The organism is Polaribacter sp. Hel_I_88 (assembly GCF_000687935.1).
Classification (GTDB): Bacteria; Bacteroidota; Bacteroidia; order Flavobacteriales; family Flavobacteriaceae; genus Polaribacter.
Genome location: NZ_JHZZ01000001.1, coordinates 3,549,730 through 3,607,400 on the forward strand (window position 1 = coordinate 3,549,730; position 57,671 = coordinate 3,607,400).

Below are 57,671 nucleotides of genomic sequence, written 5' to 3' on the forward strand. Positions count from 1 at the left end.
CCACAAAAGAATGATGTTGATGCACAGTTACCAAACTTGCATCTGGAGTTACACTTCTTATATTATATCCTTTTGGAGTTCCTTTAAAGGTTAGCATTAAATCGAACTCAACATTTTTTGGAAACGCTTTTGTTCTTTCTAAATAAAAAGCCGATTTACTTTTATCTAAACTATAATTTCCTTGATTATTTCTAGCTAAAGTGGTTGCAACTCCATGCGCATCACTCATAAAAAAGTCAGTTGCATCTACTAAATAAGCGCCATTTTTTTCCTGGTTGATAACAAAACCATGTAAAACCGATTTTGCAAACGCTTCTTTTACCGAGTTTTTTTCTTCTTCATTATCAGTAATGGCTCTAAAATCTTGATTTGGCTGAATCATTAATATTTTATTTCCAGCTTTTTTAAAATAGACAACCACTCCACCTCTCAATTGTCCACGATCTAAACCAATATCATTAGAACCAATTCCTTGCGAAAGTGCGTTTACATATAAAAATTCAGTATCTAAATTTTCTATTTGCAAAAATATCTTGTCTTTGTTTTCATTATAATAAAAAGGAATGTAGCCTTCGTATTTTGTAATGCCTTCTTGCAATTTTTTAGCTGTTTTTTCTTCAAAAAATTGAGAAAATCCATCAAAAGAAAAGAAAATTATTAGAAGTATAAGTATTGATTTTTTCATCTTGTAATTTGTGTTATAAGTTATAATTTTAGTTAATTATTTTAAATTTTTGATTTGCTGAATTCTAGCTTTAGCCTCAATTAATAAAGAGTGTAATTTTTGTTCTAATTGTTTTTTTGGCGGTAATTCTGTCCAATATTCAGCAACCATAATTCCATCTTTGTGCATTTCTAAAAGTTCTATTTGCTCATTACTTTTACCTGCACAAAGAATTAAACCAATAGGATTATTTTCTCCTTCTTGCTTATCATATTTATTTAGCCATTTTAAATACAATTCCATTTGGCCTTTATAAGCTGGTTTAAATTCGCCAATTTTTAATTCGATGGCTACCAATCTTTTTAGTTTTCTGTGGAAAAATAATAAATCTAAATAAAAATCTTTTTCGTCTAAAATAATTCTTTTTTGTCTTTCGATAAAAGAAAAACCTACACCTAATTCCAAAATAAAATTTTCTATTTCTTTTATAACTGCTGATTCTAAATCATTTTCTAAATACCCATCTTTTAATCCTAAAAAATCCAAAAAATACGGATCTTTAAAAGTGTTTTGTAAATCTTGTAATTCGCTTATGGTTTGCAGAGTTGCAATTTCTTTTCTTTCAAAAGCTTTTCTTTGGATTTGATGAATTAAAACCCTTTTACTCCACTTTTCTTCTATAGATTTTTGAGCATAAAACATCTTTTGTTCCTTTGACTTTAAAGGCAATAGTTGTAAAAAATGACTCCAACTCAATTGTGTCACCAGTGGTGTCACAATGTTTATATCATCAAATTGCTCTGCAAACTGCATCATTCTTCTAACATTTCGCAAAGTGTAGCTTCGTCCAAATTGATTTTCTAAATCTTTTGCCACATTTTTAACTACTTTTTCTCCATATTCTGCACGTTCGTTTTTTAAAATATGATCGTTTATTTTTTTACCAATTTGCCAATATGTAATTGTTAATATACTATTAACGCTAGCAAATAACTGTAATTTTCCTTTTTCAATAATTTGAGAAAACTCACTAAACAAAGCACTATTTAATTCTTTACTCATTTATTTTAAACATTTTTCTTTTGATAATTTCTGCAACTTTTTACAATTTTCTAAATTAAAGAAAATAAAGTAAAAGTCTTTTAAAATCTAATTTCTTTTTTTTGTTAAAGAGAGTTGCACAAAGTTTTTAATGAGATTCACAGAGAAACTTCTTATTACGCAATAATTTTAATTTCAAAACAATAATTATAGTAAAAATCTTATTTTTCCTAAACGAAACTCTGTGATTTTTTTCTCAACGTATATCCGTTAAAATATTTTAAAACCATCTTTATAAAATTTCCAAACATCTATCAACTTAAAAAACTTGAAATCTTAAAAATTCATTTATTTTTGTTCTTGTATGATTACACAAGACCAACTTAAAGATATTGCTATTAGAATTGAGAAACTAAAAGGTTATTTAGAAATCGAAAAAAAACTCATAGAAATAGCCAATGAAGAAGAAAAAACGGTAGATCCTAATTTTTGGAACGATCCAAAAGCTGCTGAATTGTTAATGAAAGAGCTCCGTTTTAAAAAGAAATGGGTAGACGATTACAACCAAATAATTCGTTTAAATGAAGATTTAAATGTGTTTTACGATTTTTATAAAGAAGGTGAAGCAGAAGCAGAAGATGTAGAAAATCAATATGAAAAAACGAGTACATTTTTAGAAGATATTGAGTTTAAAAATATGCTTTCAGAAGAAGGCGATTCTTTATCTGCAACCATACAAATTACTGCTGGGGCTGGAGGAACAGAAAGTTGCGACTGGGTAGAAATGCTTTCTAGAATGTACACAATGTGGGCAGAAAAGCAAGGTTTTAAACTAAAAACACTCAATTATCAAGCAGGAGATGTTGTGGGTATCAAAACAATTACTATTGAAATTGAAGGCGATTATGCTTTTGGTTGGCTAAAAGGGGAAAATGGTGTACATAGATTGGTGCGTATTTCACCTTTCGATTCCAATGCAAAACGCCATACAACATTTGGATCTGTATATGTTTTTCCTGTGGCAGATGACTCCATTGAAATTGACATAAATCCTGCTGATGTAGAAATTGTTACTGCACGTTCAAGTGGAGCTGGAGGACAAAATGTGAATAAAGTTGAGACAAAAGTTCAGTTAACTCACAAACCCTCAGGTATTCAGATTTCTTGTTCAAACTCACGTTCTCAGCATGACAATAGAGCAACTGCCATGAAAATGCTAAAGTCTCAATTGTACGAAATTGAATTGCAAAAACAACAAGCTGCTAGAGATGAAATTGAATCTGGCAAATTAAAAAACGAATGGGGAAGTCAAATAAGAAATTACGTAATGCATCCTTATAAATTAGTAAAAGATGTTAGAACAGGCCACGAAACTGGCAATGTAGATAATGTTATGAATGGCGATATCAATCCGTTTTTAAAAGCTTATTTAATGTTGAATGGGCAGAAATAGAGGCCTATACTAGCCTTCCCAAAGGGAAGAAACTCTAATCTTTGTGGAATTTTTTTAAAAACGCAATAATTAAATCGATTACAAAATGACTAAAACTAAAGATATTCTCCCTTTGGGAGAAAGGGGGCTTTTAATATTCCACAATCCAAGATGCAGAAAATCTAGAGAAGGTTTACAGATTTTAGAAAATTCTGGTCAAGAATTCGAAATTGTAAAATATTTAGAAGATGTTCCATCAGAAACAGAACTGAAAGAAATCATAGAAATACTAGAAATCTTCCCAATTCAATTAATAAGAAAAACAGAGAAAATCTGGAAAGAAGAATATAAAGGAAAAGAACTTTCGGATTCAGAAATCATCAAAGCAATGGTTCAAAATCCTAAATTAATAGAAAGACCAATTGTCATTAATCATGATAAAGCAGTTATTGGAAGACCTCCTGAAAATATAAAGTCAATTTTATAAATTTAAAATTACTTTTTCAAAAGTATGAGTTTCTTCCCGAGTTTATATTGAGCGTAGTCGAAATAGGAAGATTAAGATAGGATTCAAAGAAATTATGGGCAAATCTCCAGAAAATATTTTAGAATTGCTCTAAATAACTTCACCGAATTTTGTTTAACTTATTTTTAACTTATTTAGACTAAACTTAAAAGGACATTTGTAGTCTTACATTAAATCTTAAATTAAAAAGTTTTGACTAAACAAATATCTATTTTTATTTTTTGCCTTTTTTCGGCATCAGTTTTATTTTCTCAAATGGCAATGCCAATTAAAGAAATTTCTATTACAGGAAAAGTAGTAGACTCAAAATCAAACCAACCCTTAGAGTACGCAACCATTGTGTTAAAAAACACGGATACTCAAAAAATTTCTGGAGGAATTACAGATATGGAAGGTAAGTTTGATATTAAAACTCCAACAGGAAATTATGAAATTAGTGTAGAATTTATTTCTTTCAATTCTAAAAAATATCCCAAACAAAATATTACTAGTGATTTAGATTTAGGAACTATAAAGTTATCTGAAGACTCAAAGGCTTTAGATGAAGTCGTTATTATCGCAGAAAAAACAACGGTTGATATTCGCTTAGATAAAAAAGTTTTTAATATTGGTAAAGATTTATCAATTAGAGGTGGTAATGCAAGCGACGTTTTAGGAAACGTACCTTCTGTGCAAGTAGATGTTGAAGGAGCAGTTAGTTTGCGTGGAAACGAAAACGTAACCATTTTAATTGATGGAAGACCAAGTGCATTAGTGGGTATGAATGGTGCAGAAGCATTAAGACAAATTCCAGCTGAAGCAATAGAAAAGGTAGAAGTTATTACCTCTCCATCTGCAAGATATGATGCTGAAGGAACAGCTGGTATTTTAAACATCATTTTAAGAAAAAATAAATTAACAGGTTTTAACGGTTCTGTTCAGTTAGATTTAGGATATCCTGCAAGAGTAGGTACTGCTTTTAACGCAAACTGGAGAACAGAAAAATGGAATCTTTTTACAAACACTGGTTTTAGATATAATGAAACTCCAGGAAATGCTTTTTCAGATTCTGATTATCTCTCTTCTTCTACTCAAAATGCAAAAGTTGTTGAACAAAGAAATTTTGACAGGTTAGGAAGATCAATATTTACAAGTTTTGGAGCAGAATATTATCTAACTGAAAAATCAAGTATTATTGGAAATATAATATTTAGCAAAGGAAATGATGATGATGTGAATACGAATGATATTCAAAGATTTAACGCTCAGGGAGGTATTAACGAAGCTACTTTTAGAACAGAAGGTGAAGGAGAAGATGAGCAAAGAGTACAATATACCTTAGATTATGTAAATAATTTTGATGATACTGGTAAAAAATTATCAATCAACTTACAATATTCTACAGAAGCAGAAGACAAATTAAATAATATTACAGAAGTAGACACACAAGCAAATCTTTTAAACGATTTAGAATTGGTTTTAGAAGATCAAGATGAAAATAGTGGTTTATTACAAATAGATTATGTGCATCCTGTTGGAGAAGATATTCAGTTTGAAGCAGGTTATAGAGGTAATTATAGAGATATTTTTAATAGTTTTTATTTAGCAGAAAGACAAACTTTTCCTGATGGAGAACTAATACCAGATGCTGGTTTAAATAATTCATTTAATTACGAAGAATTTGTAAATGCTGCCTATTTTCAATATGGTCAAAAATTTAATAAAATTTCATTGTTAGCAGGTTTACGTTATGAATACACAAACATAGAAATTGTACAACAAACATCTACAACCAATGATGAAAGATCGTATGGAAACTTATTCCCAACTATTAACGTTGGCTACGAATTAAATGATAGTGAAAGTTTTACAATAGGGTATAATAAAAGAATTAGAAGACCAAGAGGAAGAAGTTTAAATCCTTTTCCAAGCAGATCTAGTGAAAGTAATATTTACAGTGGTAATGTAGATTTAAATCCTGTAATTACAGATGCAGTAGATTTAGGGTATTTAAAACGTTGGGATAAATTTACATTAAGTACTTCAATTTACTATAATATTAGTAATGATAATTGGGAACGAATTCAAGAAAATACAGGAGAAATTACAGATAATGGAGATCCAATAACAAGAAGGTTTCCAGTAAACTTGTCTACAGAAGAAAGATTAGGTTTTGAATTTACCTTAAACTACAGACCTTTTAAAGTTTGGAACATCAATAGTGATTTTAATTTATTTCATGTAACAACTGATGGAGATTACACAAGTCCAACTACCAATGTTACACAAAGTTTCGACTTTGAAAACACTGCATTTTTTATACGATTGAATCAAAAAATAACATTGCCTTCTAAAATCGATTTACAAATTAACTCAAATTATAGAGGTCCTAATAGAAATGCGCAAACAGAAAGTCAAGGTGTTTTTAGTATGAATCTTGCTGCAAGTAAAGATATTTTAAAAGAAAAAGCATCTATTAGTTTAAATTTTAGCGATGTTTTTAACAGCTCAATTAGTAGAAGAACTACAAATTTACCAGGTTTTTTAGATCAATATTCAGAGTTTCAATGGAGAGAACCACAAGTTAGAGTAAGTTTTGTATATCGTTTTAATCAAAAGAAAAAAGAAATTAGAGAAAACAGAGAAGATATTGGTGGTGGAGAAGATTATGAAGGATAGTCTTTGGGCGTTTTAACAGGCTTTCCATTATATCTTTTTTCCGAAAAAGAAAAAAGGATGCCATTTCAATCCTTAACGCACTTACTCAAACTTATAAAAAACTCGTTCAAATTTTTGAACGAGTTTTTTGTGTTTTATGGAATTGATATTTTAATTCTCAGCTCTATCAAAATTTGTATTAAATACAATATTGATAATTTTATCAACCTTTCATATTAAAATAAATAACAAATAATTTAACTTCTCAATTACTAGCACCTTTTAAGTTAACTTATTGTTCACGAAATAATTTTTCAAATTAATACCATAAAAAAACTCGTTCAATTCCTTGAACGAGTTTTATATAAAAATATATTTTAAAAACTACTTTCCTTCAGCAGCTTCTTTTGCTTCTTTCTTTAATTTAAAGTTTTCCCAAATTGTTCCTCCAATCCAATAAGGAACTACAAAAGTTAATAAGAATATTAACAACCAAAAACCAGCTGTAAAAATAAACATGAATAAAACTAATCCTGAAAATTGAGAAAAATCTAACATTGTTGAAAATTTGTAAATATTATGTTACAAAAATAACACATATTTTCAAATTGTGCGAATAAATTAAAAAAACTTTTAACAGGATTTATACAAAACTGTTTATCTGTAATCATTTTAGATTGTGTAAATTTGTTACTCTTAAAAAACATCCAAAAAATGACAAAATACAGAATAGAAAAAGACACAATGGGTAACGTAAATGTGCCAGCAGATAAATATTGGGGAGCACAAACAGAACGTTCTAGAAATAATTTTAAAATTGGTGCAGCAAGTTCTATGCCTTTAGAAATTGTATATGGTTTTGCGTATCTAAAAAAAGCAGCTGCATATACAAATTGTGAATTGGGTGTTTTATCATCAGAAAAAAGAGATTTAATTGCACAAGTTTGTGATGAAATCTTAGCTGGTAAACATGATGATCAATTTCCTTTGGTAATTTGGCAAACAGGTTCAGGTACGCAATCTAACATGAATGTGAATGAAGTGATTGCAAACAGAGCTCATGAAATTGCTGGAAAAACAATTGGTGAAGGAGATAAAACCATTCAACCAAATGATGATGTAAATAAATCTCAATCATCAAATGATACTTTTCCAACAGGAATGCACATTGCAGCTTACAAGAAAATTGTAGAAAATACAATTCCTGGAATTACGCAATTAAGAGATACCTTAAAAGCAAAATCAGAGGCATTTGCTGATGTTGTAAAAATAGGACGTACGCATTTAATGGATGCTACTCCCCTAACCTTAGGTCAAGAATTTTCTGGGTATGTTTCTCAATTAAACTTTGGTTTAAAAGCACTAGATAACACGTTAGAGCATTTAAGTCAATTAGCGTTAGGAGGAACTGCAGTTGGTACAGGTTTAAATACGCCAAAAGGGTATGATGTTTTAGTGGCAAAATATATTGCAGAATTTACAGGAATGCCATTCATAACAGCAGAAAATAAATTTGAAGCGTTAGCTGCTCATGATGCTTTAGTTGAAACGCATGGAGCCTTAAAACAAATAGCAGTTTCATTAAATAAAATTGCAAACGATATTAGAATGATGGCTTCTGGACCAAGATCTGGAATTGGAGAAATTATTATTCCTGCAAACGAACCTGGTTCATCTATTATGCCTGGAAAAGTAAATCCTACACAAGCAGAAGCTATTACAATGGTTTGCGCACAAGTTATGGGTAATGATGTTGCTGTTACAGTTGGTGGCACTCAAGGGCATTATGAATTAAACGTTTTTAAACCAATGATGGCTGCAAACGTGTTAGAATCTGCGCAATTAATTGGAGATGCTTGTAGATCTTTTGATGAAAATTGTGCTGCTGGTATTGAACCAAACAGAACTAGAATTACAGAGTTGGTGAACAATTCCTTAATGTTAGTAACTGCTTTAAATACCAAAATTGGGTATTATAAAGCTGCAGAAATTGCAAACACTGCTCATGAAAATGGAACAACTTTAAAACATGAAGCTGTACGTTTAGGGTACGTTACTCCAGAAGAATATGATGCTTGGGTAAAACCAGAAGAAATGACAGGAAGTTTGAAATAGACTTTAATAATATAAATTATAGAAAAGCTGTAATTAACTTTACAGCTTTTTTTTAACTTAAAAAATAATATGAGTAAACACAAAGAATTTATGAGTGAAGCAGTAAAGGCTGCTTTAAAAGGAATGAGTAATAATGAAGGAGGTCCTTTTGGATGTATCGTTGTAAAAGATGGAGAAATTATTGGTCGTGGAAATAACAAAGTTACATCTACAAACGATCCTACAGCACATGCAGAAGTTACTGCTATTAGAGATGCTTGTAAAAATGTTGGCTCTTTTCAGTTAGATGGTTGTATAATTTATACTTCTTGCGAACCTTGTCCTATGTGTTTAGGCGCAATTTATTGGGCAAGACCAGACAAAGTGTATTATGGAAGCAATCAACAAGATGCAGCAGATATTGGTTTTGATGACGAATTTATTTACAAAGAAATTCCATTGCCTTACGAAAAAAGAAGCATTCCTTTTGAACAAGTTGGACGAGAAATTGCTCTAGAACCTTTTCAAAAATGGTCTGAAAAACGAGACAAAATTGAATATTAATAACTAAAATCCTAATGTAAAAATTAGGATTTTTTCTTTAAAACATATCTTCAATTTTATTTTATACATCTATAAAAACAGTATTTTTGTTTTTTTAAAGAAAGCATATGACGTTGACAGATTTTACCCCAATTATCGAAACCATAGAAGAAGCGTATGAAATTCCACATTTAAACGCCACAAGAAGAATTTCTGCACTTTTACCCCACGATTATTACAAAACAGACAAAAGATATCCTGTTTTGTACTTACAAGATGGCCAAAATTTATTCAACCCAATGTCTCAGTATGGAGATTGGGCAATCGATAAATCTTTAGCTAAACTAGCTGAACATGGAGAAGCAGATATTATTATTATTGCCATAAATCATGGAGAAAAAGAACGCATAAATGAATACTTACCTTATTATCATCCACGTTTTGGACAAGGAAAAGGCACATTTTACATTCAGTTTATGACAGAAAAATTAATTCCATACATCAACGAAAAATACAGAACACTTACCGATTTTGAAAACACAGGAATTGGAGGCAGTTCTATGGGTGGATTAATAAGTTTACATGCAGGTTTATCTAATCCAGGAACTTTTGGGAAATTGATGATTTTTTCACCAAGTTTATGGATTTCAAGAAAAATTTATAAAAGCACTAACAGTTTTGCTCCACTAGAAAAAGCTAAAATTTATTTATATTCTGGAGGAAAAGAAAGTGAAGAACATTTGCCAAACGCAATTGAACTTGGCAACATTATCAATCAAAAAATGGGGAAAGGTCATCAGATAGATTTCCATTTTTCTATTAATGATGAAGGAAATCACTCAGAAGTACATTGGCGCAAAGAATTCCCAAAAGCCATACAATGGCTTTTTTATAACAAATAAACTAAGATGAAATTTACACACATAAAAAGTATAGATACTACCAAAGATTTTATTTTACCTTGTAAAAAAGACGATTTAAAATCAATTCAAGAGTTTTTACCAATTGCAAATCCAGACTTTGATGGAAGTTTTAATACGCACCTTTTAATTTATGGAACAAAAGGAAACCGAATTTATCTAGTTGGTTTAGGTGAAGATAAAAATGCTGGTCAAATAGAAAGTACATTTCAGAAGTTTGCTTTTGAAACATGTAAATATTGGAGCAATGATATTCAGCTTTATGCTGATGGTTTAAATGATGATGAACTTTTAAAAACTGTTATTGGGTTAGAAATGAGTCAATATACAATTGGCGAATTCAGATCTAAAAAAGAAGATAAAAAGGAGTTTACAGTTGTTATTTCATCAACAAAAAATATTGAAAACATTCTTGAAGAGGGCAAGTTTACTGGCGAAACTATCAATAAAATTAAAGGTTTGGTTGATGCTCCACCTAATGTAAAAACTCCAGAATATTTAGGAAATTGGGCAGAAAAATCAGCAAAAGAAGCTTCTTATACGTGTACAGTTTTAAAACAAAAACAATTAGAAGAACAAGGTTTTGATGCTGTTTTATCAGTTGGAAAAGGAAGCGTAAATCCGCCAGTTGTCATCATCAACGAATATAAAGCAAAAGATACTGAAACTATTGATATTGCTTTGGTTGGGAAAGGAATTACATTTGATTCTGGAGGATTGTCCATAAAACCATCTACCAATTTACACTACATGAAAAGTGATATGGGTGGAGCTGCAGTAGTTTTAGGTGTTGTAGAATTGGTGGCAAAATTAAAACTAAACATCAATATAATCGGAATTGTAGCATCCGCAGAAAATGCTGTAGATGCCAATAGTTATAGACCTGGAGATGTTATCAACTCATATTCTGGTAAAACTATTGAGATTATAGATACAGATGCAGAAGGCAGATTGGTTTTAGCTGATGGACTAAATTTCGCTATTAAAAAATACAACCCAGAATATATTATTGATCTTGCAACTTTAACAGGAAGTGTGGTGAGAACTTTTGGGTATGCAGCTGCAGGAATGTTTACTGAGAATCAAGAAATGGCAAATACAATGTCTGCTGTTGGGTACAAAGTGCATGAACGTGTTTGGCAATTGCCAATGTTTGAGGATTATGAAGCCGATTTAAAATCTGACGTTGCTGATATTAAAAACTTTAACGGAAAACCAATTGAAGGAGCTATAAACGCAGCAAAATTTTTAGAATTCTTTACAGAAAAACATCCAAAATGGATGCACTTAGATATTGCAGGAGTTTCTTTTGGAAGTTCTCAATACGCAAAAATGAAAAGTGCTACAGGATATGGAATTCAATTAATTACAAATTTCATTAAAGAAAAAGCTAATAAATAATTTCATTTTTTGTAAATTTAAAATCAACTTAAAAACTTAAACCTATGTCTCAAAAACCTTTAAATTTTCTTTGTATTACAACTTATTTTAAAGGTGAACCTTTTTTGGAAAGCTGTAAAAAAGAAGGACATAATGTATACTTATTAACCAAGAAAAAACTTGAAAATGAAAAGTGGCCTTGGAATTCTATAGACGATGTTTTTTATATTGATGATTGGAAACAAGAAGATATTGTTAAAGGAATTGCTTATAAATTTAGAGAAATAAAATTTGATCGTTTTGTAGCTTTAGATGATTTTGATGTTGAAAAAGTAGCACTTTTACGTGAGCATTTTAGAATGCCAGGAATGGGTAGAACAACTGCGCATTATTTTAGAGATAAACTTGCAATGCGAATGAAAGCTGAAGAGGAAGGTGTTAATGTGCCAAAATTTACATCGCTTTTTAGTAATGATGCTATCAATAAGTATGCTGATACAATTCCTGCTCCTTGGCTTTTAAAACCAAGAATGGAAGCTTCTGCAACTGGAATTAAAAAAATTCATTCTAAAGACGAATTATGGCAAATTGTAAATGATTTAGGTGATGAAAGAGACAACTATTTGATAGAAAAATTTGCTCCTGGAGATGTTTTTCATGTAGATGGTTTAAATGTTGATGGAAAAGTAAAATTTGCAAGAGTTAGTAAATATTTAGACACACCTTTTGAAGTAGCTCATGGAGGAGGTATTTTTAGATCTGCAACTTCAGAAATTAGTTCTAAAATAGAAAAAGGTTTGCAAAAAATGAATAAACAGGTTATGAAAGCTTTCGGAATGCAATTTGGAGCTTCTCATACAGAATTTATTCAATCGAAAGAAACTGGAGAATTATTCTTTTTAGAAACATCATCAAGAGTTGGTGGCGCAAATTTGGCTGAAATGGTTGAATATGCTTCTGGCATAAACCTTTGGGGTGAATGGGCTAAAATTGAATCTGCGAATCTTAAAAAAGAGATTTATAAATTACCAAAAACTAAAAATCAATATGCAGGGATTGTAGTTTCTTTAAGCAGATTTGAACATCCAGATACTACCAGTTTTAAAGATGAAGAAATTGTGTGGAGAATGGATTTAAAATGGCATATTGGCTTTATAGTCGTTTCTGATTCTAGCGAAAAAGTATTAGAATTATTAGATAAATATACCCATAGAATTGCAAATGAATTTCACGCGAGTATTCCTGCTCCTGATAAATCTTTGTAAATTTTAATTGGTAAACTTATATCCTGCAAGGTCTATTTTTGACCTTGTAGGTGTTTCTAATAAAATAATTTTTTGATAAATACCTACAAGGTTTTGAAAACCTTGCAGGAAAGTTTTAAGTTTATTGCTCAAAAAAACCTGTGCTACCTCCTACCCAAGTTTTGTCTTTATTGTATTTTACTCCAACCATTTCTCCTTTGCTTAAACGCATTAAATTACTTACAATCTCAGTTTTGTTGGTTTTAGAATTGTGTAACAACATCATTCTAATTTCGCATTTAGCATTTTCATCCATTGTTTGAATTACGGGTGCATACGCAACTTTTTCTTGTAATAAATAATTAGATTTATTGGTGATATCATCTATCATTTTCCGAGTTACGTGAATTTGAACTCCTGCTCCAGCAAAAGAATACAAAGGTTTTAGAACATAATTCTCTAAATCTTCTGGTATCGTTTCTAGTTTGTCTAAATAGAAAGATTTTGGAACAAATTCACCTTTTAAAAGTGGCATTGTGTATTTACTAATTCTATAAAACCAGTTTGGATGTCCAATCCATTCTACATCAACTTCATCTAAAAAATCGAACTCTCTTTCTAAATCGTCTCTTTGAAATAGTTCATCAAAAATTATTCTATTATATATTTTTAAAACTTTTATCTCTTTGCCTTCATCATCAGCATAAAAAAGTTCTTTACCTCTTTTAATTAACTTAGAAATACACAAAATTTTAATGCCTAACTTTTTTTCAGTTGCAAAAAAATCGACAGCAGTTGCTTGTTTCTCTGGCTCAATTTCTAAAAGAATTACTTGTTTCGGATTCGTTTCGCCAACAATTTCTTGTTTTAAAAGCTCAACATATTTTGTTGGATTTATTCCATTTACATGTTGTGAAAAATCTTCTGGAATTACATTCCCGAAATGTTTTTTATACATGCTGCCTAATAATTCCTGAAAAAAATACAACGTTGGGAAACCTTGTAATTCAATTAATTTTGGGGTTAAATCTCCATTTTCGTCTTTACAGATTCCAAAATCGAACTGAATAAATTTAGCATATTCATCTTCATTAGGTACAATTGTATTGGCATCAAAAAAAGCACCATTGGTCAACTCCTTAAAATTTGGTTGATTGATAACAGCCATAATATCATCACAAGCTTTTATCAACTTCTCTTTTAATGCTGCTGGAATAAAAACAGGTGTTTCTGCAATTTTAAATTTTGGAACGTACTTATGTGTATTGATAATATCTTCTAAAAAAAGTTGATACTTTTCTTCAGAAAAATCCTCATTATATAATTTTCTAATTTGATGTATCATTAATAATTAAGATAAAATTAGTGCTTGTTTTTTGCTAATAGCATTTCTTATAAACTTTGGTAAAATAGTTTCATACGTCATAATTAATTTATCTGGATCATCCATTCTATCCATCATTTGCGCATATTTTTCTTCGCCAAAACTACTAATAATTACTTTTTTATTTTCTTCTAAAGCAAAATGATCAGCCATGCTTACAGGATCTGCTTCTGGATGAAATTGTGTACCCACAAACTCATCAGAAAAACGAACAGCCATAATTGCACGCTCTAATTCTACATGAGTTCTAATTTTCTCTAAACTTAAAATAGAAGCTCCTTTTTCTTTAAAAACTTGTAATCTTGGTTGTACTAATTGCCAATCTCTGGAATCTACAGCATAAAAAGGATCATTTAAACCTTCTAATAAAACATCTTTTTTACCTTTTTTTGTTTTATGAACTGGTAAAATACCAAAAGAAGTACTTTTTCTTAATTTAATTTCTCCTAACTCAAAATATTTACACATCACTTGAAAAGAATAACAAATAAAGAATACTGATTTTTTATCATCAGATTCTTTGTTATGATTCCATAAATTTTGCATCAATTCTAAATAAGGTTTTCTCCATAACTCCTCTTCTAAAGGACTTCCTGGACCACCACTTGATATATAAATATCGTACGTATTATCTGGTATTTCACTTTTATGTCTTACATCAAAAATGGTAAAACTCACTTCTTCATGAAAAGTTTCTACGATTTCTTTGATACAACGTAAACCCTGATTTGGGGCATTGTTGTTCATATCTAAAATGGCAACTTTTACTTTCTCGTTATTCATTAACATAAAATACTTAAACTCCTAAAATTGTTTGTTCTGTTATATAATCTACTACCTTTACTAAATCTTTCGTTTCTTCAAAAACCTTTAATTGCCTGTCTGCTCCTGTTCCATTTTCTAATATTTTAAAGATGGATTCTACTTCTTCTCTAGAACCTAAATCGTCTAAAACATCATCTACAAAATCTACAAACTCAGCCATTAAATGTTTTGTTTCGACTTCTTTTTCAAGACCAAAATCAATCATTTTCCCTGCAATTCCATATCTACTTGCTCGCCATTTATTCTCGTTAATTAACGCTCTATGGTACACCATAAAGTTTAAATTATGCGTTCTTAACTTGTATAATTTAGCCACTAAAGCTTGAATTAATGCAGCAATACATACAGTTTCATCAACAGTCATTGGAATATCACAAATACGAACTTCTAACGTTGGGAAAATTGGGTGAATACGAATATCCCACCAAATTTTCTTTGGATTGTCTATACATTTTGTTTTAACCAAAAGGTTTACATAATTCTCATATTGTGCATAGTTATCGAAAACTCCAGGAATTCCTGTTCTTGGAAACTTATCAAAAACCTTTGATCTAAAAGATTTAAAACCTGTATTTCTACCTTCCCAAAAAGGCGAGTTTGTAGACAAAGCATATAAATGAGGTAAAAAATAACGCATGGCATTTACTAAATGTAATGCCATATTTTTATCTTCCATACCCACATGCACATGCAAACCAAAAATTAAATTAGATCTTGCAGTATCTTGTAACTCATTAATTATCTCATCGTATCTAGGATTTGGTGTAATTAATTGCGTTTCCCATTTAGAAAAAGGATGTGTACCTGCAGCACCAATTTTATATCCTAAACCACCTGCAATATCAGAAATTGATCTTCGAAGTCCAGAAATTTGCTGTCTTGCATCTGTAATATCTTCACAAATATTTGTACCAACTTCAACCACAGCTTGATGCATTTCTGCTTTTACTTGGTCGTTTAAAGTTTTGGCGGCTTCTGAAACAATTTTTTGATCGTGAGAAACCAACTCTCTTGTTGCAGGATCAATTACTTGGTACTCTTCTTCTATACCTAATGTAAATTTCATATGGGAAAAAATATTAATGAATAAAGTTAATTAAAATTTAGTCTGTCTCCTTGAGCGCAATCGAAAGGTTTGATAATTATTTAGGAACTAACAAGTTCTCGACTGCGCTCGAACAGACATTTTAAAATTACTTTAAAAAAATCTACTTTTTAGCAGATTTAGATTTTGTTGGAGTTTTTTTCGCTGATGCTTTTTTTACAGGTGCTTTTTTCGCAACCGTTTTTTTAGCAGGCGCTTTCTTTACGGGTGCTTTTTTAGCCACTGCTTTTGGAGCAGCAACTTGATCTGTAACAAAACTTCCCCAAGTTAAATTCATTTGGCCTTTTTTGTATTGTTTTGCTTTTTCAATAGCCATATTTGCAGCATTTTCTACAATCCAATCAAAATTTTCTTGACCTACAGAATGAATATCAGCATCTGGTGCAGGATTACAAAAATCAATAGCATAAGGAATGCCATCTCTTACTGCGAATTCTACTGTATTAAAGTCGTATCCTAAAGCTTTGTTTAAACGAATACAATATTCGTGCACAGTATCTAATATTTTTTGATCAACAGGTTCGCCATCTAAAACATAACGTAAATGATGAGGGTTTCTTGGCTCATATTGCATAATATGTACATTATCAGTTCCTAAAACATAACATCTAAAATATTCTTTAAAATTGATTTCCTCTTGTAGCATCATTACAAGATTCTCTGTTTCTCCATGTTTTTGCCATAAATCTTCAGGATTATCAACTCTATATACACTTTTCCATCCACCTCCATCATGTGGTTTCATATAAGCAGGAAAACCAATAGTTTCAAACATTTTTTCCCAATCAAAAGGATATTTCATGTTTCTAAAAGAGTTTTCAGTAGTATCTGGTGGTCTTTGAGACGTTGGTAAAATAAATGTTTTTGGTACAGGCACTCCCACTTTTTCAGCCAAAGCATTGTTGAAAAACTTTTCATCTGCACTCCACCAAAAAGGATTGTTAATAACAGCAGTTCCTGTAATTGCAGCATTTTTTAAATACGCTCTGTAAAAAGGAACATCTTGCGAAATTCTATCAATAATTACTGCATACTCATCTGATTTTGCTTGTTCTACAGTATCAATTAAAACTGCTTCAGCCATCATATCTTTGATGCCTTGTTCCTTAATTTTCTGATTAACTCTGTCTATAAATGCTTGTGGAAACGTGTTTTCTTGTCCGAATAAAATTCCAATTTTTCTCATAATGCTGTATATATTTTTGTGTTTGTTAGTTGTGTCTTTTTATATTGTTGATAAATAATGAGGAAACATTTGTCTCCAAATTGGCCAATCGTGTTCAGCCCATTTTCGTTCATCAAACCAAAAAGGAATATTTTTATCCGTTAATATTTTTGCTAAATTTTGATTTGCTTCTAAACAAATATCCCAATCGCTTGTTCCTAAAATAATTTTCATATTCCAAAGTTCTGAGTGATTACTACCAGGAAGAAAATCTACAGGATTGTTATAGAAAACATTGTCATCATAATACCCATCTAAAAAAGATTTGATATCAAAAGAACCACTTAAACTAAACATATGGCTTACTCTTTCTGGATGTTTAAATGCAAAGTTTGCTGCATGATACCCACCAAAACTAACACCAGCAACAGCTATTTTTTGCATGCCTCTTTCTTGGCAAATTGGGTTAACAACTTCATCCATAATAAATTTATCATACCAAATATGATTTCTTACACGATCTGCAGGATGAATATTTTTATCATACCAACTTAATTCGTTTATAGAATCTGGACAATAAATCTGCACTAAACCTTCCTCTAAAAACCATTTTGCAGATTCAATTAATTTAAAATCTCTACACTCGTAAAATCGCCCACTAGTAGTTGGAAATAAAACTAAAGGATAACCTGCATGCCCAAAAACCAACATTTCGATATCTTTACTTAATGTTGGTGAATACCATTTGTGATATTGTTCTTTCAATAGATAAGTGTTAAATTAATTTTAAATTTAAAAGTGTAAAATTACACTATTTCAGAGACTTACATTAAATTTTCACGATTATTGATGGTGAATTTTCTATATGTTCTCCATTTTATATATATCTTATAAAATGAGTGCTATAATTATTTAAATGACCATTTTTAAACATAAAAAACTAAATATCTTAAAAAATAATTAAAAAGCGAGGTTTTTGTGTTTTTTTATTTTTTGATTTATGAAGTATGTTTGGCGCCTTTTTTAGTTCAAAGAATGTATTTTCTTATTTTTTAAAGCGCAATAATTAAAATATTGGTTAGAAATACATCTATAATAAAGAAGTTGATTTTTATATATGGTTGTCTTTTTAGTTAAGGAATTAAACTCTTTTAATAAGTTCCTTTTTTTCCTCAATCAACTTTAAAGTTAATTTATTAAACCTGATATACAACAACACTGAAGCCGTTGTTAAACCTGCCAAAAGTCCTAACCAAATACCAAAACTACCATACATATCTTCTTTACCTAAAAAGTAAGAAACAGGAAAACCAACACACCAATAAGATATAAAGGTAAGTATTGTTGGCACTTTAACATCTTGCAAGCCACGCAAAGCTCCCAAGAAAACGACTTGAATACTATCTGAAATTTGGAAAAACGCGGCTACTAATAATAAATCTGCAGCAATTGAAACTACTTCCATGTTATCTGCATAATTTTTGGCATCATTTAAATCCATATAAATGTTTGGTAAACTTTTATGGAAAATAAAGAATAATAATGCAAATAAACTTGCCAATAAAGCACCTAATAAAAAGATAGAAAATGCAATTCTACGCAATTCTTTGTAGTTCTGTAAACCTTTTTGATTCCCAACTCTAATCATAGAAGCCACACTTAAACCCATAGCTACCATAAATGTCATGGAAGATAAATTCAACGCAATTTGATTTGCTGCTTGCGGATTTTTGCCCAACAAACCACTCAACCAAATGGCTGCTGTAAAAATTGCGACTTCAAAAAACATTTGCATCGCACTTAAAGAACCTAAGTTGATAATTTTTTTAATCATCAAACTATCTAAGACAAAGAGTTTTATATCTTTTACAATTTTTGCAGAACGCTCTTTGTAACGCAATAAAACCCACAAATAAATAACCATTACAAAACGTGAAACCAGTGTTCCATAAGCTGCACCAACAATGCCCATTTCTGGAAAACCAAATTTACCAAATATCAAAATATAGTTTAAAACTACGTTTACAATATTTGCTAATAAAGTAGCATACATTGGGTATTTGGTCATCGACATTCCATCGCTAAATTGCTTTATTGCTTGGAAAATTATCAACGGAATTAAAGAAAATGCCACTAAATCTAAATACGGAATTGCCAGTGCTACAACTTCTTCTGGCTGTTGCATTAAATACATTAATGGTTTTGAAAAAAACACCAAAAGAAATAATATAATACCTAATGTTGTGCATAAAAACAAACCACTTTTATAACCAGATCTTGCTTGTTGTAGATTATCAGACGAATCTGCTTCTGCAATAATTGGTGTAATTGCCGTTGAAAAACCAATTCCAATAGACATTGCAATAAACATAAAACTGTTTCCTAAAGAGACTGCTGCTAGTTCTGCAGTTCCTAATTGGCCAACCATAATATTATCTACAAAAGCCACAAAAGTGTGCCCTAACATGCCCAACATTACAGGTGCTGCTAGTTTTAAATTGTATTTAAATTCTGATGTATATTGTGTGATGTTCACGGTTTATGCTTGCTTTTTTCAGTGGGCAAAAATACAATTAGTTATCAATACAAATAGTGTGTATCTTAAAAAATAAAAGCATAAAAAAACCACTTTTAGGGAAAGTGGTTTTAAAATTATATTAAATTTTACTAATAAGATTAAGATTTTGGTAATAAGACACTATCTATAACGTGAATTACACCATTAGATTGATTTACATCTGCGATTGTCACAATTGCTTTACCCCCATTTTCATCAGAAATATAAACTTTTTTGTCTTTCATCCAAGCTGTAATAGTTCCTCCACTAACAGTTTTAATTGCTACTTTTCCGTCATTATCTTTAATCATTTTAATTAAATCTGCAGCACTAACTTTGCCAGCAACTACGTGATACGTTAAAATTGTTTGTAATTGCTTTTTGTTTTCTGGCTTTAATAAAGTTGCAACAGTTCCTTCTGGCAAGATTTCAAACGCTTTATTGATTGGTGCAAAAACAGTAAAAGGGCCATCTCCTGATAATGTTGCTACTAAGTCTGCTGCTTTTACTGCTGCTACAAGTGTTGTATGATCTTTAGAGTTTACAGCATTTTCTATAATATTTTTAGTTGGAAACATTTCTGCTCCACCAACCATTTTAGTGTTTTGAGCAAAATAGGTTTGTCCTATAAATAATGTAAAAATAAAAATTGACGCTTTTAAAAAATTTGATTTGTTCATAATGATAAATTTATTTAGTATTAATTAATTTTTGTGTTACCCTTATATTTACGCATAGAATGAAGTTACGGTTTTGTATAATTGTTAAAAAAGTATTAAATCGAAAGCAATACTTAAAATTAAGGATGTTTTAGATATTATTTTTTAGGGATTGATTTAATTATTCTTACTTTTGGATATCAATAAAAAAAATAAATAAAATGGCAGATATTACATTAAAAGGAAACGCAATAAGTACCATAGGAGATTTACCAAAAATGGGCAGCAAAGCACCAAGTTTTACATTAACAACTGTAGATTTATCGCATAAATCTTTATCAGATTATGAAGGTAAAAATATCATTATGAATATTTTTCCAAGTGTAGATACTGGTATTTGTGCAATGTCTGTAAGAGAATTTAATGAAAAAGCATCTGGTTTAGAAAATACTGTAGTTTTATGTATTTCTAAAGATTTACCTTTTGCACAGGCTCGTTTTTGTGCTGCAGAAGGTTTAGATAATGTTGTAATGCTATCTGATTTTGCCAAAGGAAATTTTGGAAAAGATTACAAACTAAACATTGCAAATGGACCAATGGCAGACTTGCATTCTAGAGCAATTGTTATTGTAAACCCAAAAGGAATTGTTACCTACACACAACAAGTTCCTGAAATTGCTGAAGAACCAAATTACGAAGCTGCTTTAAAAGCTATTTAAAAAATGAAAAATCCTAATGATGGTTTTTTAAGAGGTAGAGTTAGAAGTTTAAAATTTGCCTTTAAAGGTTTATGGATTTTAATGACTACTGAAGACAGTATTAAAGCACAATTATTTTTCGCTTTAATTGCAACTATCTTAGGGTTCGTTTTTAATATTTCTGAAATGGAATGGGCTGTACAATGTTTAGCAATTGGTTTAGTTTTAGTTGCTGAAGCTGCAAATTCTGCTATCGAAGAAGTTGCCGATTTTATTCATCCAGAATTCCACGTAAAAATAGGATTAATTAAAGATATTGCTGCAGGTGCACCAACATTTGCAGCTTTAATCTCTTTAATTATTGCTGGTATTATTTATGTTCCAAAAATTTCTTTGTTGTTGTAAGCAAAAATGTATCTTTACCCTCTAAAAATTTACTTTTATTTTTAATGGCCAAAAAGAAGCAAATCTTAAAAAAACCAACAGTTAACAAAGAAATTAAAGCGGATAAAAAAAATAGTTTTTTTTCTTATTTTAAAACAAGACAAGCACAAACCATTTTTGGTTTTTTCTTGATGTTATTCGCATTTTTTTTGGGCATTGCCTTTATTTCCTTTTTTTTTAATTGGCAAGAAGACCAAAGTACTTTAAATTATTTAACAGATAAATCTGTAAAAAGCAGTAATTTATTAGGTAAGATTGGTGCCAATTTAAGTCACTTTTTTATTTACGATGGTTTTGGTTTAGCAGCTTTTATAATTGCTTTTCAAATTTTTATGTCAGGATTTTATATTTTGATAAAACAAAAATTCTCGAAAGTTATTATTTCTTGGAATTGGAGCTTAGTAGCCATGCTTTGGATTTCTGTAACGCTTGGTTTTTTACATCAAAAATATGCACTTTTATCTGGGGTTATTGGTTTTGAAATTAATGAATATTTACAAACTTTTATTGGTAAAACTGGCTTAACAATTGTTTTAATCTTTTTATTCTTAACCTATTTAATTGTTCGTTATAAAGTTAATATTGATGCTTTTATTGAAAAAATGAAGCAAAAAAGAATTGAAAGAACAGAAAGACAAGCTTTAGAAAAAGAAGAAATATCAATAGAAAAAGAATCTAATAAAATTGATACAAAAGAAAAGGTAAAAGAAGTTGTTGCTGATACAAAAACTAAAAAATCGGAATTTGAATTAAGTGTAGATAATTTAAAACCTACAATTTCTAAACATTCTGATGTTAAAACTGCTAAAGAAAAACTTACCTTATTAATTGAAGAAAAACCTGCAACAGAAATTCAAGTAGAGGAAACTGTTGGAGATATGAATGATGTTGGAATAGACATTGCTATTGCAAGAGAAGAAGAATCATCTACAGAAAATTTATCAGATAAAATATTACAAGATTTTGGTGAGTTTGATCCTACTTTAGAATTATCTAATTTTAAGTTCCCAACTTTTAATTTACTGAAACAATATAATGAGAGTATTTCTATTGATCCTGAGGAATTAGAAGCCAATAAAGACAGAATTGTAGATACTTTAAAAAATTATAAAATTGGAATTGCAGAAATAAAAGCGACTGTTGGACCAACAATTACCTTATATGAAATTGTACCAGAAGCTGGAATTAGAATCTCAAAAATTAAAAACTTAGAAGATGATATTGCCTTGTCTTTATCAGCTTTAGGAATTAGAATTATTGCTCCAATTCCTGGAAAAGGAACGATTGGTATTGAAGTTCCAAACAAAAAATCGACTATTGTTTCTATGCATTCTGTAATAACCTCAAAGAGATTCCAAGAATCTCATATGGAATTACCAATTGCATTAGGTAAAACAATTAGTAACGAAACATTTGTGGTAGATTTAGCAAAAATGCCTCACCTTTTAATGGCAGGAGCAACTGGTCAAGGAAAATCGGTGGGTTTAAATGCAGTTTTAACATCACTCTTATATAAAAAACACCCAGCAGAAGTTAAGTTTATTTTGGTAGATCCAAAGAAAGTAGAACTTACTTTATTCAACAAAATTGAGCGTCATTATTTGGCAAAATTACCAGATGTTGAAGAAGCAATTATTACAGACACTACCAAAGTTGTACATACGTTAAATTCGCTTTGTATTGAAATGGATAATCGTTACGATTTGCTAAAAGCAGCCATGGTTCGTAACATTAAAGAATACAATGCGAAATTTAAACAACGAAAATTAAATCCTAATGAAGGGCATCAATTTTTACCTTATATTGTTTTGGTAATTGATGAATTTGCAGATTTAATTATGACTGCTGGTAAAGAAGTAGAAACGCCAATTGCACGTTTAGCACAGTTGGCAAGAGCTATTGGAATTCATTTAATTGTAGCAACACAAAGACCTTCTGTAAACGTAATTACTGGTATTATAAAAGCGAACTTTCCAGCAAGAATTGCATTTAGAGTAACTTCTAAAATAGATTCTAGAACCATTTTAGATGCTGGTGGAGCAGATCAATTAATTGGACGTGGAGATTTATTATATACAGCAGGAAACACATTAAGCAGAATACAATGTGCTTTTGTAGATACTCCTGAAGTAGAGAAAATAACCGATTTTATTGGTTCTCAAAAAGCATATGCTGATGCTTATTTATTGCCAGAATATGTAGATGATGAAAGTGGCACAAGTATTGATATTGATATTGAAGATAGAGATAAGTTATTTAAAGATGCAGCAGAAATTATTGTAACTGCGCAACAAGGTTCAGCTTCTTTATTACAAAGAAAATTAAAATTAGGCTACAATAGAGCTGGTAGATTAATTGACCAGTTAGAGGCTGCTGGCATTGTTGGCGGTTTTGAGGGCAGTAAAGCAAGACAAGTTTTAGTACCCGATTTTGTGGCTTTAGAACAATTATTAGAAAACGAAAAGAATTAAACAAATACTTTTATTTAAAAAAAGGAAATTAGAGAAATATGAAAAAAATAACAATTTTATTTTTAAGTTTATTTTTAACAACCATTACATTTTCACAAAACTCAGCAAAAGCAAAATCTTTGTTGGACGAAGTTTCTGCAAAAATGAGTGCTTATAACAATATGTACTTAGGTTTTAGCCAAACATTAAGCAACAAAGAAGCTGGCATAAAAGAAGGTGATGAACCACCAATTAGAGGAGAAATTAATTTGCAAGGAGAAAAATATAACTTAAATTATTTAGGGAATAATTTTATTTACGATGGTAAAAACTTGTATGTAATTAATAACGAAGAAAAAGAAATTTCCATTACTTCTGGAGATATGAGTGGAGATGATGGTTTTATTTATCCATCAAAATTATTAACTTTTTACAAAGAAGGCTATAATTTTGAAATGGGAAAATTAGAGAACATTAATGGAAGAAACATTCAGTTTGTAACTTTAAACCCTATAGATAGCGATTCTGATATTGTAAAAGTAGAATTAGGTATTGATGCAAAAACAAAGCACATTTACAAGTTGATTCAAACAGGTTCTAATGGAGCAAAAACAAGTTTTGTAATTACTACTTTTAAAAGCAATCAACCTTTATCAAATAACTTTTTTACGTTTGATAGACAAAAATATGTAAGTCAAAAATACACCATTGATTAATTATAAATATTATTTCAATTAACAATAAATTAGTAGCATCTTATCTTTTAAGATGCTACTTTTGTTTTTTTTATGAAAATATTAGATAAATACATTTTAAAGAGCTTTTTAGTTCCTTTTGTAGCTACATTTTTAATTGTACTATTTGTATTGGTAATGCAAACTTTATGGCAAGCTTTCGAGAATATTGCTGGTAAAGGAATTAGCGTTATTTTTATACTAAAATTTTTATATTACACTACTTTAATGATTATTCCACAAGCATTGCCAATTGGCGTGCTTTTGTCATCTATAATGGCATTGGGTAATTTAGGCGAGAATTATGAGTTTGCAGCTGCAAAATCTGCAGGAATTTCTTTACAAAGATTGGTAAGGCCAATCGCATTTTTAGCTATTGCCTTAAGTGGAATAAACTTCTTATTCCTAAATAATATTTTTCCGTATGCAAATTTAAAACAGAAAAATTTGTACTTGAATATCAAAAAGAAAAAACCAGCTATGGCTTTAGTTGCTGGTAGTTTTAATGCGGATATTCCCGGATTTCAAATTAAATTCGATGAAAAATATGGGGAAGATGAAAATCTTTTAAAGAACGTATTAATTTACGATTTAAAAGGCAACAAAGGAAATCAAAAAGTAATTACTGCAGAAAGGGGAAAAATAGTTACAGAAGAAGGAAGTAGATATATGACCTTTATTTTATACGATGGTAATTATTATGAAGAACACGTAAAATCTGCAAGGACGCTTGCAAAAAGGCAAAAAATGGCAGCCTCAAATGCTACTTTTAAAGAATATGAATTTAATATTGATATTGGTGATGCTCTAGACCAAGGAACCTTAGATACTATAGTTTCTTCTACAAGTGCAATGATGCTAACTTTACAACAAATTAAAGACACCATTCCTGAGTTAAAAAGAAGTTATGACGAAACCTTAGAGCTTCGTGCAAAAAATATTTACACAACTATACAGGCAAAAGAATTATATCAATATCCAGACTCTTTAAAAAAAGAAGATTTAGAACCAATTATCATCGATAATTTTGAAGTTCAAGAAAAAATTACAATCCTAAATGCAGCAATTACAAAAGCAAGTAGACTCAGTAATACCTTAAAAAATACCACAGTTCAAATAAAATATTCGCGCAAAGTACTTAACTTTTTCGATACAGAATATTACAACAGAATGGCATTTTCACTTTCTTGTATTATTTTGTTTTTTATTGGTGCTCCTTTAGGCTCTATCATTAGAAAAGGTGGTTTTGGTTTGCCCATGATTTTAGCAATTGCTGTGTATGTAATTTACTTTTTTGCAAATACTTTTGGTAAAAACTTGGCAGAAGAAAGTTCCATATCATCATTTTTAGGCTCTTGGATTTCTGCAATTATCATGGTTCCTGTCGCAATTTTATTAACAAGAAGAGCCACAAAAGATAAAGGAATATTTAACATAGATTCCTTTTTACAACCTATTACAAAATTTTTTAAAAAAATATTCTCCAAAAAAACGGAAAAAATATGACCACGCAAACACTTCATAAAAGTACACAATTAAACACCATAGAAGATGCTATTAACGACATTAGAAATGGCAAAGTTATTATTGTTGTTGATGATGAAAACCGTGAAAATGAAGGTGACTTTTTAGCAGCCGCAGAAAAAGCAACGCCAGAAATGATTAATTTTATGGCAACTCATGGTAGAGGATTAATTTGTGCGCCTTTAACAGAAAAACGTTGTAAAGAATTGGAGTTAGGAATGATGGTTAGCAACAACACAGACCCAATGGAAACTGCTTTTACGGTTTCTATAGATTTACGTGGAAAAGGTGTTACTACAGGAATTTCTGCATCAGACAGAGCTTTAACAATACAAGCTTTAATTCAAGAAGATACAAAACCTTTCGATTTGGCAAGACCAGGACATATTTTTCCTTTAAAAGCTAAAGAAGGTGGTGTTTTAAGAAGAACAGGACACACAGAAGCTGCCATAGATTTTGCAAGATTAGCGGGTTTACAACCAGCTGGAGTTATTGTAGAAATTATGAATGAGGATGGAACTATGGCACGTTTACCACAACTTTTAAAAGTGGCTAAAAAGTTTGATATTAAAATTGTTTCTATTGAAGATTTGGTGGCTTATAGAATGGAACACGATTCTTTAATCGATAAAAAAGAAGATTTTGAAATTGATACCCGTTTTGGAAAATTTAGACTAAGAGCATATCAACAAACCACAAACGATCAAGTTCATATTGCCTTAACCAAAGGAACTTGGACTAATGAAGAAGGTGTTTTAACAAGAATAAACTCAACATTAGTAAATAATGATATTCTAGGAACGTTAACCAACAATCCTGATAAAAAACTAGATAAAATGTTTAAGGTTGTGAATGACGAAGGAAAAGGTGCCATTTTATTTATCAATCAAAAAAATGAATCTAAAAACTTATTGAGTAGATTGAACATTTTAAAAGAAAATCAGAAAAAAGGAGAAACAAAAGCGCCTGCAATTGGTATGGATCAAAGAGATTTTGGAATTGGTGCGCAAATTCTACACGATCTAAACATCAGCAAATTAAAATTGGTAACAAATACACAACAAACAAAACGTGTTGGTATGATTGGTTATGGATTAGAAATTGTGGATTATGTTCAGTATTGATTCAAGGTTTAATATTCAAGATTCAAACACAGATTTAGTGAAAATTCTTGTGAAATAAAGTTGACACGAATTTCACGGATTTTCACTGATAATTAACGTTAGAATTTCTTGTTTTTTCTTTGCGGACTTTGCGTTTAGTTTTAGACATGAATTACACAAATTTCACTAAAACTCTTGCTCAATAAAGTTGACACGGATTTCACGGATTTTCACTGATGATTGAGGTTAAAATTTTCTTGATTTTTTCTTTGCTTTCTTTGCGAAAAAACTTGGCGGACTTTGCGTTTAATTTTTGACACAGAGAAACGCAGAGATTTGCACAGAGAATCACAGAGATTATAGTTTTACTCGGATTTTACAGTTTTAATAAAACAAATTAACGCAAAATTTTCCCCTTTTGAGGAATTAAAGGGGCATTCCTGTTTCTATTTCAACTGGCTTTTTATGCTGTTGAAACAACCTTGCTGTTAAATCACCTTTTAAAATAATTTCATCACCATTTACTTCTAGCCAACTTCCTTCACGCAAACCTAAAACATCCATAGTATTAAAAACATGAAACTCTTTTATTCGGGTTTCTCTGGTTTCACCTTTGTGTTTTGATCCTACAATTGGGTCTAAATAATGGGCATTGATGTTAAATGGAATACAACCCAAAGTTGTAAAACTTGGCGGATATACAATGGGCATATCATTGGTATTCATCATATTAATACCACAAATATTACTACCTGCACTTGTACCTAAATATGGTGTTCCGTTTTCTAAAACGTTTTTTAAGGTTAATAAAACATCGTTTTTATAGAGTTGATTTACCAACTCAAATGTATTTCCACCACCAGTAAAAATAGCCTCAGCTTTTAAAATGGCTTCTTTTGGGTTTTCAAATTCATGAATGCCAACAACATCAATCTTAATTTTAGCAAAAGCATTTTTGGCAATTTTAGTGTACTCAGTATAAGTAATTCCACTAGGTCTTGCATAAGGAATAAACAAAATGGTTTTTACATTCACAAAAAAAGATTGTAATGTTGGTAATAAATATTCTAAATATCCACTTCCGTAAATTGTTGAAGTACTTGCTACTAACAGTTTTTTCATTTTGCAAAGTTACTATTTATGAATTCATTTAAAAGTAGTATTTTTGTAAAAATAATTGAGTTTTTAATCCTTAATTAAACAAAAAATTCAATTTTAAACAAAAATTATGAAAACAAAAATTTTAATTGCAACTGTACTAATTTCTTTTTTATATTCTTGTAGCGTAAATAACTCCTCAGATGTTGTTGTTCCTGCTCCAGATTTAGTGGGAACTTGGAATTTAACAAGTGTTACTATGGATAATGCTGTTTTGAGTGTAACAAGTCCTGTAATTACAACTTTAACAGGTGAAGGATTTGGTAAAAATTTAAATGCAAGCATGACTTTTACTGAAAACCCAAATAATGTAGTAATTGATGGCAACTTTGTGTTTCAATTAACCTACAAAGATGCTAATAGCCAAGAATCTACTGAAGATCTTCTTTTAGACAATCTATTTTTTAACGATACTTTTGGTTTTTTATCTAGTTCTTGGACTTTGAACGATAATATTTTAACCTTAAATGAAGGTGGAGAACAATTAAATATTAACGTAATATCTTACATTGGTAATGTAATTACAATTGAAACAGACGTAAATAAAGCAATTACTGTAGATAATGTAACATCTACTGTTACAGGAAAAGCGCTGTTAACAATAGAGAAACAGTAAAACATCTAGAAATTATTCTTAAAAGCATCATAAATTTTATGATGCTTTTTTCGTTTAACAAAAGTTTACAATTGTATTAGTATATTTTTAAGAAGTAGTTCTCCTTTCTTTGTAAGTATGAGAAATCAACCACTACTCTACTTACTACTTTTTTGTACATTTAGTTATGCACAAAAATCAAATCAAATAACTACAGGACAAGTTTTTTTTGACAAAGAACCTGTTGCTGATGTTCATATTGTAAATAAAAAATCCAATAATGGAACTATTTCTAATGATTTTGGTTTGTATGAAATTTCTGTTTCAATTGGCGATGTTTTAGAATTTTCTCATCTGAATTTTATGACGGAAAATATTGTAGTTACCAAAGAAATTTTAGCACAAGAAATTTATAAAATTACTCTAAAATTAAAAACGTACGAATTAGAAGAAATTATTATCGAAAAACAAAAGGGAATTTTTTATGTAGATCCAGAAATAATGACTGGTCCAATTGTAAACGCTCAAACCTTAAATTTACCTTATGCCAAATCAAAAGCAAAAAAAGATGACAATATTGTAAAAATGAGTTCTGGAGCTGTTGTTAGTTTGGATAATTTAATTGGTGCTTTAAATGGGGATAACAGACGTAAAAAAATACTTAAAAAAATTAGTACTGAAGATAAAGTAATATCCAAAATAAGAAAATATTACACAGATGATTTTTTTATTACTGACTTAAAAATTAAGCAAGAAAACATCAATCCTTTTTTAAATTATTGTTTTAAAAAGAATATTATTACATATTATAATGAAAAAGACTTGTTGAAATTAACATCAATTTTAATGACAGAAAGTAAAAGTTTTCCTCAAGACAAAACCGAAATCACATGGCTTCAAAAAAATTAATGATTTTAACATAAGTTTAAAAGCTGTTTTACAAAATCTTATAGAAAAAAAAGCGAAATTTGTTAGAACTAACTTAGGCTATGATCAAAAAACTACTATTTTTTATATTTCTTTTTTCGATATCAATCCATGTTTTTTCTCAAGAAAAAAGACAATTAATTCGAGGAAAAGTACAAGATTCTATTGGTATTGTTAAAAATGCGAACATCATCAACCTAAAAACAAAACAAGGTACTTTTTCTAGTGATGAGGGTTTCTATAGAATATTTGTTTCTAAAGGCGATACTTTAAGTTTTTCTTCTGTGCAACATTTGCCAAAAAAAATAGTTATAACAGAAAAGATTTTAGAACAAAATGGCACCAATGTTTTGCTAAAATCAAACATTTATGAGTTAGATGAGTTCGATTTAAAAAGACATAATTTAATGGGCAGACTGGGTATAGATTCTAAAGATGTGCCTAGAGATGTGCAAGATTCTTTATTAAGAAACGTTATGGATTTTTCGAATGTTAATTTTGCTGAAAAGGATTTTTCAATTGATGAAATTGAAAAAGTAAGACCACCAATTGTAAACACAATGGCTGGCTCCATACCTATGGCTGGTGCAGGTGCAACTGCTGTAATTCCTTTTCAAGGTTCAGCTAAATTATGGGCTTTAAGAAAAAAATTGGCACAAAAAAAAGCGTTTCCTTATAAAATATTATCTGAATTAGGAGAAAAATTTTTCTTTGATGATTTAAAAATTCCTGTAGATAGATATTTTCACTTTTTAGAATATTGCAATCCTTTAGGAATTGAAAATTTACATAAAGAAGGACGACAATTAGAAGTCATTAAAATTTTAAGAGCAGAAAGCGAACCTTATTTGAAGCTTATAGAAGAGTGAAAAAAATAACTTTCCTTTTTTTTATAATCACAATTAGTTCTTTTAGCCAAAAAACAAAACCAATTTACGGCACAGTTGTAGATTCTTTAGGTGTTGTAAATGATGCCAATATTTATAATAAAAACTCCAAAATTGGTACAAATTCTACGCAAAAAGGCGATTTTAAAATCTATTGTAAATTAGGGGATACCTTAGTTTTTAGCTCTGTTCAACATCAAACAAAAGAATATATTGTTAACCAAGGCAGTTTTGTAAGTTTCAATTTTAAAATTTATTTAGCTTTAAAAACCTATGAATTAGATGAATTTGAACTTAAAAAACATAACCTTTCAGGAGTTTTAGCTTTGGATGTATCTCAAGTAAAAGAAAATGAAAACGAGATTAGTGCAGTTTCACTTGGCTTGCCAAATGCTGGCATTCCTAAATTAAAGCCTATTGATAGAAAAATTTATACGGCCAGCACAAGCAATGGAATGATTCCTTTAGATTTGATTTTAAATACCCTTAATGGCACTATAAAAAGGTTAAAAAATCAAAAGAAAATTATTGAAGATAATGAAGATGTAGCAGAACTTTACAGCGAATATAAATTTAATTTAGGTGCAGATTTTAAAATTGCTAAAGAAGATGAATACAGATTTTTATATTATTGCAGAAGCGATTCTTCTTTTATTGCTGAACGTTCAAAAACCAAATTTGAGTTTATAAACTTCTTAAAATTGAAAGCAAAAGAGTTCAATCAGCTAAAAAATGATTAATTTGGCTCAATAATTGATTTTTATCTTTTCATGAAAACAAAACACACTTTATTAATACTTTTTATCATTCCACTTTTATCGTTTACAACGCACAAATATTATTTGAGTTTAACACAACTTACCTATAAAAGCGAGTCAAAATCAATACAAATTATTATGAACGTTTTTATGGATGATATTGAGCTCGCTTTGAATAAAGATAATGATATCGATTTGCAATTAACTACCAAAAAAGAACTAAAAAATAATGATGTTTATTTTGAAAATTACTTAAAAGAAAAACTCCTTTTTAAAGTGGATGGAAAAGCAAAAAACTTTAATTATATTGGCAAAGAATATGAAGGAGATCTAGTTTATTTTTATCTCGAAATAGAAAATATTAACCAATTAGAAACCATACATGTTACTAATAACATTTTAACAAAGCATTTTCCTGAACAACAAAATTTAGTAAAATCGAAAGTCGGTAAAAAAAATAAAAGTGTTTTACTTACTAAAGATGAAAATACGACTACTCTAAAATTTTAATTAAAAACCAACTATTAAACACACCATTTATGAAAAAACTCAGTTTTTTATTTTTTTCCTTTTTATTTGTAGCCACTTCTTATGGGCAGATTACAAAACAAGGGCACACAAATCAAAATAAATTTAGGAAGTTAAAACAAGAATTACCAACGCCTAATTTAGAGAGAACAGCTTCTGGAGCACCAGGAACAGCCTATACCCAACAGAAGGTAGATTATAGTATGGACATCATTTTAGATGATGAAAACACCAAAATTACAGGTGCAGAAACCATTACATATCACAATAATTCTAAAGATGATTTAGCGTATTTATGGGTTCAGTTAGATCAGAATATGAGAGCTAAAGATTCTAAAACTCCAGATATTTCCCCAAACTCGATTCCAGATAAATTAAGCAAAAGCAGGTTTGAAAAAAATTATGTAGAGGAAGCATTTGATGGTGGATTTAACATAATGAGCGTTACCAATATGGATGGTTCTAAACTTTCCTATACCATTAACCAAACCATGATGCGTATTAATTTACCAAATCCTTTAACATCTGGAGCAACCTTTAAATTTAATATTGAATGGTGGTATAACATCAACAATCATAGAACTGATGGAGGAAGATCTGGTTATGAGCATTTTCCTGAAGATGGTAATAACAATTATGTAATTGCACAATTCTACCCAAGAATGTGTGCTTATGATAATGTAGAAGGTTGGCAAAATGACCAGTTTTGGGGGCGAAGTGAATTCGCACTAGAATTTGGAGATTTTACAGTAAATATTACAGTTCCTGAAGACCACATGTTAGGAGCAACAGGAGTTTTACAAAACCCAAAAGATGTTTTCTCTAAAAAAGAATTAAAAAGAAGAGAAGAAGCAAGCAAAAGTTTTGACGAGCCTGTAATTATTAGAACACAAGAAGAAGCAGAAAAGATTGAAAAATCAAAAGCTACAAAAACTAAAACTTGGAAATTTATTGCAGAAAATGTGCGTGATTACGCTTTTGCAACGTCAAGAAAATTTATTTTTGATGCAATGGCTGTAAATATAAATGGTAGAACAGTAATGGCAGAATCTTTATACTCTAAAGAAGCAAATCCTTTATATGGAGACCATTCTACAAGAGCTGTTGCACAAACTTTAGAAACCTATTCTCGATACACGTTTGATTATCCTTACCACAAAGCAATTTCTGTAGATGGACAAATGGGTATGGAATATCCACAAATTTGCTTTAATCCTGGAAGACCAGATTTAGAAGATGGTGGTTATTCTGATAGAATGAAATACAGAATGGTTAAAGTTACAATTCATGAAGTTGGGCATAATTTTTTCCCAATGATTGTAAATTCTGATGAAAGACAATGGACTTGGATGGATGAAGGTTTAAACTCATATATGGAAATGTTAGCGGAATTAGATTATGATAAAGACTTCCCTATTGTTAGAGGATATCCTAAAAATATTGTAAAATATATGGCTGGAGATCAATCTAAAATTGCGCCAATTATGAGCAAAGGAGATAATGTCTATGAATTTGGAAACAATGCGTATGGAAAACCTGCAACTGCTCTTTGGATTTTAAGAGAAACTATTATGGGTAAAGAATTATTTGACCACGCTTTTAAGACATATTCTCAAAGATGGATGTTTAAGCGTCCTTCTCCAGCAGATTTTTTTAGAACCATGGAAGATGCTTCTGGTGTTGATTTAGATTGGTTTTGGAGAGGTTGGTTTTACACCACTGATGTTACAGATATTGGAGTTAAATCAGTAAAAAAATTCAGCACAAAAGAAGTTGAAGATGCTGTTGAGTTTGTAGAAGATGCTTCAGAAGGTTTAGGATTTGCCAACAATCAAAGCAAATATCATTATGAAATTACCTACGAAAAACCAGGAGGTTTGGTAATGCCAATTATTGTTGAATTTACGTATAATGATGGTTCTAAAGAAAGAAAAACATATCCTGCTCAAATTTGGAGATATACAGATGATGAAGTCACCAAAGTATTTTCATCAACAAAACAAATAGCAAGCATTATGATTGATCCAGATTTAGAAACTGCAGATGTAGACACATCTAATAACAGTTTTCCAAGACAAAATGCTGATAAATTTGATCAGTTTAAAGAAAAAGTAAAACAGTAAAAAAGTAGGCAGTTTGCAATATATAAGAAGCAATAATTCTTTTTATTTCAAACTGCTAGTTACTAAAGACTGAAGACTGTTGACTCTGGACTAAAAAAAGATAAAGGTTTGTTAAAATTTTAACAAACCTTTATCTTTTTGGTTACTTATTGTAAATTTAGCCCAAATAAATTCAAACAAAACAAATGAAAAAAATCTATTTATTAGTATTTTCTTTATTCTTTGTAGCAACAGCAACCTTTGCTCAAGAACAAAAGGAAGAAAAGAAAACACAACAAGGACACACAGATCAAAACAAATTCAGACAAATGAAGGACGTTTTGGCTACTCCAAACGATCAGCATACAGCTTCTGGTGCTCCAGGTCATCAATACACCCAACAAAAAGTGGATTATGTAATGGATATTCGTTTAGATGAAAGTGAAAATAAAATATATGGTGATGAAAAAATTACATATCATAACAATTCTAAAGATGTTTTAGAATATTTATGGGTGCAATTAGATCAAAACATGAGAGCAGACGATTCTCAAACTCCTTTAGCAAAATCTAATGGAGCAGCTGCTTTTATTACTCCAGAAAACTTTAAAAGTACCTTTATGAAAGAAGGGAAAGGTTTTGGTTTTAACATCGAAAAAGTTGAAACTGATGGTAAGCCTTTATCACACTTAATCAACAGAACAATGATGCGTATTAATTTACCAAAAGCATTGGCTCCTGGAGATAAATTTGATTTCAGAATTAAATGGAATTATAAAATAAACGATATTAATAAAGATGGTGGACGTTCAGGTTTAGAATCTTTTGAAGATGGAAATAACAATTATACAATTGCTCAGTTTTTTCCAAGATTAGCGGTTTATAATAATGTAGAAGGATGGCAAAATATGCAATTCTGGGGCAGATCTGAATTTGCTTTAGAATTTGGAGATTATGAAGTAAACTTAACTGTACCTGCAGATCATATTGTAGAAGCTACTGGTTCTTTACAAAATGAAAAAGATGTGTTAACAAAAACACAACGTAATCGTTTTGAAAAAGCAAGAAAAAGTTTCGATAATCCTGTAGTTATTGTTACACAAGAAGAAGCAGAAAAAACTGAAAAAGGACGTGCAACTGGCACAAAAACTTGGAAATTTAAAGCTGAAAAAGTTAGAGACTTTGCTTTTGCAACTTCAAGAAAATATATCTGGGATGCAATGGCTGTAAATATTAATGGAAAAACTGTAATGGCTACTTCATTATATCCTAAAGAAGGAAATCCTTTATGGGAAGAGCACTCTACAAGAGCTGTTGCAACAACTTTAATTGAGTATTCTAAATTAACATTCGATTATCCTTATCCTAAAGCTGTTTCTGTACATTCAGAAAGACAAGGAATGGAATACCCAATGATTTGTTTCAACTTTGGTCGTCCAAATCCTGATGGAACCTATTCTGACAGAACAAAAAAAGGAATGATTGGTGTAATTATTCACGAAGTTGGTCATAACTTTTTCCCAATGATTGTAAATTCTGATGAAAGACAATGGACTTGGATGGATGAAGGTTTAAACTCTTTTGTTGAAATTTTAGCAGAAGATGTGTATGATGCAGAATTATTCGCATCAAACCCAGCAAAAAATATTACACGTTATATGGGTGGAGATCAATCTAATATCTCTCCTATTATGTCTCAAGGAGATTATGTAAAACAATTCGGACCAAATGCATATTCTAAACCAGCTGCTGGTTTGTATATGTTGCGTAAAACAATTATGGGTCCAGAATTATTTGACCATGCTTTTAGAACCTATTCTCAAAGATGGATGTTTAAACACCCAACTCCAGAAGATTTCTTTAGATCTATGGAAGATGCTTCAGCAATGGATTTAGATTGGTTCTTTAGAGGTTGGTTTTATACAACTGATGTAACTGACATTGGTATTAAGGAAGTTAAGCCTTTATATTTAACTGATAAACCAAGTGAAAGAGTTACAAAATTAAAAGAGCAATACAAGCAGTATTTTGATAATTTAGGTGAGTTAGTGTACATTACAGATAATAAAGAAGATGCAAATGCAAATGCTATGGACAAATATGTTGATGGTGAAGAAGTTCCTTCTTTTATGTATTCTGTTGAATTTGAAAAGCCAGGAGGTTTGGTAATGCCATTGATTGTTGAATTAACCTATGCTGATGGTACAAAATCGAAACAAACATTCCCTGCTCAAATTTGGATGCAAGATGATGCAACTGTAAGAAGAGTATTTTCTTCTACACAAGAAATCACAAAAATTACTGTAGATCCAGATATGGAAACTGCAGATGTTGATACTTCTAACAACAGTTGGCCAAAACCAGAAACTGATAAGTTTGATCAATTTAAAGAAAAAGTAAAAGAATAAGTTTTTAGTTTTTCTGATAAAAGAAAACCTCACAATTATGTATGTAATTGTGAGGTTTTTTTTGGTTTTAAGTTATGATATTATTTAAGTTTTAAACCTAATTGAAAATGAAAACCATTACAATTAGTTTTAGCTTTTAGACCTTTTGAGAGAAATCACACAGAGTTGGAACGTTTTTTGTTAGCAAGTTTATGAGACTTCTCTTAAAATTAAAGTGACACTATTGTGAGTAAAAAAAACTAAAAATTTCCATCCAGTTTTGTCCTCGAATTACGTAACTTTTACAATTTCGACCCTTTGGGAGAAATCACACAGAGTTAGAAAGTTTTGTGTTATCAAACTTATGAGACTTCTCTTAAAATTAAAGCGACTCTGTTGTGAAGAAAAACAAAAAATTTCATATGATTTCGTGTTTTCAATCTTTTTGGAAAAACCACTATAAAATATAATTACAGTTTTAATTAATAAACACCAATTTCGTTAATCATTCCTGAAGTTGGGTTTTTCTGCTCTTTAATGTCATAATAAATAAACACGATAACAACTGTAGAAACTAAATACAAAATGAAATTAATCAAATAAGAAATACCTACTAAAGTTAAATAAATAGGATCTCCGAAAGAATTTAATAATTCAGAAGGGTCTTGACCTTCTAAGATGGTAGTCATATCAGCACCTTGATAGATACTTGCTGGTAAACCTGCGAAAAAACCAAGAATACCAATTAAGATTTGTATTACCAATAAAATTCCAAAAGTCTCCCACCAATGCCCTTTAATAAAACTGAAAGAATCACTTACAGCATCTAAAACACCATTATTTTTAAAAACTACCAAACAAATAGATAATGATAAAACTACTGCAAAATAAACACCTGGCAGAATACAAAATATCATTCCAAAACCAACAATAATTGCCACTAAAATAAACAAACCTATGTATGTCCAAAATTTATCTTGTGTTGTTTTTTGAACTTCATCATAATTAACAACACCTTTATTTGATATGTAAGATTTTATATAAGCTAGAGAAGACACAGTCATTAAAGCATAGGCGACTATATATGAACAAATAAATATTAAAAGTGGTAAGAAAATTTGAGAAAAATTTAAATCATTAAAACTACCATTTTCTTCAAAATCTGCTAATCTCACAAAGAAATCAGAAAACGTCATAAAAAAATAAATAACTGCACAAATAGCTATGATAACAGGAACTATTGATATTTTTATAATTGTTCCTAAAAATGGTTTCCATTCTACACTCAAAAACTTGATCGTATCAGAAATCATTGCTCCTAAATCTCTTGTTTTTTTAAAGTTGATAAAATTTTGGTCTTCCATTTCTAGTTTTTTATAAATATGTTGCAAATAATTAATTACCTTCTACTATAATTTGGCGCTTCTTTAGTAATGGCTACATCATGTGGATGACTTTCGTTAATACCGCTTGCTGTAATTCTTATAAATTGTCCTGTTTCTTTTAAAGTCTCAATATCTTTAGCTCCACAATAACCCATTCCTGCTCTTAAACCACCAACAAACTGATGAATACTTTCAAACAATTCTCCTTTATAAGGTACCCTACCAACAATTCCTTCAGGAACTAATTTTTTAATATCATCTTCTACATCTTGGAAGTATCTGTCTTTAGAACCATGTTTCATTGCTTCTACAGAACCCATTCCTCTATAAGATTTGAACTTTCTTCCTTCGTAAATAATCGTTTCTCCTGGAGATTCTTTAGTACCTGCTAAAAGCGATCCTAACATTACACAATCTGCACCTGCAGCAATTGCTTTAGGAATATCTCCTGTATAACGAATTCCACCATCTGCAATAACTGGAACTCCACTACCTTTAATAGCATGTGCTACTTCTAAAACCGCTGAAAATTGAGGATACCCAACTCCTGCAACAACTCTAGTTGTACAAATAGAACCTGGTCCAATTCCTACTTTTACAGCATCTGCACCAGCAGCAACTAAATATTGAGCAGCTTGTGCTGTTGCAATATTTCCAACAACAACATCTAATTCTGGAAACTTTTCTTTTACTAATTGCAATACTTTTACAACCCCTTCTGTATGACCATGAGCTGTATCAATAATTACAGCATCTACACCAGCATTTACTAAAGCTTCTGCTCTATCCACAGCATCTGGAGTTACACCCAAAGCTGCTGCAACTCTTAACCTACCAAAAGAATCTTTATTAGCAATTGGTTTTTGGGTAACTTTTGTGATGTCTCTAAACGTAATTAATCCTTTTAGCTTATAATCTTCATCAACAATTAAAAGTTTTTCTATTTTATAATTCTGAAGAATTTTTTCGGCATCATTTAAAGATGTACCAACATCTGCAGTCACTAAATTTTCACTGGTCATTACCTCAACAATAGGTCTGCTATTGTCATGTTCAAAACGTAAATCTCTGTTAGTAACAATTCCTTTTAGAGTTCCATGATCATCCACAATCGGAATTCCACCTATTCCATGCTCTTTCATAAATGCTTTTGCATCCAATACTTTTGCAGTTAAAGGCAATGTTACAGGATCTAGAATCATTCCACTTTCTGCACGTTTTACTTTTCTAACTTCTTGCGCTTGTTGCTCAATCGTCATGTTTTTGTGTAAAACACCAATACCACCTTCTCTAGCAATGGCAATTGCCAAAGCAGATTCTGTAACAGTATCCATAGCTGCAGAAGCTATAGGAACATTAATCGTGATATTTCTGGTAAATTTTGTTTGAATGCTTACTTCTCTTGGAAGTACTTGAGAAAAAGCTGGAACTAAAAGAACATCATCGTATGTAAGTCCTTCTCCTAAAATTTTGTTTGCGTGTGCTATCATGTTGCAATTAAGATATAATTGCGTACAAATTTACAATTTAAATTGATTGTATACTAATTTAATATGGGGGTTTATAAAAGCACCAAAGTATAATTTACTTGAATCGAAAAAAAATATTCGAAAGTTATATTCTGGAAACCAATATTTTATAAATTTAATATTTATTTATTCTAAATAAGCTTTGCAGATATGCAATGAGGTTGTATCTTTGCGCCTGTTTTAAAAATCTATTTATAATTAATCTAAATAAAATGAAGAAAGGTATTCTTGTACTTTCAGCCTTATGTACATTAGCCATAAGTGCTCAAGAAAAAAAGAAAAAAGAAGTTACGTTAGATTCTATTCAGAAACTGGATGAAGTAATTATTTCTACAACAGCCATTTTTGGGAACAAATATGTAGCAAAAAACAGAACAGGTTCTGCCTATTACCTGTCTCCTAAAGAATTACAAAAATTTGGTTTTACAGATGTAAACAGAGCGTTAAGAACAGTGCCTGGAGTGAGCATTTATGAAGAAGATGGTTTTGGTTTACGACCAAATATCAGCTTACGTGGTACTTCTCCAGAAAGAAGTTCTAAAATTACGTTGATGGAAGATGGTATTTTAATTGCACCTGCTCCTTACAGTGCTTCTTCTGCTTACTACTTCCCTACTATTGCAAGAATGGAAGCTGTAGAAGTTTTAAAAGGAAGTAGCCAAGTGCAATATGGACCTTTTACAACTGGTGGCGCTATTAATATGATTTCTTCTCAAATTCCGACTGAATTTGGTGGTCAAGTAAGAGCTAGTTTTGGTAGTTTTAATTCCAGCCAATTGCATGCTAAAGTTGGTGGAGGAAATGAAACTTTTGGCTATATGGTTGAGTATTTAAACTATGGTTCAGATGGATTTAAAACTTTGCCAAGTGGAAAAGACACAGGTTTTGATAAAAATGATGTTGTAGCCAAATTTGGAGTTAATTTATTCCCAAATGCGCGTGTAAAACAATCTTTAGAATTCAAATTTCAGTATTCAGATGAAGTTGGTAACGAAACCTATTTGGGATTAAGCGAAGCAGATTTTAACGAAAATCCATTTGCAAGATATGCTTCTTCAGATGCTGATAAAATGACTACAGATCATACACAATATGCTATTACACATAAAGCAGATTTTTCGAAAAACATTCGATTAACAACCACTGCATATCGTAATAATTTTGCTAGAAACTGGTACAAATTAAATGATGTTACTTTTAATGGCGATACACAATCTATTGCCAATATTTTAGAAAACCCAACTTCTTTACCAAATCATTTTAATATTGTAAACGGGAGTGTAAATTCAGGTGCAGATGCTATTGGAATCAAAGCAAACAATAGAAAATATTACTCACAAGGCATTCAATCAAAATTAGATTATCACTGGTATAAAGGAGATGCTTTTCATGATATTGAAGTTGGTTTTCGTTTTCATTATGATGAAGAAGATCGTTTTCAGTGGGTAGACAAATACAGCATTTCTGATGCAGGTGTTTTAGCTTTAACCACTGCTGGAGTTCCTGGAACAGATGCCAACAGAATTACAAGTGCTAATGCGTTTGCTTCTTTTATTACCTATAAACTAAAATACAATAATTGGACGTTTACACCTGGGGTTCGTTATGAAAACATCACTTTAAAAAGAGAAGATTTTGGTAAAAGTGATGTAAACAGAACTGGTGTAAATTTAGCAGAAAGAGAAAATTCAGTGGATGTTTTTATACCTGGAATGGGTACAAATTATAGATTTAATAACGACTTTTCTATTTTTGGAGGTATTCACAAAGGGTTTTCACCTCCTGGAAATCAGGAAGGTCAAGAACCAGAAGAAAGTATTAATTACGAGTTAGGAACGCGTTTTAACATTGCAGGAATTTCTGGAGAATTTGTAGGCTTCTTTAATGATTACTCAAACCTTTTAGGAAGCGATTTAGCTGCTACTGGTGGCACAGGTTCGTTAGATCAATTTAATGCTGGTGAAGTAAATGTAAACGGAATAGAATTGTTGTTGAATTATAATTTCGCAAAAGCGGATGCAAAAATTGCCTTGCCTTTGTCTTTTGGTTATACGTTTACCAATACAGAATTCCAAAATAGTTTTGGGAGCGATGATGGTTTGTGGGGAACTGTAACTGTGGGAGATGAATTGCCATACATTCCAAAACATCAATTTAATGTTGGGTTTTCTTTGGAACACACAGCTTTTGAAATCAATTTTAACGGACGTTACAATGGTGAGTTTAGAACACTCGCTGGTGCTGGAGCAATCCCAAACAACGAAAAAGTAGCCAGTAATTTTATTGTGGATGTTTCTGGGAAATACTATGTAACAAAACAACTACACCTTACTGCAAATATTATTAATTTGTTAGATGAAACCTATGCAGCTTCAAGAGTTCCTGCAGGTTTAAGACCTGGACATCCTTTTGGAATTTATGGTGGTTTGGAATTTAGATTTTAAAATTTCTACGAATAAAAATTTTATAACTCGAACAGTGTAAACTGTTCGAGTTTTTTTGGTTTTGATAGTAAGGAGTTTTCTCTTTGGTTTTTCAAACAAAAAAAACGTACTTCGCTAAAGCAAGGTTTACAGACACTAAACTTCTGCATATCTTGCTAAATTAGGAGAATAATAAAACAAAAGTTCCGCATATAATTAAGTTACCACACATTTACAAACCAAGAAAAATCCATATGCACATTAAACAATTAGAAAGTGTATTTAAACTTGAATCGAAAGAACGATATGGATATTTAATAAGAAAAATTGCCGATTTTGAACAAGTATTTTTAATTACGGACAAAAAAGGAAATTTTGTAACTTGTGGAAATAAAGACGAATTGATTATTCCAATTTGGTCCGAATTAGAATTCGCTCAAGAATTAATAAAAAAAGAATGGAAAAAATGTCGAATTAAAAAAGTTGAACTGACTGATTTTATTATTTGGATGGATAAGTTAGAAACGGAAAATTATCTTGTTGGCGGATTTCCAAATCAAAAACTTAATTCAATAGTTGTTAAACCAATCGAAATCAAGAATCATTTGATATTTGAATGTAAACAATATGAATAAATAATATACTGAATTGAATACCTCTGAATTTTTAAAAATAAGAACGAATTATCTCGGAATTGGAATTAAGGCAATTCTATTTTTCGGAATTACACTACTTTTCTTTTTTATTGAGATACTTGCTTTTTTTCTAATTTATGGTTCTGGAGCAAGTTCAAGTAGAATTTCAGAAATATGGTATGTTGATTTAATTTTAAATTATCTTCCAATTATACTTGTGGGAGGATTTTTAATTTTCAGAATAATAATAAATTATAGAAAACAGAGATATATTAATTTCAAAACGAATTTGATTACATTTTTAATTTTGATATTTCTATTCTCAATCAAGAATCATCTTGAAAAATTAATTTTGTGAAATAAAAATAAAAACGTGTGGTAACACCGTATAAACTTTATTGCTGGTTTTAGCTCACTTGGGAAATTCCTCCGGAATTTCGCCGTTCGTGTTTTATTTACTAAATTCACTGTTTAAACAACGCAACAAAGCTTATACAACAACGGTAGCAAACATTAAAACTAAATTTTTATAATTACAATTATGTACAATGAAACAAATTTACTTTTTAATCACAATTTTACTTTTAACACCTACGACCTTTTATGCACAAACAGTCACTAATGTTGTCACTGGCTTAAATGGTCCTATTGCTTTAGCATTCAACAGAAATACATTGTATGTTGCTGAATCTGGTGGAAATAAAATTTCTAAAATTGACATCACTGATACAACACCAACAGCTACTGATGTTGTTACTGGCTTAACTCGTCCTGCTGGATTAACATTCAACGGAAATGACTTATATGTTGCTGAATCTGATGGAAATAAAATTTATAAAATTGACATCACTACTACAACCCCAACAGCTACTGATGTTGTCACTGGCTTAGTTAGTCCTGTTGGTTTAGCATTCAATGGAAATGACTTGTATGTTGCTGAATTTGGTGGAAATAAAATTTCTAAAATTGATATCACTGCTACAACACCAACAGCTACTAATGTTGTCACTGGCTTAACTGGCCCTACTGGATTTGCATTCAACGGAAATGACTTATATGTTGCGGAATATGGTGGAAATAAAATTTCCAAAATTGATATCACTGCTACAACACCAACAGCTACTGATTTTCTCACTGGATTAAATGGTCCTATTGCATTAGCTTTCAAAGGAAATGACTTGTATGTTGCTGAACTTGATGGAAATAAAATTTCTAAAATTGACATCAATGCTACAACACCAACAGCTACTGATGTTGTCACTGGCTTAAATGGTCATTATGAATTAGCATTCAACGGAAATGACTTGTATGTTGCTGAATATTCTGAAAATAAAATTTCTAAAATTGACAACAACACAATATCATTAAATGACTTTTCTTTAAACAAAGACATAGTAATATATCCAAATCCTTCAGATGAGTTTATTCAATTTTCTAGTTTGACAGAAAATAATAAATATAGTATTTTTGATATCTTAGGTGCTGAAATCAAAAAAGGAGTGATTTCTAATAATGAGAAAATTAACATTAGAAATTTTACAAATGGACTATATTTCTTGAAATTTGATAATGGCAACACGTTTAAATTTATAAAAAAAGAGGGTATTAAATAACGTTTGCTAACAAAGAACTGAGCTAAAAACCAAACAAATTCTTCATTAAATTTAGACAATAATTTTCTGGCATTGTTGAAGTAGCATACATATCCTTTGGACTGTTGTTATCCAATTTAACAAGTTATAAAACCGTCATTTATTCACTCTCAAAACTAAAACGTTTATAATTAATTACTGATTATAGGCTACTTACGAAAATATAGGACTTTCTTAATTGGTAATTTTTCACTAAATTAGTGCTTAGTCATGCAACCAAAAAAAATAATACTGTTAGTACCATTAGAAAAAATAATGATAATAATCCTTTAAAAATTTAATCCGCGTCTAATAAATCAATTAAAAACTATACAAATGAAAAAGTTACTATTAGTGTTCATATTTGGATTGATCATAAATTCTTCAATTGCTCAAGAAATCAAAAATTATCATTTAAATGGACAATTAGAGTCTGTGGGTTTTGAGAAAAATGGAGAACGAATAGGTCTATGGAAATTTTACGATGGCAAAATGCGGGTTATAATGGTGTAATAGATAAAACTAAAACTGGACCTTTAATAAAAGAGGGCATTTATAAGGAAGGGAAGAAAACTGGAGAGTGGAAAGAGTATTATAACAATGGGAAACTTAAGAGCATATATAATTACAAATCAGATAAATTATTTGGTGCCTTTAAACAATTTAATGAAAAAGGAGAATTAATCAGTCATATTGAGAATTTTAATGAAAACAATCCAGATATTTATTTATCGGTATATAAATCTAAAAGTATTATTCCTGCGATTTTAAAAGTTATAAAATCTTCAGAAAATAAATTAATGATAGAAGGTTTAAAGGATTTTTTTGGAGACTCATTTACTAATAGAGAAGAGTTAATAAAAGTTAGTAAGCATAAATATAAAATTGAATTAAAAAATTTAGACAAAATATTTTTTGAATTTACACCTTATAATTCAGAATTGATATTGAATATTAATACTAATAAAGTTGATATGAACTTAACTTTTCGTAAAATTATCAAATAAAAGCATTTAACAAATTATACCATTATTTAGCATTATATTTAATCAGCAAAGTAAGTAAATGATTTGCCAAAAAAAAGCAGTAGTAAAACAAGCTAAAACTCATAAACTACTATCTAATGCAATGCTTACAACTGACTTTATTCGTTTTTAATTTTATGCATAAACAGTTAAACAAGGTTTTTAAAAATTTTGATGCAGCAGATTTTTAGCATACAATTTCTATTATATTTGTTGCGTTTAAATTTAACTCATTATGGAATTGATTATAGGCTATATTGGTTTTATTATTGCTGCTTACTCAGTTATTGCCAACGATGTTATTCAAACGCTGGGTACATTTATATCTTCAAACTATAAAGTTAAGTGGTGGTTACTTTGGTTTTTTGCCATAAGCATTTTAACTGTAACACTATGTTATGGTTGGTATATTAATGATGGTGATGTATCTTATGGAAGATTAACAAATATACCATTACCAGCAACCTTGGAATGGTGGTATTTGTTAGCACCAATTGCACTATTGGTCATCACTCGATTCGGAATTCCTGTGAGTACCACATTTATGATTTTGAGCCTTTTTTCATCGGGTATGATTATTGAAAAAATGATATTAAAATCAGTTTATGGATACGCAATCTCTTTTGTTTTTGCTATGTTAGTTTATGTTGTTGTTTCAAAGAAATTCGAGTCTAAGCTTTCTATCGATACATTAGCCAAACACAAAAAGAAACATTATTGGTTAGTAGCACAGTGGTTTTCTACCGGATTTTTGTGGTCTCAATGGCTAATTCAGGATTTTGCGAATATTTATGTTTTTCTTCCTAGAAAACTTTCTATTGAACAGCTCTTAATCTCATTGAGTTGCATTCTCTTAATTATGGCCTATATTTTTAGAAAACGAGGTGGAAAGATTCAAGAAATAGTCAATCAAAAATCTAATACTAAGAATATTCGTTCTGCTACTATTATTGACTTAATTTATGGGGTTTTTCTTTTTGTATTTGGAAACCTAAATTCGATTCCAATGAGCACTACTTGGGTATTTATTGGCATTTTAGCAGGTAGAGAATTAGCAATTACCTACTTATTAAATAAAAATAAAATAAAATACACTTACATCATTATTGCCAAAGATTTTGGCAAAGTTAATATTGGACTTGCTGTAAGTTTAGTAATTGCGTTTTTAATTCAATATTTAAAATAATTAGAATGTTTTAGGTATTTATTACACTATTTTGAACCTGTAGCTGTTGGCTTTCGAGAATTTTTTTTGCTAAGTAAGCTATTAAAAAGCATCAAAAATGCACCTATAAATATATCTATTATGCCTTTTAAAGTAAATGTTTTTTAGACTTGTAAAGGCTTAATTACTGCAATATACAGCTTTAAAAATAATAAAAAATGCTCTTAAAAGATATAAAAAACAACTTACTAAACGCATTAGGATAGAATATACTTTTCGGAAAGACGTAATAAAAATTGCGTCTGTAGGCGTTTTAATTAAAAGTGGCCAATTGGGTTCAAAAACAAAAAAACCTTGCTAACGTACATTAGTAAGGTTTTAAAATATTATTTTTATTTAAAAAATTACACCACTGCTGCTGCAATCTTTTTATACGTTCCATTTTGTAACTTTTCTCTTATTGCAGAAAAAGCTGTTATGGTATCATCAATATCCTCTTGAGTGTGTGTTGCTGTAGGTATCAATCTTAAAATAATTAAACCTTTTGGTATTACTGGGTACACCACAATAGAACAGAAAATTCCGTGATTTTCTCTCAGATCGTTTACCATGGCCATAGCTTCAGGTATTTCTCCATTTAAAAATACAGGAGTAATACAGGTTTGTGTAGTTCCTAAATCGAAACCTGCTGCTCTTAAACCAGATTGTAAGTTTCTTGTGTTTTCCCACAATTTTTCTTTTAACTCTGGCATAGTACGCAACATATCCAAACGCTTTAAAGCCCCTTTAACCATTGCCATTGGTAATGATTTAGCAAAGGTTTGCGAACGCATATTGTATTGCAAATACTGCATTACATCTTTATCTCCAGCTAAAAAAGCACCAAAACCTGCCATTGATTTTGCAAATGTTGCAAAGTAAACATCAATATCATCTTGTACTCCTTGCTCAAAACCAGTACCTCTTCCTCCTTCTCCAAGAGTTCCAAAACCATGAGCATCATCTACTAAAATTCTAAAATTGTATTGTTTCTTAAAAGCGATGATTTCTTTTAAACGTCCTTGTTCTCCTCGCATTCCAAAAACACCTTCAGAAATTACTAGAATTCCTCCTCCAGTTTTTTCTGCCATTTTTGCAGCACGTTTTATGTTTTTCTCAAAACTTTCCATATCATTATGTCGATATACAAAACGTTTTCCTGAATGCAAACGAACACCATCTATAATACAGGCATGTGTATCCATATCATAAACAATAATATCATTTTTGGTAACCAAAGCGTCTATAGCAGACATAATTCCCTGGTAACCAAAATTTAATAAATATGCTTTTTCTTTATGAACAAATTCTGCACATTCACGTTCTAATTGCTCGTGAATTGGTGTGTGTCCAGACATCATTCTAGCACCCATTGGGTAAGCCATTCCATGTTCTGCAGCAGCTTCTCCATCAACTTTTAAAACCTCTGGGTGGTTTGCCAACCCTAAATAATCATTGATACTCCAAGTAACTACTTTTTTACCATTAAAAGACATTCTATTAGAAATAGGACCTTCTAACTTCGGAAAAACATAATATCCTTCTGCTTGTTCTGCCCATTTTCCTAAAGGACCTTTATCTTTTTTAAATCTATCAAATAAATCTGTCGTCATTATATGTTCTGTTTTTAAAAACGTGCAAAGTTAGTGAAAATTAAGAATTTTAACAATTAAGCACAATTTATTGTTTTATTTAGAATACTACTCAATAAAACCTTGTTTTTTCATCCATTTATCACTGTAAATCTTATTCATGTATCTTGAGCCATGATCTGGAAAAATTAATACAACCACACTATTTTCATCAAAATAATCTTGTGCTTCATATTGTTTTGTAGCTTGTAGAACTGCTCCACAAGTATATCCACAAAAAATACCTTCCTTTTTTACAATGTTTCTTGCTGCTAATGCAGCTTCTTTATCAGATACTTTTTCATATATATCAATTACATCAAAATCGGTTGCAGTCGGAATTAAATTTTTACCTAAACCTTCAATTTTATAAGGCGAAACTTCGTTTAAATCTAACTCACCAGTTTCATGATATTTCTTTAAAACTGAACCAATAGCATCAACTCCTAAAACTTTAATGTTCGGATTTTGTTCTTTTAAGTACTTGCCTGTTCCAGAAATAGTGCCTCCTGTTCCACTTGCTACCACTAAATGTGTAATTTTACCTTGAGTTTGTTCCCAAATTTCTGGACCTGTAGTTCTGTAATGTGCTTCAATATTTAATTCGTTAAAATATTGATTGATATATACAGAATTCTTTGTTTTTTTATGAATGGTTTTGGCAACCTCATAATACGATCTTGGATCGGCTGCTGGCACATTTGCAGGACAAACATGTACCTCTGCTCCCATTGTTTTTAATAAATCGATTTTATCTTGAGAAGATTTATCTGAAACTGCTAAAATACATTTATAGCCTTTTACCAAACCTATCATTGCCAAACTAAACCCAGTATTACCAGACGTTGTTTCTACAATAGTGGCTCCTTTTTTAAGAATCCCTTTTTTTTCTGCATTTTCTACGATATGCAGCGCAATTCTATCTTTTTGAGATAACCCAGGATTAAAGGCTTCTAGTTTTGCGTAGTAGGTACCTTTTAAATGTTTGGTAATTCTTTGGAGTTTTACCATGGGTGTTTCTCCTACCAACTCTAAAATAGTATTGCTAATTCCTTGATTTCTTGTCATGCTTACTTTTCATGGAAAAACCTCACAGATTTTTTGGATACTGAACAGCATTCAGCATGAAAAACCCGTGAGGTTTGTTTTTCAACCGGTTGCAAAAGTACACAACCTTATTGAATTACAAAATTGATTTAAATTTTAATCTCTTCTATAGCAACTTTATTTTCTAATGCTAAGAAAAATGTATAATCTTTTGCAGTTTCTTTTAAAGCTTCAAATCGGCCAGAAGCTCCTCCATGACCTGCTTCCATATTGGTGTGCAACATCAACAAATTAGTATCTGTTTTAAGTTCTCTTAGTTTAGCAACCCATTTTGCAGGTTCCCAATATTGTACTTGAGAATCGTGATAACCTGTTGTTACCAGCATATTTGGATATTCTTTTGCTTCTACTTGATCATAAGGTGAATATGATTTTATATACTCATAATACGCTTTATCATTAGGATTTCCCCACTCATCATATTCTCCTGTAGTTAAAGGAATGGAATCATCTAACATCGTAGAAATTACATCAACAAAAGGTACAGCAGCAATAATTCCATTATATAATTCAGGGTTCATATTTATAATAGCACCCATTAACAAACCTCCTGCAGAGCCACCCATTGCATATAAATGTTTGGCAGATGTGTAATTATTTTCAATTAAAAATTTAGAGCAATCTATAAAGTCTGTAAATGTATTTTTTTTGTTCAACATTTTACCATCTTCATACCATTCGCGTCCTAAATATTGACTTCCTCTAATATGCGCTAATGCAAAAACAAAACCTCTATCTAACAAACTTAAACGCGTTGTAGAAAAACTATCGGAAACTGTATGCCCATAAGAACCATAAGCATATTGTAGTAATGGTGTGTCTTTGTTTAACTTTGTATCTTTATGATATACCAAAGAAATCGCAACTTTTTTTCCATCTCTAGCTGTTGCCCAAGCACGTTCGCTTTTGTAATTTTCTTTGTTAAACTTTCCTCCTAAAACTTCTTGTTCTTTTTTTATTTCTTTGGATTTATCTGCCATATTAAAATCGATGACAGAACTTGGAGTTGTAAAAGAATTGTAAGAATATCTTATCATATCTGTGTCAAATTCATCATCTCCATACACACCAACTGAATAGGTTTCTTCATCAAAAGGTAAATAATAATCTTCAGTTTCATCCCAACGTTTTATTCGGATTCTATTCAAACCATTTGTACGTTCTTCTAAAACTAAATAGTCTTTATAAATTGAGAAATCTTCTAATAAAGTATCTTCTCTATGAGGAATAACATCTACCCAATTCTCTATCGTTGTTTGAGAAACTGGTGTTTTCATCAACTTAAAATTAGTAGCATTGTCTTTATTCGTCATTAAATAAAAATGATCTTTATAATGAGAAACGTTATATTCTAAATCTGCTACTCTTTCTTGCAACATGGTAAATTGACCAGTTGGATTATTGGCATCTAAATACTGAGCTTCGTTAGAAAGTGTACTGTAAGAACCAATAATTATGTAGTCTTTAGATTTTGATTTGGTTACATACGTTCCAAAAGTTTCATCTTTTTCATGATACACTTCTACATCTTCTGATGTTGGTGTGCCTAAAACATGTCTGAAAATTTTTTCGCTTCGTAAAGTTTTTGGATCTTTTTTGGTGTAAAAAATGGTTTTATTATCATTTGCCCAAACAGAACCTCCTGTTGTATTATCGATGATATCTTTATAAATTTCGCCTGTTTCCAAGTTTTTAATTCGTAAAAAATATTGTCTTCTACTTACAGTATCAGTGGCAAAAACAACCAGTTTATTATCTTCAGAAACATTTAAACCTCCTAATTGATAATACTCAAAGTCTTTTGCCATTTCATTCACATCAAACAAAATTTCTTCTTCAGCTTCTAACGTTTCTTTTTTTCTGCTATAAATTGGGTATTGACTTCCAATTTCGAAACGTGTGCTATAAAAATAACCATTACTTTTTATAGGCACAGAAGAATCATCTTCTTTAATTCTGCCTTTCATTTCATGAAATAATTCTTCTTGAAACGTTTTTGTATAGTCAGTTACAGTATCATAATACTTATTTTCGGCTTCTAAGTAAGCAACCACTTTTTGAGTTTGTTCATCTTTTATAGGCGCCAATTTTTGATCATCAGACAAACGCATCCAAAAATAGTTATCTATTCTTACGTCTTCGTGTTTTGTTAATTCAGTTGGTATTTTTTCGGCTACAGGATGCTTTGCATCAGTACTCTTCATCATTTTATTATCATTTTACAAGCGACCGCAAAAATAAGACTAATAAATAAGGATAAAAGAAAAAATATTTTCATTTTTGAAGAATACAAATTCTTTATGAATTTGTTAGTTTTGTATTTATAATTAAAAAAATATAAAAATTATGTTTGGAGATATGTCTGGAATGATGCAGAAAATTAAAGATGCTCAAAAAAAAGTAGAAGAAACTAAAGTACGTTTAGATTCTGTTTTGGTTAATGAAACTGGTGCAGATGGAAAAATAAAAGTAACTTTAACTGCTAATAGAGAAATAAAATCGATTTCAATTGATGATGCTCTACTTAATGATAAAGAGGAATTAGAAGATTTTTTAATCATCACCTTAAATAAAGCTATTGCAAAAGCATCGCAAATTAACGAACATGAAATGGCTGTTGCTGCAAAAGCTGGCATGCCAAATATTCCTGGAATGGATATGTTTAAATAATTGTGAGTTTGAAGCGTGAAGTTGGAAGTTGGAAGCTTAATATTTAATCATTTATATAATTATCAATAAAAAAGTAGAGAATAGAGAAAAATTAAAACGAAAGACCTAAGAATAAATAAAATTATTAAATTTCTTGTCTTTTTAGTCTTGGTTCTTGGTTCTTGATTCTTGAATATTGTTTCTTGAATCTTTCTTCTAAAAATAAATAAAATGTTTATCAATTTAAAAGAGTACATGTTACCTTGTTTTAGCAAAACCCTTTTTGGGATTGAGTGTTTGGGTTGTGGTTTTCAACGCTCTTTTTTAATGTTACTTCAAGGTGATTTTTTAGGATCTTTTAAGATGTATCCTGCAATTTTTACATTATTAGGTTTATTCTTGTTTATTTTGATAAATTTTAAAGCAAAATTTAAGCAATCAAAAAAAATAATTAGTAGTTTAGCGTACTTGAACTTATCAATTATGATTATAAACTATCTTATAAAAATTAACTATTAAACAAACCCATGAAAAAACTAAGCACAACTTTAATTTACATACTATCATCCTTAAGTTTACTTTGCTGCTGCTTTGCAGGTCTTGGAATTTTATTAGCACTTCCTTCTTTTTTAATTGCCAATAAAAAATTAAAAGAAGCACATGAATTTCCTGATGAGTATGATTTTGACGCCGTAAAAGCAATGAAAACAGCTAAAACATTTGCATTAGTTGCGTTGAGTATTAATGGGTTGTATTTTATCTATAGCATCTATAGTCTTGCAACTACAGACTGGGATACTTTTATGAATGAATTTAATTCGCAAATGGAAAAATACCAATAGAAATTAAAATACTTTAAGAATTTAAGTAATAAATATCCAACTACTCTCTTAGAAATAGTTGGATATTTTTTGTTTAAAATACTTTTCTATTTGAGTTACATTTAACATCATATAAACAAATTCGCTTCTTTAAATCGACTAACTTTGTACTGTTAAACAACGATATATGAATACAGAGAAAAATAAAAAATCGATAGGGAAAAGAATTTTAAAATGGGGAGTATCGATTTTACTAATTATATTAATTGCATTGGTATCCATTCCGTTTTTATTTAAGGATAAAATTGTACAAATGGTTACCAATACCATTAACAATAACATAAATGCTACAGTTACTTTTAAAGAAACAGATTTAAGTTTATTTACCAATTTTCCACTTGCAAGTATAACCGTAAGCGATATTGCAGTAACTAATAAAGCTCCTTTTTTAGGCGATACTCTGTACAGTGCAAAACAATTAAATTTTAGCATGAAAATTACAGAATTGCTAAAAAAAGCAGATGAAGTTATTGAACTAAAAAGTATTGCAACAAATGACGGACAAGTAAATATCATCTTTAACAAAGAAAATGTTGGAAATTATGATATCGCTATTGCTAAAGACGAAACGAATTCAACAGCTACAAACAGTTCTTTTTCTTTTGATATTCAAGAATACGAATTAAAAAACATGAAGTTTGTATATCTTGATAGAAGCAGTAACATGAAAGTTACCGTAAATGATATAAACCATACAGGTAAAGGAAATTTCGCCCAAGATGTTTTAGATTTAGACACAAAATCTACCGCAAATTTATCTTTTGATATGGATAGCGTAAATTACTTAAACAACGTAGCTATTTCTTTAGATGCTGTTTTAGGAATCGACTTAAAAAACAGTAAATACACCTTTAAAGATAATACAGGATTTATCAATCAATTACCTTTAGAGTTTGATGGTTTTATTCAATTAGTTGATGAAAATCAATTATATGATATCAACTTTAAAACACCAACATCAGAATTTAAAAATCTTTTAGCATTGTTACCAGCACAATATTCTGGAAATTTAAATGCTATAAAAACCGAAGGAAATTTTGATTTAAAAGGATCTGTAAATGGTATTTTATCTACAGAAAGAATTCCTGCTTTTGATATTACATTTTCATCAAAAAACGCCATGTTTAAATATGATGACTTGCCAAAAGCGGTTAGAAACATAACTATTGATGCCAAAATTATCAACAAAACAGGAAACACAGACGATACCTATGTAAACGTAGAAAAATTAAATTTTAAGATTGATGAAGATGCGTTTACTGCCAATGGAAATATTGCCAATTTAACCACCAATCCAAAAGTAAATTTAGCAGCAAAAGGGAACATCAATTTAGCCAATATTAGCAAAGCATATCCTGTAAAATTAGAACAAGAATTAGCTGGAATTCTAAAAGCAGATGTAACTACAAGTTTTGATATGGAAGCTATTGAAAAAGGCAATTATCAAAATATAAAAAATACAGGAACTATTTCTCTAAACGATTTTAAATATGATGGAAAAGATGTAGCAAATCCTTTTTACATAACCAAAACAGCCATAACCTTCAATACAAATACTATAAAATTAAATGAGTTTGATGCAAAAACAGGAAGTTCTGATCTTGCAATTGATGGAAATTTAAATAATTTTTACGGATTTTTATTTAATGATGAAGTTTTAAAAGGGAATTTCAACCTAAACTCGAATACTTTTAAAATAGCTGATTTCTTAGCAGAAAGCTCAAATGAAGAACAAACTACCACAACATCAGCCTTAAAAATACCCGCTTTTTTAGATTGTACATTTAATGCGGATGCAAAAAAAGTGGTGTATGATAATATTAATTTAAGCAATGTTTCTGGCGTTATTTTCGTAAAAGATGAAGCTGTAAACCTTAAAAATTTAAAATCTGATGTTTTTGGAGGTAAAATAGGTTTTGATGGAAACGTTTCAACAAAAGGAAATACTTCCACTTTTGCTCTTGATTTAAAGCTAGATAAAATAAATATTACTGAATCTTTTAGTGCTTTAGATATGCTAAAAGCAATAGCTCCAATTGCCAATACAATTGGAGGTAACATAAACTCTACGATTAATCTTTCTGGGAATTTAAATGAAGATATGACTCCGAATTTAAAAACCATTACTGGAGAATTATTTGGAAAACTTTTAGATCCTAAACTAAACACAAGCAACTCGAAAGTATTGAGTTTGTTAGGAAATAAAGTTTCTTTTTTAGATCCTAATCAATTGAGTTTAGATGGCATTAATGCTTTTTTATCTTTTGATAATGGTATTGTAAATATCAAACCTATTCCTTTAAAGTATAAAGATGTGGGTATAGAAATTTCTGGAAATCATAGTTTTGATAATGTGATGAATTATGATGTTGTTTTTGATGTGCCTGTAAAATATTTAGGAACAGAAGTTACCAATTTAATTGCAAAGTTAAATCCAAAAGATGCAGCAGAGATTAAAAACATTCCTGTAAAAGCAAACTTAACAGGTAGTTTTACAAGCCCTAATATTTCCACAAATATAAAAGATGTAACTGCTAGTTTAGTTCAGAATTTGGTGGAAAGACAAAAGCAAAACTTACTAAACAAAGGGAAAGATAAAATAACTGATTTATTAGGTTTGGATAAAGATAAAAAAGATTCTACGAATACTGCAACTCCTCCACAAACTAATAAAGAGGTAACAAAAGAAGCTGCTAAAGATAAAATTAAAGGTGTTTTAGGTGGGCTTTTTGGAAATAAGAAGAAAGATAGTGTGAAGAAAGAAAATCAATAGGGAATCAAAAAATTACCTACACAAAATATAGAAAAAATAAACATCACTCAAAATGACAACTTTTAAAATGTCTATTTGAGTGATTTTATTTTTTAGCCAAATAGTCTCCAGATGTTTTTTATATTTGAATTCAATATTATAGTCTTCCAATAATGCTATGAAAAATAAATTACGATTCCTTATCATCTTAATCTTACTTTATTTTTTTAGCTATATTTTTTATGGAAAAAACTCTCTAGGGTTACAAATTATAGAAAACACGACTTTCTCAAAAGCTCAAGATGCTATACAAATTCAAATTTTTGATTTGGAGGATTACAATCGAAATCAACTAGAAATCACCAAAATTGTAAAGGAAAAAGGGTTCAAAAATGTAAACGTTAATTATGCTGAAAACTTTTTAAACGACAAAAGTTTCAGCTATTGGTTAGATTTAGAACCTTTAACTCCGTTTATTACTTTTAGTTATGATGGTTTTTTCAAAAAAGATAAAATTTCAGCAGCATATGAAAGCTTATACATTTGGTGTTTTTTCAAATGGATAAGAGTTTATAAAAAAGAAAAAAGTTTAACTTCTTGATTTTTAAATCAACCTAAACTAAAGATCCAGCTACTATTGAAAAAACAATCAAAAGCACATATAGAGAAATTACAATAATGGTTAAAACACCAATATATTTAAAGTGTGATTTTAAGTTTTCAAAAGCATCTGCAAGTACATCATCATTTTTGGTTGCTAATGCCGATTTCATTTTTCTAGAAAATTTAAACAAATACCAAACTGGCATAAAATACAGCAAAGCCGAAACAACGTACATAATTGCTAATGGCAAACCTATAGCTGGCAAACCTTGTTGTTGAGAAACCATATTTAACATGGGTGCATACACAGTTGCTATTAAAATTGCTCCAATTAATGTAAGTGCAATACTAATAAAACCTAAAATAGAAAAGAAGAAAGTCCATCTTGCTATTTCTCTTAAAAAGCTTTTAGATTTTGAGGTTACAACTAACTGCTCTAATTGCGTAATTGGACTTGGCATAATTTCTTGGTTTTTTGTAAAATCAAAAATAAAAAAAATAAGCCACTAATTCACCATTTTAAATTGATGAATTAGTGGCTTAAAATATAAAATTTAATTTCTTATTTAAACTCAGAAATTGTTTTTGTAATAATTGAAATACAATCTCTTAATTGCTCTTCATTCATTACTAAAGGTGGTGCAAAACGAATAATATTTCCATGGGTTGGTTTTGCCAACAAACCATTGTCACGTAATTTTAAACAAATATCCCATGCAGTAGAACTATCTTCAGTATCGTTTATTAAAATTGCGTTTAACAAACCTTTTCCTCTTACAGATTTTACTAAATGATTCGTTTCAGCAAATTTGCTTAATTCTTCTCTGAAAATAATCCCTAATTTATCTGCATTATCAGCTAAATTTTCATCGGCAACCACTTGCAAAGCAGCAATGGCAACAGCAGCAGCAATAGGATTCCCACCAAAAGTAGAACCATGATTTCCTGGTGAAATTACATTCATAACAGCATCATTTGCTAAAACTGCAGAAACAGGATAAGCGCCTCCACTTAAAGCTTTTCCAAGAATTAAAATATCTGGTTTTACTTCTGGAGTTCCAGAACAATTTTTATCTTCACAACTACAATTTCCACACGTTGCTAATAACCTACCAGTTCTTGCAATTCCTGTTTGTACTTCATCTGCAATAAACAGTACATTATGGTCTTCACACATTTTTTTTGCAGCAGCTAAATACCCTTCAGAAGGTACAAAAACTCCAGCTTCACCTTGAATTGGTTCTACCAAAAATGCAGCAATATTATTGCTACTTTCTAACGTTTCTTGTAATTCTTGAAGATTATCATATTCAATTTTTATAAATCCTTTTGTATAAGGACCAAAGTTTTTTCTTGCAACAGGATCGTTAGAAAAAGAAATGATGGTTGTTGTTCTTCCATGAAAATTATTTTCACAAACAATAATTTCTGCTTTATTTTCTTTGATTCCCTTTACCTCATATGCCCATTTTCTGGCAATTTTTAAAGCAGTTTCCACAGCTTCTGCACCAGTATTCATTGGTAATAATTTGTCGAAACCAAAAAGTTCTGTTGCAAATTTTTCATATTTACCAAGCATATCATTATAAAAAGCTCTTGATGTTAAGCTTAATGTTTTTGCTTGATTCGTCATTGCATCAACAATTTTTGGATGACAATGCCCTTGATTTACAGCAGAATATGCAGATAAAAAATCATAATATTTTTTACCTTCTGCATCCCAAACATGTACACCTTCTCCTCTA

The 57,671-nt window shown here is 30.1% G+C and carries 49 protein-coding genes (2 of these 49 only partly in view); 31 read left to right on the forward strand and 18 right to left on the reverse strand.

The window, feature by feature from the left end; translation table 11 throughout:
• Both P161_RS0115870 and P161_RS0115875 read right to left on the reverse strand, forming a co-directional pair.
• A protein-coding gene (locus P161_RS0115870) for a zinc-dependent metalloprotease (protein WP_026777881.1) crosses the window boundary here: on the reverse strand, window positions 1–685 show its start. The gene continues 1,739 nt to the left of window position 1, outside the view; the window shows 685 of its 2,424 coding nt (coding positions 1–685); it begins with the start codon at window positions 683–685; its stop codon lies beyond the left edge, outside the window.
• 36 nt (window positions 686–721) lie between these two features.
• Complete coding sequence (locus P161_RS0115875) at window positions 722–1,726, reverse strand: YhcG family protein (protein WP_026777882.1); 1,005 nt, start codon at window positions 1,724–1,726, stop codon at window positions 722–724.
• Between the two features lie 343 nt (window positions 1,727–2,069).
• On the opposite strand from P161_RS0115875, the gene prfB reads away from it, so the two are divergent.
• The 3 genes from prfB to P161_RS0115890 all read left to right on the forward strand — a co-directional run bounded on the left by prfB (window position 2,070) and on the right by P161_RS0115890 (window position 6,321).
• Entirely contained in the window at window positions 2,070–3,158 is a 1,089-nt protein-coding gene (gene prfB / locus P161_RS0115880; RefSeq protein WP_026777883.1) for a peptide chain release factor 2, read from the forward strand.
• A gap of 85 nt (window positions 3,159–3,243) precedes the next feature.
• The gene (gene arsC, locus P161_RS0115885) at window positions 3,244–3,624 is read left to right on the forward strand and encodes an arsenate reductase (glutaredoxin) (protein WP_051605780.1); all 381 of its coding nucleotides are present in this window, start codon (window positions 3,244–3,246) and stop codon (window positions 3,622–3,624) included.
• Between the two features lie 231 nt (window positions 3,625–3,855).
• A complete protein-coding gene (locus tag P161_RS0115890; RefSeq protein ID WP_026777885.1) occupies window positions 3,856–6,321 on the forward strand; it encodes an outer membrane beta-barrel protein in 2,466 nt (821 codons plus the stop codon).
• 363 nt (window positions 6,322–6,684) lie between these two features.
• On the opposite strand, the gene P161_RS19820 is transcribed toward P161_RS0115890, so the two are convergent.
• Window positions 6,685–6,858, reverse strand: a complete 174-nt coding sequence (locus tag P161_RS19820; protein WP_026777886.1) for a hypothetical protein — start codon at window positions 6,856–6,858, stop codon at window positions 6,685–6,687.
• Between the two features lie 156 nt (window positions 6,859–7,014).
• On the opposite strand from P161_RS19820, the gene fumC reads away from it, so the two are divergent.
• From fumC to P161_RS0115925, 5 genes are all read left to right on the forward strand, one after another.
• Window positions 7,015–8,415, forward strand: coding sequence for a class II fumarate hydratase (gene fumC, locus P161_RS0115905; protein ID WP_026777887.1), 1,401 nt, complete (start codon window positions 7,015–7,017; stop codon window positions 8,413–8,415).
• A 69-nt stretch (window positions 8,416–8,484) separates the two neighbouring features.
• Complete coding sequence (locus P161_RS0115910; RefSeq protein ID WP_026777888.1) at window positions 8,485–8,958, forward strand: nucleoside deaminase; 474 nt, start codon at window positions 8,485–8,487, stop codon at window positions 8,956–8,958.
• 107 nt (window positions 8,959–9,065) lie between these two features.
• Entirely contained in the window at window positions 9,066–9,839 is a 774-nt protein-coding gene (locus tag P161_RS18800; RefSeq protein WP_051605781.1) for an alpha/beta hydrolase, read from the forward strand.
• Between the two features lie 6 nt (window positions 9,840–9,845).
• Window positions 9,846–11,258: a M17 family metallopeptidase gene (locus P161_RS0115920; protein WP_026777889.1), complete on the forward strand. Its 1,413-nt coding sequence runs from the start codon at window positions 9,846–9,848 to the stop codon at window positions 11,256–11,258.
• Window positions 11,259–11,302: 44 nt separating this feature from the next.
• Window positions 11,303–12,502, forward strand: a complete 1,200-nt coding sequence (locus tag P161_RS0115925; protein ID WP_026777890.1) for an acetyl-CoA carboxylase biotin carboxylase subunit family protein — start codon at window positions 11,303–11,305, stop codon at window positions 12,500–12,502.
• A gap of 121 nt (window positions 12,503–12,623) precedes the next feature.
• Here P161_RS0115925 and P161_RS0115930 read toward each other — a convergent pair whose 3' ends face one another.
• The 7 genes from P161_RS0115930 to P161_RS0115960 all read right to left on the reverse strand — a co-directional run bounded on the left by P161_RS0115930 (window position 12,624) and on the right by P161_RS0115960 (window position 20,197).
• Window positions 12,624–13,826, reverse strand: a complete 1,203-nt coding sequence (locus tag P161_RS0115930; RefSeq protein WP_026777891.1) for a hypothetical protein — start codon at window positions 13,824–13,826, stop codon at window positions 12,624–12,626.
• Window positions 13,827–13,832: 6 nt separating this feature from the next.
• Entirely contained in the window at window positions 13,833–14,648 is an 816-nt protein-coding gene (locus P161_RS0115935) for a type 1 glutamine amidotransferase (RefSeq protein ID WP_026777892.1), read from the reverse strand.
• Window positions 14,649–14,661: 13 nt separating this feature from the next.
• Window positions 14,662–15,756, reverse strand: coding sequence for a carboxylate-amine ligase (locus P161_RS0115940; RefSeq protein WP_026777893.1), 1,095 nt, complete (start codon window positions 15,754–15,756; stop codon window positions 14,662–14,664).
• 142 nt (window positions 15,757–15,898) lie between these two features.
• The gene (locus P161_RS0115945) at window positions 15,899–16,981 is read right to left on the reverse strand and encodes a RimK family alpha-L-glutamate ligase (protein ID WP_026777894.1); all 1,083 of its coding nucleotides are present in this window, start codon (window positions 16,979–16,981) and stop codon (window positions 15,899–15,901) included.
• 39 nt (window positions 16,982–17,020) lie between these two features.
• The gene (locus tag P161_RS0115950) at window positions 17,021–17,725 is read right to left on the reverse strand and encodes an esterase family protein (RefSeq protein ID WP_026777895.1); all 705 of its coding nucleotides are present in this window, start codon (window positions 17,723–17,725) and stop codon (window positions 17,021–17,023) included.
• A 376-nt stretch (window positions 17,726–18,101) separates the two neighbouring features.
• Window positions 18,102–19,496, reverse strand: coding sequence for an MATE family efflux transporter (locus P161_RS0115955; RefSeq protein WP_026777896.1), 1,395 nt, complete (start codon window positions 19,494–19,496; stop codon window positions 18,102–18,104).
• A 140-nt stretch (window positions 19,497–19,636) separates the two neighbouring features.
• The gene (locus P161_RS0115960) at window positions 19,637–20,197 is read right to left on the reverse strand and encodes a fasciclin domain-containing protein (protein WP_026777897.1); all 561 of its coding nucleotides are present in this window, start codon (window positions 20,195–20,197) and stop codon (window positions 19,637–19,639) included.
• Between the two features lie 200 nt (window positions 20,198–20,397).
• Here P161_RS0115960 and tpx point away from each other — a divergent pair, with 200 nt between their 5' ends.
• The 6 genes from tpx (at window position 20,398) to ribB (ending at window position 27,150) form a co-directional block, all read left to right on the forward strand.
• Complete coding sequence (gene tpx, locus P161_RS0115965) at window positions 20,398–20,895, forward strand: thiol peroxidase (RefSeq protein ID WP_026777898.1); 498 nt, start codon at window positions 20,398–20,400, stop codon at window positions 20,893–20,895.
• Window positions 20,896–20,898: 3 nt separating this feature from the next.
• On the forward strand, window positions 20,899–21,279 hold the full coding sequence (locus P161_RS0115970; RefSeq protein WP_026777899.1) for a diacylglycerol kinase family protein: 381 nt from the start codon (window positions 20,899–20,901) through the stop codon (window positions 21,277–21,279).
• A gap of 44 nt (window positions 21,280–21,323) precedes the next feature.
• Window positions 21,324–23,789 carry a DNA translocase FtsK gene (locus P161_RS0115975; protein WP_026777900.1) on the forward strand — a complete coding sequence of 822 codons (2,466 nt, stop codon included), beginning with the start codon at window positions 21,324–21,326 and terminating at the stop codon, window positions 23,787–23,789.
• Window positions 23,790–23,827: 38 nt separating this feature from the next.
• The gene (locus P161_RS0115980) at window positions 23,828–24,484 is read left to right on the forward strand and encodes an outer membrane lipoprotein carrier protein LolA (protein ID WP_026777901.1); all 657 of its coding nucleotides are present in this window, start codon (window positions 23,828–23,830) and stop codon (window positions 24,482–24,484) included.
• A gap of 72 nt (window positions 24,485–24,556) precedes the next feature.
• Window positions 24,557–26,008: an LptF/LptG family permease gene (locus P161_RS0115985; protein ID WP_026777902.1), complete on the forward strand. Its 1,452-nt coding sequence runs from the start codon at window positions 24,557–24,559 to the stop codon at window positions 26,006–26,008.
• Window positions 26,005–27,150, forward strand: a complete 1,146-nt coding sequence (gene ribB, locus P161_RS0115990; protein ID WP_026777903.1) for a 3,4-dihydroxy-2-butanone-4-phosphate synthase — start codon at window positions 26,005–26,007, stop codon at window positions 27,148–27,150. Before P161_RS0115985 ends, ribB begins: the two co-directional genes overlap by 4 nt.
• A 405-nt stretch (window positions 27,151–27,555) precedes the next feature.
• On the opposite strand, the gene pepE is transcribed toward ribB, so the two are convergent.
• Window positions 27,556–28,251 carry a dipeptidase PepE gene (gene pepE / locus P161_RS0115995; protein ID WP_026777904.1) on the reverse strand — a complete coding sequence of 232 codons (696 nt, stop codon included), beginning with the start codon at window positions 28,249–28,251 and terminating at the stop codon, window positions 27,556–27,558.
• A gap of 106 nt (window positions 28,252–28,357) precedes the next feature.
• Between pepE and P161_RS0116000 the strand changes: the two genes are divergently transcribed.
• From P161_RS0116000 to P161_RS0116030, 7 genes are all read left to right on the forward strand, one after another.
• The gene (locus P161_RS0116000; protein WP_026777905.1) at window positions 28,358–28,903 is read left to right on the forward strand and encodes a lipocalin family protein; all 546 of its coding nucleotides are present in this window, start codon (window positions 28,358–28,360) and stop codon (window positions 28,901–28,903) included.
• A gap of 117 nt (window positions 28,904–29,020) precedes the next feature.
• Window positions 29,021–29,791, forward strand: coding sequence for a hypothetical protein (locus P161_RS0116005; protein WP_026777906.1), 771 nt, complete (start codon window positions 29,021–29,023; stop codon window positions 29,789–29,791).
• A gap of 80 nt (window positions 29,792–29,871) precedes the next feature.
• A complete protein-coding gene (locus P161_RS0116010) occupies window positions 29,872–30,678 on the forward strand; it encodes a hypothetical protein (RefSeq protein ID WP_026777907.1) in 807 nt (268 codons plus the stop codon).
• Window positions 30,675–31,436 carry a hypothetical protein gene (locus P161_RS0116015; RefSeq protein WP_026777908.1) on the forward strand — a complete coding sequence of 254 codons (762 nt, stop codon included), beginning with the start codon at window positions 30,675–30,677 and terminating at the stop codon, window positions 31,434–31,436. Before P161_RS0116010 ends, P161_RS0116015 begins: the two co-directional genes overlap by 4 nt.
• Window positions 31,437–31,466: 30 nt before the next feature.
• Window positions 31,467–31,964, forward strand: a complete 498-nt coding sequence (locus P161_RS0116020; RefSeq protein ID WP_026777909.1) for a DUF6702 family protein — start codon at window positions 31,467–31,469, stop codon at window positions 31,962–31,964.
• Window positions 31,965–31,993: 29 nt separating this feature from the next.
• Window positions 31,994–34,105, forward strand: coding sequence for a M1 family metallopeptidase (locus tag P161_RS0116025; RefSeq protein ID WP_026777910.1), 2,112 nt, complete (start codon window positions 31,994–31,996; stop codon window positions 34,103–34,105).
• Window positions 34,106–34,290: 185 nt separating this feature from the next.
• Window positions 34,291–36,492 (forward strand): M1 family metallopeptidase, encoded by a 2,202-nt coding sequence (locus P161_RS0116030; protein WP_026777911.1) that lies wholly within the window; start codon window positions 34,291–34,293, stop codon window positions 36,490–36,492.
• A gap of 461 nt (window positions 36,493–36,953) precedes the next feature.
• On the opposite strand, the gene P161_RS0116035 is transcribed toward P161_RS0116030, so the two are convergent.
• Window positions 36,954–37,835: a hypothetical protein gene (locus P161_RS0116035; protein ID WP_026777912.1), complete on the reverse strand. Its 882-nt coding sequence runs from the start codon at window positions 37,833–37,835 to the stop codon at window positions 36,954–36,956.
• 35 nt (window positions 37,836–37,870) lie between these two features.
• On the reverse strand, window positions 37,871–39,346 hold the full coding sequence (guaB, locus tag P161_RS0116040) for an IMP dehydrogenase (protein ID WP_026777913.1): 1,476 nt from the start codon (window positions 39,344–39,346) through the stop codon (window positions 37,871–37,873).
• 251 nt (window positions 39,347–39,597) lie between these two features.
• Between guaB and P161_RS0116045 the strand changes: the two genes are divergently transcribed.
• The 5 genes from P161_RS0116045 to P161_RS0116070 all read left to right on the forward strand — a co-directional run bounded on the left by P161_RS0116045 (window position 39,598) and on the right by P161_RS0116070 (window position 46,285).
• On the forward strand, window positions 39,598–41,829 hold the full coding sequence (locus P161_RS0116045) for a TonB-dependent receptor (protein ID WP_026777914.1): 2,232 nt from the start codon (window positions 39,598–39,600) through the stop codon (window positions 41,827–41,829).
• A gap of 233 nt (window positions 41,830–42,062) precedes the next feature.
• The gene (locus P161_RS0116050; RefSeq protein ID WP_026777915.1) at window positions 42,063–42,443 is read left to right on the forward strand and encodes a DUF2750 domain-containing protein; all 381 of its coding nucleotides are present in this window, start codon (window positions 42,063–42,065) and stop codon (window positions 42,441–42,443) included.
• Window positions 42,444–42,991: 548 nt separating this feature from the next.
• Complete coding sequence (locus P161_RS19195; RefSeq protein ID WP_051605782.1) at window positions 42,992–44,056, forward strand: T9SS type A sorting domain-containing protein; 1,065 nt, start codon at window positions 42,992–42,994, stop codon at window positions 44,054–44,056.
• A 488-nt stretch (window positions 44,057–44,544) separates the two neighbouring features.
• On the forward strand, window positions 44,545–45,081 hold the full coding sequence (locus tag P161_RS0116065) for a toxin-antitoxin system YwqK family antitoxin (protein WP_026777917.1): 537 nt from the start codon (window positions 44,545–44,547) through the stop codon (window positions 45,079–45,081).
• A 253-nt stretch (window positions 45,082–45,334) separates the two neighbouring features.
• Window positions 45,335–46,285 carry a hypothetical protein gene (locus P161_RS0116070; RefSeq protein WP_026777918.1) on the forward strand — a complete coding sequence of 317 codons (951 nt, stop codon included), beginning with the start codon at window positions 45,335–45,337 and terminating at the stop codon, window positions 46,283–46,285.
• Between the two features lie 383 nt (window positions 46,286–46,668).
• Here P161_RS0116070 and P161_RS0116075 read toward each other — a convergent pair whose 3' ends face one another.
• The 3 genes from P161_RS0116075 to P161_RS0116090 form a co-directional block, all read right to left on the reverse strand.
• Entirely contained in the window at window positions 46,669–47,916 is a 1,248-nt protein-coding gene (locus P161_RS0116075) for an aminotransferase class I/II-fold pyridoxal phosphate-dependent enzyme (protein ID WP_026777919.1), read from the reverse strand.
• Between the two features lie 87 nt (window positions 47,917–48,003).
• Window positions 48,004–49,002, reverse strand: a complete 999-nt coding sequence (locus tag P161_RS0116080; protein WP_026777920.1) for a PLP-dependent cysteine synthase family protein — start codon at window positions 49,000–49,002, stop codon at window positions 48,004–48,006.
• Between the two features lie 128 nt (window positions 49,003–49,130).
• On the reverse strand, window positions 49,131–51,245 hold the full coding sequence (locus P161_RS0116090; protein WP_026777921.1) for a S9 family peptidase: 2,115 nt from the start codon (window positions 51,243–51,245) through the stop codon (window positions 49,131–49,133).
• Window positions 51,246–51,387: 142 nt separating this feature from the next.
• On the opposite strand from P161_RS0116090, the gene P161_RS0116095 reads away from it, so the two are divergent.
• The 5 genes from P161_RS0116095 (at window position 51,388) to P161_RS0116115 (ending at window position 55,924) form a co-directional block, all read left to right on the forward strand.
• Window positions 51,388–51,711: a YbaB/EbfC family nucleoid-associated protein gene (locus tag P161_RS0116095; RefSeq protein WP_026777922.1), complete on the forward strand. Its 324-nt coding sequence runs from the start codon at window positions 51,388–51,390 to the stop codon at window positions 51,709–51,711.
• Window positions 51,712–51,945: 234 nt separating this feature from the next.
• A complete protein-coding gene (locus P161_RS0116100) occupies window positions 51,946–52,209 on the forward strand; it encodes a DUF2752 domain-containing protein (protein ID WP_368086218.1) in 264 nt (87 codons plus the stop codon).
• An 8-nt stretch (window positions 52,210–52,217) separates the two neighbouring features.
• Window positions 52,218–52,532 (forward strand): CCC motif membrane protein, encoded by a 315-nt coding sequence (locus tag P161_RS0116105; RefSeq protein WP_026777924.1) that lies wholly within the window; start codon window positions 52,218–52,220, stop codon window positions 52,530–52,532.
• 166 nt (window positions 52,533–52,698) lie between these two features.
• Complete coding sequence (locus tag P161_RS0116110; protein ID WP_026777925.1) at window positions 52,699–55,344, forward strand: AsmA family protein; 2,646 nt, start codon at window positions 52,699–52,701, stop codon at window positions 55,342–55,344.
• Between the two features lie 157 nt (window positions 55,345–55,501).
• Window positions 55,502–55,924, forward strand: coding sequence for a hypothetical protein (locus tag P161_RS0116115; protein ID WP_026777926.1), 423 nt, complete (start codon window positions 55,502–55,504; stop codon window positions 55,922–55,924).
• Window positions 55,925–55,937: 13 nt separating this feature from the next.
• Here the strand turns inward: P161_RS0116115 and P161_RS0116120 are convergent, their stop codons facing one another.
• Together P161_RS0116120 and rocD are read right to left on the reverse strand one after the other, a co-directional pair.
• The gene (locus tag P161_RS0116120; RefSeq protein ID WP_026777927.1) at window positions 55,938–56,387 is read right to left on the reverse strand and encodes a DUF5362 family protein; all 450 of its coding nucleotides are present in this window, start codon (window positions 56,385–56,387) and stop codon (window positions 55,938–55,940) included.
• A gap of 101 nt (window positions 56,388–56,488) precedes the next feature.
• On the reverse strand, window positions 56,489–57,671 hold the 3' portion of the coding sequence (gene rocD / locus P161_RS0116125; protein WP_026777928.1) for an ornithine--oxo-acid transaminase. It continues 95 nt past the right edge of the window; only the last 1,183 of its 1,278 coding nucleotides appear in the window; its start codon lies beyond the right edge, outside the window; its stop codon occupies window positions 56,489–56,491.

Bases quoted from the DNA above. Each gene is read 5' to 3' on its own strand.
- P161_RS0115945 (WP_026777894.1), bottom strand. From the start codon at position 16,981: ATGAGAAAAATTGGAATTTTATTCGGACAAGAAAACACGTTTCCACAA.
- P161_RS0115975 (WP_026777900.1), top strand. From the start codon at position 21,324: ATGGCCAAAAAGAAGCAAATCTTAAAAAAACCAACAGTTAACAAAGAA.
- P161_RS0115960 (WP_026777897.1), bottom strand. From the start codon at position 20,197: ATGAACAAATCAAATTTTTTAAAAGCGTCAATTTTTATTTTTACATTA.
- P161_RS0116035 (WP_026777912.1), bottom strand. From the start codon at position 37,835: ATGGAAGACCAAAATTTTATCAACTTTAAAAAAACAAGAGATTTAGGA.
- P161_RS0116025 (WP_026777910.1), top strand. From the start codon at position 31,994: ATGAAAAAACTCAGTTTTTTATTTTTTTCCTTTTTATTTGTAGCCACT.
- P161_RS0116065 (WP_026777917.1), top strand. From the start codon at position 44,545: ATGGAAATTTTACGATGGCAAAATGCGGGTTATAATGGTGTAATAGAT.
- P161_RS0115930 (WP_026777891.1), bottom strand. From the start codon at position 13,826: ATGATACATCAAATTAGAAAATTATATAATGAGGATTTTTCTGAAGAA.
- prfB (WP_026777883.1), top strand. From the start codon at position 2,070: ATGATTACACAAGACCAACTTAAAGATATTGCTATTAGAATTGAGAAA.
- P161_RS0116045 (WP_026777914.1), top strand. From the start codon at position 39,598: ATGAAGAAAGGTATTCTTGTACTTTCAGCCTTATGTACATTAGCCATA.
- P161_RS0116110 (WP_026777925.1), top strand. From the start codon at position 52,699: ATGAATACAGAGAAAAATAAAAAATCGATAGGGAAAAGAATTTTAAAA.
- arsC (WP_051605780.1), top strand. From the start codon at position 3,244: ATGACTAAAACTAAAGATATTCTCCCTTTGGGAGAAAGGGGGCTTTTA.
- pepE (WP_026777904.1), bottom strand. From the start codon at position 28,251: ATGAAAAAACTGTTAGTAGCAAGTACTTCAACAATTTACGGAAGTGGA.
- P161_RS18800 (WP_051605781.1), top strand. From the start codon at position 9,066: ATGACGTTGACAGATTTTACCCCAATTATCGAAACCATAGAAGAAGCG.
- P161_RS0116090 (WP_026777921.1), bottom strand. From the start codon at position 51,245: ATGAAGAGTACTGATGCAAAGCATCCTGTAGCCGAAAAAATACCAACT.
- P161_RS19820 (WP_026777886.1), bottom strand. From the start codon at position 6,858: ATGTTAGATTTTTCTCAATTTTCAGGATTAGTTTTATTCATGTTTATT.
- P161_RS0116020 (WP_026777909.1), top strand. From the start codon at position 31,467: ATGAAAACAAAACACACTTTATTAATACTTTTTATCATTCCACTTTTA.
- P161_RS19195 (WP_051605782.1), top strand. From the start codon at position 42,992: ATGAAACAAATTTACTTTTTAATCACAATTTTACTTTTAACACCTACG.
- P161_RS0115925 (WP_026777890.1), top strand. From the start codon at position 11,303: ATGTCTCAAAAACCTTTAAATTTTCTTTGTATTACAACTTATTTTAAA.
- guaB (WP_026777913.1), bottom strand. From the start codon at position 39,346: ATGATAGCACACGCAAACAAAATTTTAGGAGAAGGACTTACATACGAT.
- P161_RS0115985 (WP_026777902.1), top strand. From the start codon at position 24,557: ATGAAAATATTAGATAAATACATTTTAAAGAGCTTTTTAGTTCCTTTT.
- P161_RS0116070 (WP_026777918.1), top strand. From the start codon at position 45,335: ATGGAATTGATTATAGGCTATATTGGTTTTATTATTGCTGCTTACTCA.
- P161_RS0116105 (WP_026777924.1), top strand. From the start codon at position 52,218: ATGAAAAAACTAAGCACAACTTTAATTTACATACTATCATCCTTAAGT.
- P161_RS0115935 (WP_026777892.1), bottom strand. From the start codon at position 14,648: ATGAATAACGAGAAAGTAAAAGTTGCCATTTTAGATATGAACAACAAT.
- tpx (WP_026777898.1), top strand. From the start codon at position 20,398: ATGGCAGATATTACATTAAAAGGAAACGCAATAAGTACCATAGGAGAT.
- P161_RS0115910 (WP_026777888.1), top strand. From the start codon at position 8,485: ATGAGTAAACACAAAGAATTTATGAGTGAAGCAGTAAAGGCTGCTTTA.
- P161_RS0116010 (WP_026777907.1), top strand. From the start codon at position 29,872: ATGATCAAAAAACTACTATTTTTTATATTTCTTTTTTCGATATCAATC.
- P161_RS0115875 (WP_026777882.1), bottom strand. From the start codon at position 1,726: ATGAGTAAAGAATTAAATAGTGCTTTGTTTAGTGAGTTTTCTCAAATT.
- P161_RS0115920 (WP_026777889.1), top strand. From the start codon at position 9,846: ATGAAATTTACACACATAAAAAGTATAGATACTACCAAAGATTTTATT.
- P161_RS0116050 (WP_026777915.1), top strand. From the start codon at position 42,063: ATGCACATTAAACAATTAGAAAGTGTATTTAAACTTGAATCGAAAGAA.
- P161_RS0115970 (WP_026777899.1), top strand. From the start codon at position 20,899: ATGAAAAATCCTAATGATGGTTTTTTAAGAGGTAGAGTTAGAAGTTTA.
- P161_RS0116080 (WP_026777920.1), bottom strand. From the start codon at position 49,002: ATGACAAGAAATCAAGGAATTAGCAATACTATTTTAGAGTTGGTAGGA.
- ribB (WP_026777903.1), top strand. From the start codon at position 26,005: ATGACCACGCAAACACTTCATAAAAGTACACAATTAAACACCATAGAA.
- P161_RS0116095 (WP_026777922.1), top strand. From the start codon at position 51,388: ATGTTTGGAGATATGTCTGGAATGATGCAGAAAATTAAAGATGCTCAA.
- P161_RS0116120 (WP_026777927.1), bottom strand. From the start codon at position 56,387: ATGCCAAGTCCAATTACGCAATTAGAGCAGTTAGTTGTAACCTCAAAA.
- P161_RS0115940 (WP_026777893.1), bottom strand. From the start codon at position 15,756: ATGAAATTTACATTAGGTATAGAAGAAGAGTACCAAGTAATTGATCCT.
- P161_RS0115980 (WP_026777901.1), top strand. From the start codon at position 23,828: ATGAAAAAAATAACAATTTTATTTTTAAGTTTATTTTTAACAACCATT.
- P161_RS0116115 (WP_026777926.1), top strand. From the start codon at position 55,502: ATGAAAAATAAATTACGATTCCTTATCATCTTAATCTTACTTTATTTT.
- P161_RS0116005 (WP_026777906.1), top strand. From the start codon at position 29,021: ATGAGAAATCAACCACTACTCTACTTACTACTTTTTTGTACATTTAGT.
- fumC (WP_026777887.1), top strand. From the start codon at position 7,015: ATGACAAAATACAGAATAGAAAAAGACACAATGGGTAACGTAAATGTG.
- P161_RS0116030 (WP_026777911.1), top strand. From the start codon at position 34,291: ATGAAAAAAATCTATTTATTAGTATTTTCTTTATTCTTTGTAGCAACA.
- P161_RS0116000 (WP_026777905.1), top strand. From the start codon at position 28,358: ATGAAAACAAAAATTTTAATTGCAACTGTACTAATTTCTTTTTTATAT.
- P161_RS0116075 (WP_026777919.1), bottom strand. From the start codon at position 47,916: ATGACGACAGATTTATTTGATAGATTTAAAAAAGATAAAGGTCCTTTA.
- P161_RS0116100 (WP_368086218.1), top strand. From the start codon at position 51,946: ATGTTACCTTGTTTTAGCAAAACCCTTTTTGGGATTGAGTGTTTGGGT.